The sequence below is a fragment of the Psychrobacter sp. AOP3-A1-26 genome (assembly GCF_052378235.1).
In the GTDB taxonomy this organism is placed as follows: Bacteria; Pseudomonadota; Gammaproteobacteria; order Pseudomonadales; family Moraxellaceae; genus Psychrobacter.
On record NZ_JBQSXN010000020.1, the window covers coordinates 1 to 44,078 of the forward strand.

Sequence of the window (44,078 nt, forward strand, 5' to 3'; positions counted from 1 at the left end):
GACAAATCATAGTATTTAAAGTAAGGTTGTTTTTTACTAAAGGCTAAGCAGTCAATTATAACTGCTTAGCCTTTTTCTAGGCTTTTAAGCTGCTAAAACCAACGCATTATCCATTAAATCTTAGCAATCCATTCTTTAATCGTACGCGCTTGTTCAGCTGCATTACCCGTATAAGTTGCAGGTATCATCTCGCGTAGGCGCGCTTTATCAGCATCGCTGACAGCAGACAATTCATCACTTTCAACGAATGTCAGCATGGCTTCGCGAGTCATGGCATTACCACGGGTCAAGGCTTTAAGCTTCTCGTATGGGTTTTCGACACGGTAGCGACGCATGACGGTTTGAATCGGCTCAGCCAATACTTCTTGTGCATTATCTAAATCATCATTTAAACGCTGCGCATTTAATTCAAGCTTACCGACACCTTTTAAGCAAGCATCATAAGCAATCATACTTTGTGCCAGACCAACACCGATGTTACGCAACACGGTAGAATCTGATAAATCACGCTGCATACGTGAAATAGGTAGCTTTTCACCCAGATGCGCAAGCATGGCATTAGCAACGCCTAGATTACCTTCAGAGTTTTCAAAATCAATCGGATTCACTTTATGCGGCATGGTAGAAGAGCCCACTTCACCATCTTTTAGGCGCTGTTTAAAATAGCCTAAGCTAATATATTGCCAAATATCACGGTTAAAATCGATTAAGATAGTATTGAAACGTTTGACCGCATCAAATAGCTCAGCGATATAGTCATGCGGCTCAATTTGGGTGGTGTACGGGTTAAAGGTTAGCGCTAAACGCTGGTCAATAAATTGCTCAGCATGGGTCTGCCAATCGACATCAGGATACGCTGAAAAATGAGCGTTATAGTTACCGACCGCGCCATTGATTTTACCCAATAGCTCTACTTGACCGATTTGCTTAATTTGGCGAGCTAGGCGATAAGCGACGTTTGCCATCTCTTTGCCAAGGGTCGTCGGACTTGCCGTCTGACCATGTGTGCGTGACAGCATGGGTTGGTCAGCATGGACAATCGCTAAATCAACGATGCTATCAGTCACTTGCTGCATTTTAGCAACGACAATCTCGCGGCTGTCTTTTAGCATCAGCGCATAAGATAAGTTGTTAATATCTTCACTGGTACAAGCAAAATGAATAAACTCTAGGCTATCCTCTAACTGCTGATTACCACGAAAGCGGTCTTTAATAAAGTACTCAACCGCTTTCACATCATGGTTGGTCGTCGCTTCAATATCTTTAATTGCTTGGGCATCATCTTCGCTAAAGCTATCAACGATACTGTTTAAAAAGCTATTAGTATCTTCATCAAACGCTGCCAATTCACCAATAGCACTGTTATCCGCCAAAGACTGCAACCAGCGAATCTCAACGGTGACGCGAGCTTTAATCAGACCGAATTCAGATAAATAAGGGCGTAAGCTGTCGGCTTTAGAGGCGTAACGACCATCAATCGGGGAGAGGGCGGTGAGGAGATTCATAGTAATACCTTAAATAATAAGAACGAAAAGACATTCAGAAGTGAAAGAAAATAAAAAATAGAACAGTTTTTAAAAATAGGTAATAGTACTAAAACCCACAAGGCGCATCAATAGACGCAATCACGCCGCCGCCTAAACAAACCTCGTCAATATAAAATACCGCTGATTGACCGGGAGTGACCGCACGCTGTGGTTTATCAAAAGCCACTCGTACTTCAGAGCCGTCTTCATTGCTAGCAAATACGGTACAAGCCTGATCAGGCTGGCGATAGCGAGACTTTGCCATACAGCGTAAGCCATCTGAGCTAAATATATCCGCAGGCGGTACACCATCGATCCAATCAAGCTTATAAGCTTGCAGCTCATTGCTCAGCATCATTGGATGTTCGTGACCTTGACCGACGATTAGACGGTTTTTATCTAAGTCTTTTGCGAGTACAAACCATGGCTCTTCAGGGCGATCTTTGACACCGCCAATACCGATACCGCCGCGCTGACCTAAGGTGTAGTACATTAGACCATCGTGAGTACCAATAGTGAAGCCATCGTCAGTGACGATATCGCCTTTTTGTGCCGGCAAGTACTGCTGTAAGAAGTCCTTAAAGCGGCGCTCACCAATAAAGCAAATACCGGTTGAATCTTTTTTATTAGCAGTAATTAAGTCATGCTCTTCAGCAATTTGACGAACCACTGGTTTCTCAAGCTCACCGACTGGAAATAGAGTCTTGGCAAGTTTGTCGCCGCCAACAGCATGTAAGAAATAGCTTTGATCTTTATTGTTATCGAGGCCACGCAATAGCTGTGCCACTGTTTCGCCATTAGCATTCGGATAGTTAACACTGCGGCGGGTATAGTGACCAGTGGCAATATAATCAGCACCAAGTGTCAAAGCATAATCTAAAAACGCTTTAAACTTGATTTCTTTATTGCATAAAATATCTGGATTGGGCGTACGTCCCGCTTTGTATTCGGCTAAGAAATGCTCAAAGACCCGATCCCAATACTCCATCGCAAAGTTGGCCGTATGCAGGGTCATACCGATTTTATCGCAGACCGCTTGTGCATCCGCGAGGTCTTCCATAGCCGTACAGTATTCAGTGCCGTCGTCTTCTTCCCAATTCTTCATAAACAGACCTTCGACCTTGAAGCCTGCTTGCTGCAGTAAAACAGCAGACACAGAAGAATCGACCCCACCTGACATACCGACAATCACATGCTTTGCGCTAGGATTATCAATATCGGCAAGGGTCAAAGGACGATGGGTGTCAAAAGAATCAGAAACTGGTATGCTTGAGGTGTTTGGCATGACTGACATAAAGCGGCTCAACTATTTATACTTTGTCCAAGATTTATGATGGCACTGAAGACCAATACAATGGCTAGAAATGCTGATTTTAGCAAATAGGCGACAGTGTTGATTTATTTTTGGATTGGGTATTATGATAAAATAAGCGTCCTATTATATCAGTTAATTGAAACTGGTGGCGAGCTATGGCATCTTACGGCGAGTAAAATCACTTTAAAAATTCAGATAATGGTTTTGAACTATTTCAATCGCCATTTATTTACTGGGAATAATAATGATAAAAATTGGTCAAGGTATCGATGTTCATGCGTTTCATAATACGGGTGAGCAGCAGCAATACGTGATATTGGCGGGCGTACCTATCGAGCACAGTCACAGTCTGCTAGCGCACTCCGATGGCGATGTAGTATTACACGCGCTTGCTGATGCATTGCTTGGCGCGTTGGCGCTTGGTGATATCGGTCAGCACTTTCCTGATACCGATGCCGCCCATGCTGGGCTCGATTCGCGAGTATTACTACGCTATGTCTATGGTAAGGTACAAGAAGCAGGGTATATGCTTGGTAATGCTGATATCACCGTCATGTGTGAGCGCCCAAAGCTTGCGCCACACAATCAAGCCATGCGCGATAATATTGCCAGTGACTTGCAGACCGATGTGAGTAACATTAGTGTAAAAGCCACCACCACTGAAAAACTGGGCTTTACTGGTCGGCAAGAGGGCATCATGGCTAATGCCGTGGTATTATTAGTGCCTAATGTGGTTGACGTTTAACCGCTATTGGCTGAATCAATATACAAACCATACTTGTAATATACAAGCTATTGCCCCATGTATCAGCCAAGCATTTCCCCAATTATTTTATAGTATAAACAACTATATTTTAACGAACCGCTATTTTCAATAGGAGCTTTTATGAGCGAGCAAACCCCAAACACTGCTGCAAACGATGTTGAACAGCTGATTCGCGATCAAATTAAAGACAATAAAGTGATTCTTTATATGAAAGGCACGCCGCAGTTCCCACAGTGTGGTTTTTCTGCCAAATCAATTGAAGTCCTTACTCAAATTGGACGTCCTTTTGCCTTTGTTAATATCTTAGAAAATCCAGAGATTCGCGCCACTTTACCAAAGGTCGGTAACTGGCCAACGTTCCCACAGTTATGGATTGACGGTGAATTGATGGGCGGTTCAGACATCATTTTACAAATGTATCAATCAGGCGAGCTAAAGCCTTTGGTCGAAGCCAATAGCCCTGCCGCTTAATCTAAAAAGACTTATTTAAGCTTTTTTTTATTATTAAGCTAATGCGCTTTATCTATAAAAGCCCGAGTAAGACCGTCACTGGTCGCTCGGGCTTTTATTGTTTTTGTGAGTTTAGCCCCCATATATGGCTCAAGATTAAGTATTATCAAAATATTAATAATTAGAGAGTATTATGAATAATCAATCCATAGAGTCACAAGCCAATGAAGCAGAAATTGCCGAGCAAGCGGCTATCGAAAAACGTCGTGAGCGCTTAAAAGCTGAATCCACACGTATCATCGATATCGCTGGCAATGAGCCGAACTCTGCACTCAAATGTGTTCATCAACTTAGTGTAATAGGCGGTGCAACGGAAGCGACTTATATTGCTATTGAGCAGCGTATCATCGCAGACCAAGACGCAGCTGGTGCGTATCATTTGGCGCTATTGGCGCAGAATACGCCAGATTTGCCGATTGATGCGCGTCAACTGATCGAGCTGGTGGTTAATAAAGGCGATAACACTCAGCGTTTGGCACTACTAAAAAACTTGCCACTGCCGCCAGTAGATATGATTAAAGAACAGGTGCTGGCCAGTGATGATGGCGATGCAATTGGTCAGATGAATGCCTATTTGCAGATTAATCCAGAAGGCTACGGCAGCCATCATATGCTGGGAAGTGGACAGGCAGATCGTATTGTACCGCTGAGTCCCGGCAACTAAATACTATTTTAAGTTCGGACGATGTCTTATACGATATTTTTTAACGATCATCTGAATAGTTTTTAGTATAACGTTTTTTAAATAGCAAAAAATTGTTATAATTATGCGTTATCTAACCAATGACTAACGGCTTATTTGAGTCGTTATTTCTTTTTAAAATCCGACTGACGTTTATTTGCCGTTTGCCATACTATTTCACCATAGTGTTTGGGTGACAATAGCATGTTGGTAAAAGCAGCGTTATGAGTCAAGTGAGGCATACATGCAATACCCAAAAAATTACGACGTGGTAGTGATCGGCGGCGGTCATGCCGGCACAGAAGCTGCTTTAGCAGCCGCACGTATGGGCGCGCAGACCTTGCTATTGACCCATAATATCGAGACACTCGGGCAGATGAGCTGTAATCCCGCAATTGGCGGTATCGGTAAGTCGCATCTGGTACGTGAGATTGATGCGCTTGGTGGGGCGATGGCATTAGCGACGGATAAAGCTGGTATTCAGTTTCGTGTGTTAAATAGCCGTAAAGGCGCTGCGGTACGAGCCACGCGCGCACAGGCAGATCGTATTTTGTACAAAGCTGCTATACGTCAGACGCTAGAAAATCAGCCCAATCTGGATATATTCCAGCAAGCAGCTGATGATATTTTGGTAGAAAATGGCCGTGCGACGGCAGTGGTAACCTCTACTGGTATTATTTTTAATACTCAAACTGTGGTGCTGACCTCAGGGACTTTCTTAGGCGGGGTCATTCATATTGGTCTTGAAAACTCAAAAGGTGGACGCGCAGGAGATCAGCCTTCTATTAGGCTTGCCGACCGTTTGCGTGAGCTAAAGCTGCCAGTTGGGCGTCTAAAGACAGGTACACCGGCTCGTATCGATGCGCGCAGCGTTGATTTCAGCGCCATGACAGTACAGCCGGGTGACACGCCGCTACCAGTGATGAGCTATATGGGTAACGTGGATATGCACCCAGAGCAAGTCAATTGCTATATCACCCATACCAATGCCCGTACTCATGACATTATTCGCGACAACTTAGAACGCTCACCAATGTTTTCTGGCAAAATAGAAGGCGTTGGCCCGCGTTATTGTCCGTCTATTGAAGATAAAATTCACCGGTTTGCTGACAAAGATAGCCATCAGATATTTATCGAGCCAGAAGGCTTAACCACGCATGAGCTATATCCAAATGGTATTTCGACCAGCTTGCCGTTTGATGTGCAGCTAGACTTTATTCATAGTATGAAAGGGCTGGAAAATGCGCATATTACCCGTCCAGGCTATGCCATTGAGTACGATTACTTCGATCCACAAAATTTAAAGCCAACGCTTGAAACCAAATCGATTGACCGCTTGTATTTTGCTGGTCAAATCAATGGGACGACTGGCTATGAAGAAGCGGGTGTGCAAGGTTTATTAGCGGGTAGCAATGCGGCGTTGGTCACGCGTGAGAATAGTGAGTTTGAAACGTGGACGCCGCGCCGTGATGAGGCCTACCTTGGCGTGTTGGTTGACGACTTGATCACCCATGGTACTACTGAACCATATCGCATGTTTACCAGTCGCGCAGAATATCGTTTGCTGTTGCGTGAAGACAATGCCGATCAACGCTTGACTGAAACGGGGCGTAAGCTCGGTTTGGTTGATGACGTGCGCTGGCAAGCCTATCAGGAAAAGATGGAAGCCATTGCCACAGAATCCTCGCGTCTCAAAGATATGTGGGCCACGCCTACTAATGCGCTAGGGGTGCAAGTGACTGAGCAAACAGGAGAGGTGTTGTCAAAAGAAGCGAATGCCTATGATTTGCTTAAGCGTCCACAGATACATTTTAATGATATCGCTGCTATCACTGATTCACAAGTTGACGCGCAAGTGGGTGAGCAGATAGAAATCTCAGTCAAGTACGCAGGTTATATTGATCGTCAACAAGAAGAAATTGATCAGATGAAGCGTCTAGAAAATACGGCGCTGCCGCTGGATTTTGATTATAGTATCGTATCAGGACTATCGAACGAGATTGTACAAAAGCTCACGCAAATACGTCCTGCGACATTGGCCCAAGCTGGGCGTGTAAGTGGTGTGACCCCAGCCGCCGTTCAATTATTAGCGATGACAGTCAAAAAACAGAAGAAGATAAAAGCGGCTCTACATTCTTAACCTAACTGTAATTTTCTAATTATGGCTGCTTAATTTATCTGTAGCTAAGGAAAGTTAAAAACAAAATAAAATGCTAAAAAAGCCCGTAATAAAAAGTGTTACGGGCTTTTTTATAGTCAATAGCACGGTATCGTTTTTAAAGTGAGCCGACTATATCCTATAATAAAACAGTCTTTCATTGTCCAAACTTACTGATTTTTAACCAACTGCTAGCCATTGTTTTTTACTTCTTTAACAATATAGCTTTGGATACACCGCTAACCTGAGCTTACTTATGATCGCTGCTATTATTTTTGCTATGACCATCGTATTGCCCAACCTTTTTTTGATGGGGTTGGGTTTTTTTATGCAACGGCGCGGTGAAGCGAGCCAAGCTTTTATCGATCAAGCCTCAAGTTTTGTTTTTAATTACTGTTTGCCCTGTTTGCTATTTTTTAGCGTGGTCGATAGCGACGTTGATTATGCTAAGCAAATCACCCTGATCATGGCAGGTATTCTTGTGACCTTTATTTTATTTATTGGGTCAGAAATTTATGCCAAGTATTTCATTAGTAAACCTGCTGACCAAGGGGTATTCGTACAAGGTATCTTCCGTAGCAATATGGCCATCATTGGGCTCGCAACGGTTGCCAACGCTTATGGCGAGGCAGGCTTAAGTATTGGTGCTGTATACATGGGCGTGGTGACGATACTGTTTAATATCCTAGCGGTCATTACCCTCAGTCGTGTGTCCAAAAGTGCAGACGATACGTGGGTCAGTCGTAGCACGATGGTTGTTAAAAAACTCTTCACCAACCCATTGATAATCGCCTTGGTGGCGGCTTTTGCTTATAAAGCGTTGCCGCTGCCGCCTATTACTGGAGTCATCCACACTACTGGTGATTTATTAGCAGCAGTAGCATTACCGCTGGCACTAATTTGCGCTGGAGCGAGCATCGATTTAAAGTCGATGTTGCACCCGTCTGGGCTGTCTATGCAAGCCAGTATCGGACGTATTGTCATTGCTCCCATAGTAGCCATTGCCGTTGGGTTGAGCTTTGGTTTATCAGGCGTGCATATGGGTGTGCTCTTTTTGATGGTTGCTTCGCCAGCTGCCGCAGCCAGTTATGTGATGGCAAAAGCGATGGGTGGCAATGATGTACTAGCGGCCAATATTTTAGCATTTACGACAGTAGTGGGGCTGTTTGGAATGGCGATTGGCGCGGCGATACTACGAGTGCTTGGATTCATGTGATTGTCAGTAGTATTATGGTTTGTGAGTAAATATACTGCTAGATACAGACAAGAAAGCCCTCTTCTCTGATAAGAAAAGAGGGCCTTTAGTATTATTATTTTTAATATTGGAAATGAATAAACCAATCGAGGTTTTATCGTGGTTGCTAATTTAGATTGTCTTTATTGCGCTTTTCTTTTCGACGCTGCTTACGCTTTGGGCTGATCCGGTAAGTAAGATAACCACCAACAACCAAAACCGCAATAAATGCCACGATGTATAAAAATATTGATGAGCCAATAAAGACAGAGGGTTCCATGACCTTAATCCCATTAGGGTTTATCAATAATTATGCAACCCTTATAGACTATTGTAAAGTAAATAAATTTAGCTCTGGTGTAAGTTCAAGTGAACGCAGGCGTGCTGCCTGATCGTAAACGTTGGCAGTGACGATTAGCTCGTCTGGTTGATACTGGGCAAGAAACTCAGCAAGTTTCGGTTTGACAGTTTCGACAGAACCGATAAACGATACCGATAACGCACTATCTACCATCATCTTCTCAGCGGTACTCCAGATGTTATCCATATCATGGGTTGGCTTAGGCATTTGACCCGTTTCGCCGCGACGCAGACGCACAAAGCTTTGCTGGGCTGAGGTAAAGTGATAATTGGCAGTTGCGTCATCGTCAGCAAGCAGTAAGTTTGCGGCCAGCATGACATAAGGCTTATCTAGATAAGCGGACGGTTTGAACTGCTCACGATAGGTACTAATCGCTTGAGCGAGCATTTGCGGTGCAAAGTGCGAAGCAAATACATACGGCAATCCTAAGTGCGCCGCTAAAGTAGCCCCAAATAAAGACGAGCCTAATATCCAAATAGGAATGTTTGACTTGGCCCCAGGGAAGGCTTGTACAGGACTGTCATCTGTACCATCACCTAAGAAGTACATGAGCTCTTGTACGTCTTGCGGGAAACGCTCAGCATCTTTCATTTGCCGACGTAATGCTTGAAAGGTAGCGCCACCAGTACCAGGTGCACGGCCCAAACCTAAATCGACACGATCGCCATATAACGCATGCAACGTACCAAATTGCTCAGCAATGACCAGCGGCGCATGATTGGGCAGCATCACACCGCCTGCACCGATACGTATGCGTTTGGTTTGACTACCGATGTGTGACAATAGTACTGAAGTCGCTGCACTAGAGATACCTGGCATATTGTGGTGCTCGGCCATCCAATAGCGGTTCAAGCCAAATTTTTCTGCTTGCTGCGCTGTCTCAACCGTTTGGGCGATACCTTCAGCGATGGTTTTACCCTCAGGAACGGGCGCTAAGTCTAAAAAAGATAATGGAATTGTATTATTCATAGATCACCTATTTTTATAATGCCGCATGGATATAGGCATTATTATTTTGTTATAAGTTTTTTTAAAAAGTCGTATTGTTATAAAAGTATCAGTTTGCTTTTTTATTCTTAAGTTATTTATTGCAGTGCAAATACTGAATGCTTAACACCCTATATAATGGGGCGATTAATCCATATATAAAGGTCAGTGCTCATACTAATAACAAAACTTATTGGTTTTAACGTCGAATCGTCTAAAAGATAGCCACTGATAACCCCACTATCAGTGCCATTGTCGAGTATTTGACAGACCCACCAATAAGACAGACAAAAAAGCACCCAAGTTTTTAATCTTGGGTGCTTTTTTATGCAGATTTTATGTGTACGAAAAAGATAAAGGTTAAGTCTTATCAGTTTGCTATTTAGCAAACTGTTTTTGACACAGCTCCATAAAGGCGCGCCCATATTGGCGGATTTCTGCATCATCACGGACTGCCATCCAACTGGTAAAGCGGCCGAAGTGCTCGATTGGGATAGCCGTCAAGTTTTGATAATGACTGGGTTCAAACGCCATCTCCGCGATGATGCCAATACCCAAGCCAAGCCCCACATAAGTACTAATCACATCGGCATCAAGTGCTGCCAGTACAATATCTGGCTCCAAGCCTGCCTCTTCAAATGTTTTGTCAATCGCACCGCGTCCAGTGAAACCACCGTGATAGGTCACAATGGGGTAGCTGGCAAGTGTTGGCAAGTCGATAGATTCTAGCCCTGCAAGCTCATGGTCGCTCGGTACAATGACGCGATGCGTCCAATCATAATAACGATAGCAACGCAGATAATTATTGTGTAGCAAAGACTCCGTGGCAATGCCAATATCGGCTTGGCCGCGTATCACCATTTGCGCGATAGTTTCAGGATCTGCCTGTTGCAAAATCAAGTTAACCTTAGGGAAACGTTCTTTGAATGCCTTGACCACTTGCGGTAAGACGTAACGCGCTTGCGTGTGAGTCGTGGCAATGGTCAGTGTACCGATATTAGGATTATTAAAATCAAGGCTAAGGTTTTCAATGGTACGGATTTCTGCAAAAATGGATTCAATATGGGGCATGAGTGCGGTGCCCATTGTCGTCAGTCCAGTCAGGCGTTTGCCTTGGCGCACGAATACTTCGGTTTTAAGTTGGTTTTCAAGCGCTGCAATATGCTTTGATAGGCTTGATTGACTGGTATGCAGCACAGTAGCCGCTTGACTTAAGTTATAACCATTGATCACCGTATGCCATACTGTTTCCAACTGTTTGAGTTGGATTTGTAAATGCCGCTGATTGACCACTACGTCGATTGCCATAACTTAATCCTATTGTGTAAATATACAAACCCTGTCTGTATACATAAAATAAAAATGTACAAATATACAGTGAGCTGCCAGTGTAAATCATAGCTATTATTCTTGTATATAATAAATAGCTATGAATTTATAGTAATTTGGAATATAGAAAGTCTATTCTGCGACTTTTAGAGAGAATAATATTCATTGGCACGCATAAACTTTAATTAAAGAGATAGTCAATAAGGTTTCAAAACAATTTAATATTAAAGAAGGTCTATGATACATCCTGTTACTAACTCGAAATACATAGTTTGGCTTATAGCCATTAAAAAATAAGTTAATGCAAAAACCTCTAGTCAAGGTTAGCGTTCTCAAGTACCATAATTCAATTTTGTGGTAATGCTGGTTTTGTGCAACGCAGAGCAATTTTTATCAATCCTGTTTGTCAGTGCTATTTATCCGCTTTATTGATAATCCTAATGATTAATAAAAATTGTGCGCAGTTGTGTTCTTTGTCTCAAGTGTTGGTGAGTTATTATGTCTGTTATCAAATCTATATCGCCTAAGCCTCCTGTCGCCAAAAAATCACTAAGTGAAAGCCTAAAAGCTTATCTCGATCGTCGAGCGATTATCATGCTGTTTTTGGGCTTTGTCGCTGGCATACCTATCTTACTTATTTTCTCCAGCCTCTCGTTATGGCTGCGTGAAGCGGGTATTGACCGTACTGTCGTTACCATGTTTAGTTGGGCAGCATTAGGCTATGCCTTTAAGTTTATTTGGTCGCCATTAATAGATGCATTACCTGTGCCATTTTTGACCAAATGGTTGGGTCGCCGTCGAAGCTGGATTTTAGTGTCGCAAATTTTGATTATCATAGCGATTTGCATGATGGCAAACGTCAACCCTGCTGTTGAGGGTAGCTTAGTATTGATGGCAGCAGGTGCGGTGTTATTAGGGTTCTCATCAGCGACACAAGATATCGTCATTGATGCTTATCGGATTGAGCTGGCTCCGCCAAATCTGCAAGCGGTACTGTCTGCCATGTACGTGACAGGCTATCGTATCGGTATGATAGTCGCAGGAGCAGGGGCGTTATATTTAGCAGATTATTTTGGTTCGACCGAGGCACTGTACAGTTATGAGGCGTGGCGTAATACTTACTGGATTATGGCAGGTGTCATGGGTGTTGGTATTATTACGACGTTGATAATACATGAGCCCATAAGCCAGAAAGTAGTCGTCGAACGTAAAACGTCTGATTATATGCGCTTGGTACTTGTCTTTGCTATATCCATAGTAGGGTTTGTGTTTGTTTTTGCCAACGCAGGGTTAATATTACCTGCGACTGAAGACGTATTTTCAAAATTTTTAGTCCAAGTCATACGCATGCTTATGAGTCTAGCAGCAGCCTTATTCATCGGCTACTGCTTGGTCAAAGCCAAGCTAGTAAAGCAGGAGTTTGCTTATACCACTTGGATTGAGCCTATAGTGGATTTCTTTCGTCGTTATGGCATGAAAGCCTTATTATTGTTAGCGTTGATTGGACTTTATCGCATCTCTGATATCGTTGCAGGGGTTATCTCAAACGTATTTTATCAAGACATGCAATTTACCAAAGTGGACATCGCCAATGCGGTCAAGCTCGTTGGTGTGGTTATGGCTATCGCTGGTGGTTTTTTGGGCGGTATATTGGCGCAAAAAATGCGTATCATGCGCGCTATGATGGTCGGCGCTATCCTTGCTTGTGTGACGAATTTACTGTTTATATTGCTGACTTATCATCCCGGTAGCCTGCCTTATATGTATCTTGCGGTGATTTTAGATAATCTTGCTGCTGGTCTTGCTAGTGCTGTGTTTATTGCTTTTTTATCAGCGCTCACTTCTGTAAAATTCACTGCGGTACAGTATTCGATATTTTCATCGCTCATGGTACTACTACCAAAAGTAATAGGCGGTTACTCAGGCGCTATCGTTGATAGTACCAGTTACCCCTTCTTTTTTATGTTTACCTTTGCTATTGGTATTCCTATCTTAGGGCTGATTTATTTAGTCGATAAGCATATCGCTATTGGTGACAATGATGATATCTACGGCGACGATGATGATAATGGCGGTGATGGCAACGGTGGTGATAAATTGACCAAAGCCAATCCAAATCTCACTAAAACCAGTGAGCCACCACGAGCGACAGAGTAATATGGCGACGATTCAGCAAATTAAACAGCAAGCAGTGCAAACGGCTACAAAGCTAGCCGTTCCGCCGTTTTGGATAACCGATTGGCTGCTGTATGTCATCGATAAACCAACCCTATTCTTAATCACAGATGAGAATTACCAGCTGAATGCTAGTGAATCTGAACAATTTAATGCTGGCGTGACCAAGATGCAGCAGGGCATTCCCTTAGCTTACCTGACAGGTGAGCAAGAGTTTTGGTCGCTTACTTTTAAAGTGAATGAGCATACGCTGATACCTAGACCCGACACTGAGGTTTTGGTTGAAACAGTACTTGAATGGATAAACGAGCAGCCTGCTGAGCAGTCAGATGGTATTGAAAACAAACGCTTATTAGATTTGGGTACAGGTTCTGGTTGCATTGCGATTAGCCTTGCCCATGAGCTAAAACTTACTTGTGAGTTAAAAAAAGCACGCTGGAAAATTGTGGCTGTGGATTTTTCGTTAGAAGCGTTAAAAGTGGCTCGTGATAACGCCTTGCAGAATAATATTGATACGATTGAATTTATACAAAGCAGTTGGTATCAAGAGCTGCCTATTGCTGCTGATAAATTATTTGACGTTATTGTGTCTAATCCACCTTATATTGATGAGTCCGATACGCATTTAGCACATTTAAAAGCAGAACCTATTAGCGCGTTAAGTGCGGCCAATCACGGCCTTGCTGATATAGAACATATCGCGCAGCAGGCACCAAAATATCTAAGAGTAGGTGGTTTATTAGCGGTCGAGCACGGCTTTGATCAAGGGCTAGCAGTCCGTCAGTTATTTGCCGACAATAAATTTTCTGATATAAAAACCATCAAAGATTTTGGTGGTAATGACAGAATAACTTTGGGTCAGCTGTGATAAGTGGTCTTTTAAGAACGGGTGTTTAATAATAAATCTTGATGATGAGTTTTGGTGATAAATATGGTGCAGTCATTAGAAACAGGTCAGTTGTTAGATGAAGAACTGCTGCGTTACGCACGGCAGATATTGCTTGATGGCTGGGATATCGATGCGCAATTACGCTTAAAATCTTCGCGTATCGTGATGATAGGCGCAGGTGGACTTGGTTGTCCGGCTTCTGAGACGTTAGTACGAGCAGGACTAGGACAAGTTCAGCTGATAGATGATGACGAGATTGAAGCCAGTAATTTGCAGCGTCAGACGCTGTTTTTACCTGAAGATATTGGTAAGCCCAAAGCCATCACGGCCGCACAAATGTTAACGAAGATTAATCCTCTCAGCATCGCCCGTGGTACGGTCGCAAGGTTGAGCGAAGATAACGCTTATGAATTACTCGATATGGCCTCTGGTAAGCCTGATTTACTCTTAGATTGTACTGATAATTTTGCCACGCGCGATATGATCAATCGCATTAGTGTGCGCTACCAGATTCCCTTGTTGTCTGCATCAGCGATAGCCATGCAAGGGCAGTTGGCATTGTTTGAGCCGCATTTGGATACGGGCTGCTATCATTGTGTGTTTGGTTCAGTGGTGCTCGATGCAGAGGCGGATGAACGTACTTGTGCCAATTCAGGGGTGCTCGCCAGTACCACTGCCATTATGGGTAATTTGCAGGCCAATGCCGCCTTGCAATATCTAGGATTAACCAAAAATCCACTGACAAATAAGCTGCTAATATGGGATGGTAGCCAGATGCAGCAACGGCTGATGGGCTATCGAAAAGATACGCATTGTCCGGTTTGCGCCATTCATTAGCAAACATTTATATTTTTACATTTGCGCCTATCCGCTCTCAACCATCTTTTTTATGACCATAGTTGTTTTTTATGAAAATTCATCGTCCACATTTATTAAAACATACCTTTAATGTCGTCAATCGTGTTCGTCAAACGGCAAGTGTCGCTGGTCTCTCAGCGCTCAGAGTGGCAAAAGGTGAAAAACCTGATGCGATGTTGCTTAAAGAGACTTTCGAGCAATTGGGTACGACCTATATCAAGATTGGCCAGTTTATTGCCAGTACACCCTCGTTATTTCCCCGTGAATACGTACAAGCATTTCAAAGCTGTTTGGATCAAACCACGCCATTATCCTATGCTTATATCGAACAGGTATTAAAAGAGGAGCTGGCGGTTGATGGACTGACGTTTGAGGATAAGTTTGCCCATATTGACACAAAGCCGCTAGCGTCAGCTTCTATTGCTCAAGTCCATGCCGCACGATTGCATAATGGTGATGAAGTAGTGTTAAAGGTACAAAAACCTGGCGTTGAAACTATTATGCAGACAGACTTAGGCGTTTTGCATGGGGTGACTAAGTTGGTTGAGCTGCTAATGCCATCCATGAGGTTTGCCAGTATCGCGCCGATTATTGATGAGATTCGTCTGCGAATGCTAGCAGAAACAGACTTTATTGCTGAGGCGCAAAATATTCGCGACTTCCAGCAATTTTTGGCGGTATCCGGTAATACGCGAGTGGTTGCACCAAAAGTATATGAAGAGTTCACTACCAAACGCGTGCTGACCATGAGCCGCTTATATGGCGTCTCTATGGTGGATGAGACTTTGATGCGTCAGTATTGTAGCGATCCTGCACAAGTAATGGCAGATACGCTAAATACATGGTTTGCCAGTCTTATGCTGTGTAATAGCTTCCATGCCGATTTGCATGCGGGCAATTTGATGCTATTAACCGATGGACGCATTGGCTTTTTGGACTTTGGTATTGTCGGTAAACTCAAAGCTGAAAGCTGGCGTGCGTGCATGGGTATGATGCAAGCGATGCAGGATAACGATTATCAAGCGATGGCGCGCCATATGATTGATATGGAAATGACCCATGGTAACAATCAGGTCGATGTGGTCGCATTAGGTAGCGACTTGCAGCGGATGATGAAAACCATCATGGCGGAAGACAAAGCCTTTACCAGTGGCGTGCCTTTTAATAGCAAAGAGCAGGCTGATGAGCTGAATACAATGATGCTTGAGATTGTTGAAGTCGGTAAGCGTCACGGTATTCATTTCCCACGCGATTTTGCCTTGCTAACCAAGCAGATGTTATATTTTGATCGCTTTATGCGTACGCTTGCCCCTGACATGGATATGTTTAGCGACCAGCGAGTACAGATGTTAGGACGAGAAGAGACAGATCACCAATCCAGTACGCCAACGCTGGATGTTTCTTAGTATTAACGTTAGCATTTAGTATTTTCTTTAATGCTTTCTTTAATCCTGTCTTTGATTATATATGATTGCTTTTGACTGTTTTTAACACAAAGGATTGTGTGCTCACTGCCACAAAATGGCTCTGTCATGATGACTGCTCTCAAAAGCCGTGCTTTTATTACCATTACCAATGAAATAGCCATCGCTTGGATAGGACTGTATTGTCTGGCGGTGGTCATGGGGTTTGGACGGTTTTTATTTACCGCGACTTTACCCGATATTATGACCCAATTATCGCTATCGACGACCATTGCAGGCTGGATGGCATCGATTAATTATATTGGTTATTTCATTGGCGCGCTTATTGCGATGTTTGTGCCGCAGCGTTTGACATGGCGGATGCTCCTCTTATGGACAGTTGTCAGTGTCGTCACTACCATGCTATTGGTCGTGCCAAATATGTCATTAAACCTATGGTATGTCATTCGGCTGCTATCTGGTATCGCAAGCGGTGTGGCGATGATTTTGAGCTCGTCGCTGGTGGTTCAAAGCTTTAGTCACGAGCGTCGCTCTGTACTTTCAGCCTTGCATTATGCAGGTATTGGGGTCGGTATCAGCGCTTCTGCTGTACTGACGTGGTGGTTATTGACGCTTGGCTATCATTTCGATGTCATTTGGCTGGTGGCAGGTGTTATTAGTCTTCCGCTATTATGGCTGCTTTATGCCATTAGACCGCAAAGCTCGACATCACCTGAGTCGCAAGCATCTACATTATCGGCCTCTAAGTTACAATCCCCTAAGTTACAGCTCTCCCACTCAAAACCAGCGGAATTAAATCACAGCAATCAGCGCATATCCGTGCAGCAAACCTATTTTAATTTTAAACGCTCTTTATATGAAGCTGCCTCCGGTCACACGAAGGCTATTGTCTTACTGTCGGCAAGCTATATGCTGGCAGGGTTTGGTTACATTACGTCTGCGACTTTTTTGCCAGTGATGGCAGCGCAGCGATTAACTACCCAGACTTATTCAGGATTGATTATTTGGTTGATCGTTGGTATTTTTGCCATGCTATCAAACCCTATCTGGGGCGCGCTTGCCAAGCGTATTGGTGAAGTCAAAACCTTGATGGGTTTAACGATATTACAGGCGTTTGGGATGTTTTTACCCATATGGTTTGAGGGGGCTGTTGGGCTTTATGGCAATGCCGTTATTCTAGGACTGACCTTTGTCGGTATGGTGTCGATGACGCTGACGTTGATTAAAAATATTAACCCTGCTTACTCTAATTTACTCATAGGGTTGGCAACTCTGGCCTATGCGTTAGGACAATTCTTGGGGCCTTTGGTGACTGTGGCATTGGCGGGGAAAAATGACAATTTTAATGCTGGGTTACTGGTTGCTGCCACTGGATTGATTGTTGGTTTAGTACTTCTTTTATGGTTTCGGCGGCAGGCTGTGATAACTGCTTAAACCATATTATTTAAACCACACTACGCTTAAATACTTCTCGTAGCTCAAAACTGGTATGTACTTGGGCCACACCTTCGATACGGTTAAGACGGTGCAATAAAAACTCCTCATAATGTGCCATATCACGCACGCGTACCTTAATAAGATAATCTTCAGTGCGGCCAGTAACGATGCTACAGCTGATAACCTCATCAAAGCTCTGGATTTTACGCTCAAACTGCTCAAAGCGCTCGGCAGTATGGCGATCCATACTGATAGCGATAAATACCGCCAAGGGGTAGCCAAGCTTTTGTGCATCGGTCTGGGTATGATAACCAGTGATGACCCCTGCATCCTCTAAGCGCTTAATACGGCGGGCGCAAGGGGTGGCTGAGAGGTTGACGCGCTCAGCAAGATCCGTGATGCTCATGCGTGCTTGGGTCTGTAATAAGCGTAATAACTGTTTATCCGTTTCATCAATATCGATGGTCAATGTGTCCGCAAGATGGCTATTTGGCATAATATGTTTCGTTACTAGTGGATTAATTTAATTATAACTATAGTTGTAGGGTTTATCACTAAAATAATAGTAATTTACATAAAATAAAGTTGTTTTTCACCTTATAAACTTTGCTATTATAATGGTATAAACTGTTATTATCATCGTATGATAAAGCATGATTTAGGCATTGGTTGCCTCACTATAAATACGAACTTATTATTATCTAAGGATTGATTATGTCTAATCAAGCAACACGCAATGCAGGTACTTCGACTGCAAAGATTACCCCAAAAAATGCCGCCTTCGATTTCCAAAAATATCGTCCGTTTGCGTTTGCACCTTCGTTACCAGATCGTACTTGGCCGAGCAAAACGCTTGAGAAATCACCCATCTGGGCAAGTGTAGATCTGCGTGATGGTAACCAAGCACTGATTGATCCAATGACTATCGAACAAAAAATGCGTTTTTTCAAAACCTTGGTAGACGTGGGTTTTAAAGAGATTGAAATTGGCTTCCCATCAGCTGCCCAAGTTGAGTTTGATTTTGCCCGCAAATTGATTGAAGAAAACCACGTTCCAGATGATGTTACTTTACAGGTTTTGGTGCAAGCTCGTGAGCATTTGATTGCTCGTACTTTTGAGTCATTAAAAGGGGCAAAACGTGCCATTGTTCACGTTTATAACTCAACGTGCCGTATCCAACGCGAAAAAGTATATGGCAAAGATAAAGCTGAGATTAAAGAGATTGCCATTACTGGGGCAAATTTGTTGGTTGAATATGCTGCCAAATATCCTGAAACAGAGTGGGTGTTCCAGTATTCACCTGAGAGCTTTAGTCAAACCGAGACTGAGTATGCCGTAGAGGTTTGTGATGCCGTTTGTGATGTGTGGAAGCCTGAAAATGGTCAAGAAGTTATTTTAAACTTACCAGCGACGGTCGAAGCATCAACACCTAATGTTTTCGCTGATCAGGTCGAGTATTTTTGCCGTAACCTTGCCAAACGCGAGCATGTAACCGTCAGTTTGCACACACACAATGACCGTGGTTGTGCTGTGGCTGCCGCTGAGCTTGGCGTACTTGCTGGCGCGGATCGTATCGAAGGTACATTGCTAGGCAATGGTGAGCGTACGGGTAACATGGACATCATGGTCATGGCGATGAATTTGTTTAGCCAAGGTATCGATCCAGAGCTTGATTTTAGTAATATGAGCGAGATTGTACAGGTAGTGAGCGAGTGTAATAATTTACCAGTACATCCGCGTCATCCTTACGTTGGTGAGCTTGTATTTACGGCCTTTAGTGGCTCGCATCAGGACGCCATCAAAAAATGCCTTGATTATAATGAGAAGCATGTCGAAGAGACTGAAAACGTCTGGGACGTCGCGTACTTACCTATTGACCCTGCTCATATCGGTCGCAGCTATCAAGACGTGGTACGCATCAATAGCCAGTCTGGTAAAGGCGGCGTAGCTTATATCTTGCAGCGTAACTATGGTTTTAACTTGCCACGTTGGATGCAAATTGACTTTAGTGGTGTGGTACAAAGACAAGCCGAAACAGCTGCTCGTGAATTACAGAATGATGAGATTTTACAAACCTTTGAGGACACTTATCTACAGCAAGGCCAATTTGAGCTACTAGATTATAGTGTCAACAATAAAGGCGGTGAAGTCTATTTTGATGGTCAGGTGCAGATGAATGGTGACAGCATCACCATCGCTGGCACGGGTAATGGGCCACTATCTTCATTCATCGATGGACTTGCTCAGCATACGGGTAAATCAATTCACGTCATTAATTATGCTGAGCATGCGATCAATCCGCAGCACAACGATGTTAATAGTGATGGTAACGGTATCGACGATGGCACTAATACTGACAACAAAACCAACGCCAACGCGGCAGCTTATATTCAATTAAATGTTGATGGTGAGGTATATTCAGGTATTGGTACTTGTAGCAGTACCGTATCAGCAATGCTTAAAGGCGCGTTATCAGCCTTTGCCCAAGCAATTAGCACCGCTGCCGCTTAATGCAAGGTAGTGAGTAATAATAAATACTTAAGTTTAATAACGTCATGGCTCCTTGCCCTTCGCAAGCAAAGCGATGGCGTTATTTCTTTGCGCCTAATAGCATAAAGTTACTTGTGTTTTTGGTGACGAAGACTTACGCTAATGTACGTTGTACATACTATTATAAATAAAAGGTTAATTATGGAACCTATATCATTTGCGTCATTTTCATTGGCATCTATTTTGGCATCACTGCCCGTAAATGGCGAAGTCGTTACTGAACCGACCATCACCACACATATTAGTCCGGCCATCGCTGGACAATGGGAGATAGATTTAGATAGCAGTATCACCATGACCAAAGAAGCCAAAGCGAAGCAAGCAGCATCAAAAAATATGAAAGGTGCAAAAAGTGACGAACCTAAAGTAATCGCTGGTGCAGATGGCGGTGTCCTGACTCAAAATGAAAAGCGTGTCCTCAACATTCAGCCGAACACTAAAAACAAATTAATTGCCTCCGCTAAGAAAGCCAATCAGTGCCGTGAGTTATATAATTTTGCAGCCGACAATGAGATGTGGGCAGTCAGCGGTAAAGAGTGGACGTATGGCCGCTACCTAATTACGCACCGTGAGGAAGGACTGCCCATTATCGCGCTCAAGACGCTCTATGATAACAATGAAGTGGATTGTTCAGGCAATCAAGTAGACCAAACTGATGAGGCGTTGATTGCGTTTTTAAACCATGATGGCAACCAGATGCAGTGGTGTGCCGATCCTGAAGGGACACAATGTTTTATGAACTTTAATAGAGTTCTGCCGTAGCCATTTGCGTTAATTTAGCCATTTGCGTTAATTGAGTTACTGCCAACCAAAAAAAACCGCTATCTCTACAGATAGCGGTTTTTTTATAAAGATATTGAGGCAAATTATGAATCAGCCTTTTCTTTATTGCCAGTTAACAACTCTCTTTCAAGATAATGAATATTTTGTGCTTCGTTAACAAAATTATCATCTGCTAAAATCACGTCACGGTGTAATGGGATGTTGGTTTTAATACCTTCGATTACCAGCTCATCAAGTGCGTGAAGCGTTTTAGAGATGGCTTGCTGGCGTGTTTGTCCATGACAGATAAGCTTACCAATCAATGAGTCATAATAGCTTGGAATGTCATACCCAGGATATAAGTGCGAATCAAAACGCACGCCAGCACCGCTTGGGGCAAACAGCTGCGTCACTTTACCAGGAGAGGGCATAAATGTGGCTGGATCTTCAGCATTGATACGGCATTCGATGGCGTGACCTTGAATTTCAATTTCACTTTGGCGATAAGATAAACCGTAACCTGCCGCGATTTTGAGCTGTTCGACGACCACGTCGATACCGGTAATCATCTCAGTTACTGGATGTTCAACCTGCACACGAGTATTCATCTCAATAAAGAAATACTCATTGTTTTCAAATAAGAACTCAAAAGTACCAGCGCCGCGATATTTGACTAACTCACAAGCTTTTACGCAGGCTCTTAAGATAGGCTCGCGTACGTCATCAGGGATATCAGGGGCAGGGGCTTCTTCTAATACTTTTTGATGACGACGTTGCAACGAGCAATCTCGGTCATACAGATGAATGGCATTGCCGTTACCGTCGCCAAGCACTTGTATTTCTACGTGGCGCGGATTTTGTAGGTAACGTTCCATATAAACGGTATCATCACCAAACCATAGCTCAGCTTCTTGCTTGGCCGCCTGTACTTGACCGATAACCTCTTCAAAACGCTCAACTACACGCATACCACGACCACCACCGCCAGACGCGGCTTTAATCAATAATGGAAAGCCAATATTACGTGCTTGCTCTTCAGCGTTGTGGAGTGTCACCGCGCCAACTGAACCGGGTACGGTTGGTACGCCAGCCTTTTTCATCGCATTGATAGCAGAGACTTTATTGCCCATTAGGCGAATATGGTCAGCGTTAGGACCAACGAACGTTAATCCTGCTTCTTCAACGCGTTCAGCGAACTCAGCATTCTCAGCTAAAAAACCATAACCAGGATGGATAGCATCCGCACCAGCAATCTCAGCAGCGGTTAAAATAGTATTGATGTCAAGATAGCTTTGATTGGCATTAGGCTTGCCGATACAGATTGCCTCGTCAACAAAGCGCAAGTGCATCAAGTTAGCGTCAGCTGTGGAGTAGACGCCTACGGTTTCAATGCCAAGCGCTTTGCAAGCTCGAACGATACGCAGGGCGATTTCACCTCTATTGGCGATGAGCAGTTTTTTTATCATGGGGTCATCCTTGTCGAAGCGGCAGTCACTGATAGAGTCTCTATTATTGGCATTATAAAGTTAAGCGAAGATAGTTAAGATAACTTAAACTAAGATGCCGAACCATAACGAGTCTCAATCATAACGAAGTAAAGATTGGCAAATATAGTTACGCTTTATAGCGTACGATAGGTTGACCAAACTGCACAACTTCAGAGTTATCCACTAATATCTCATCAATGACACCACTTTGGGTGGCTTCAAGAGGATTCATGATTTTCATCGCTTCGATAATACCTAAGGTATCGCCAGCTTGCACTTTTTGACCGACCTTTACAAACGGCGGATCATTAGGACTTGGTGCAGAATAAAACACACCAACCATTGGTGATGTCTCAACGCTACCAGCTTTAACAGCTGTTTTTGCGTCAGCAGCGATAGGAGCCGCGCCAGCAGTAGGAGCAGCCATCATCGTTGGTGCAGGTGCATCATAGTGACGTGTCAAACTGATGTGTTCGTCGTCTGAGCTGATTTCTAAGTTAACCAGTTCACTTTCTTCCATGAGGGCGATTAGGGTACGTATTTTTTCGATATCCATAATTTTATTTTTGCCTTGTACTAAATTCAAGAAATAGTGTAACTAAATATTGTGTAGGTAATTGCTAATGATACCTATATTCACGGCAATGAGCAATCGATGTACAGTTGTTAACTGAGTTTTTTTACATATTATGACGTTAGTACTCTTACGCGTAAGAAATATCTAATAAATTATCATAGTCTAAGTGGCTACTTAGCGCCAGTCCCAGTGATGAGTAACGGTTATTAGATGCTAATAGATGCTATTCGTTATGACATTCGGATGGTTTTATATCAACAAAGCCACACTATCAGCCCCATAAAGCTGTCAAACGCTTTTGTTGATAGCGCAGACGTAATGTCAATAAAATAGAAGCTAGGAATAGTCCAGTAATTAATGCCATCCAAAATCCCTCTGGCCCAAGATCAGTGAAGCGCACCAAGTATATACCAAGCGGTAAAGCAACGATCCAATAACAAAATAGCGTGACCCACATCGGTATAGTGGTGTCTTGCATACCGCGTAATATGCCTGCAACATTCACTTGCCAGCCATCAAACAGCTGATAAGCCAGTGCAAAAATAAGTAAGTGCATGGCTTGGGCCCTGACGACTGGGTTGTCAGTGAAAGCCGCTGCCAATTGTGGTCTAAATAGCCAAACGCCGAGCATAGAAGTCAAAGCAATCATGACAGTCCATATTAGACCAGTGGCCTGCACCTGACGTAATGCCAAAAGGTTTTTTTCGCCAAAGCGATTGGATATCATGATGGTTAGCGCCATCGCGACCGATATAGGTATCATAAACAGCTGCGAGGTCACTGCTAATGCTACTTGATGCGATGCCGTTGCCAACTCACCTAGTGGACTGATAACGAGTGCCCCTAAGCTAAATAGGCTGGCTTCAAAAAAGATAGAGACGCCGATAGGAATACCAAGCTTAAGTAGCTTTTTGATTTGTGCACGATTGGGGCTGGCGAAACCATAAAAAAAGCGCGTAGTAGCAAATTGCTTACGCTTAGTAAAGCTGGTATAAGCACCAAGTAATAGGACATTTATCCATAGTACCATGGCCGTTGCGATCCCGCAGCCTGCGCCGCCAAGCTCAGGCATACCAAACAAACCATGAATAAAAATATAGTTCAGTGGTATATCTGCCAATAGCCCAATGATGCTGATAATAGTGACTGGCTCAGGCCGACCAAGCGCCTCGCAATAACTACGCAACACCGCATAGACTGCCAAGGCAGGGAAACCGAACGATACACCATGCAAGTACTGCGTCGCTATGGGCTGAATATTTTCAGGTACTCCCATTACCCCAAGGATGTTGGGGGCTAAATTGACAATGATAAAACCAAGAATACCAATGACACCAGCCGTCCATAAAGACTGCTGGGTAATATGTGGGACTTGGTCATGTTTGTTTTGACCGACTGCTTCACCAATGAGTGGCGTGGTAGCAATTAAAATACCAGTGGCTAATAAAAACAGAGGCAGCCAAATGCCAGAGCCAACGGCCACGGCGGCCAAATCAAGTGCAGAGACTTGACCGGCCATAATGGCATCAACAACACCAAGCGCTGCCTGACAAAATTGAGTAATCAAAATAGGTAGCGCGAGCACGCCTAAGCGTAAACTGTAGCTCTTGAAATCTCTAAAAGATAATGGGAAAGCCATAGTGAGCAACTTTTTATTCTTTACGGTAATTATTTTTGTTAAAAAATGGTATTGATGAGCAAATACTGCCGTTAATAAATGAATAGTAAGACAGTAATGTAGTAGTGGTGCGACGATAATACTCTGATAAATAATATGAGCAAGTAGATTATGAATAAGGCTGTATAGTCTGCGCGTACAAATAAAATCGACGAGGCTAAAATAAAAATAACCCATCAATTCAAGCGATGAATTGACAGGTCATAAACAAATAAGATGGTAAAGAAACTAAGCGATGAAGTCAATATTTTGGAAGCGTTTATTAGGGCCTGTCCTCAGTTCAATCAATAGTTTTTACTTAAATATTTTTAACCATCTTTAGTCTCTAAATGGGCTGAAAACGGTTAAATAGAGTCTGTTTCATCTGGTATTAGCTCCAGCTCTTCTGCCATGTTCATAATGGTATTCCAGTGTTTGGGTTCTAGTGGAATGACGGTCAGCTGCTGACAGCCTTTTCTTAACAATAAGGAGTCCTCAAGCGTAGGCAGAAACTTAAGCTCTGCTAGTGGGAGTATATCGGTAAAAGCTTGCTCGAAAGTGACATCTACCATGTACCAGCGCGGTTCGTCTTCGGTTGCGATAGGGTCATAGTGCCTATGCTCAGGATGGAATTGGGAGGGGTCAGGATGGCCTGCTTTGCTGACGGTCATGATACCAGCGACGCCAGAAGGCTTGGCGCTAGAATGATAAAAGATGACCTTATCACCGACCTTCATATCATCGCGCATAAAGTTACGCGCGCGATAATTGCGCACGCCATCCCAGCTGTCGGTTTTCAAGCGCTGTAAGTCATCAATACCAAAAAACTTGGGGTTGGATTTCATCAACCAGTAAGCCATCTTTTTATCCTATTAATTATCGTTAACCATGCACTTTTTTATGATAGGTCGTTTAACCTATAGTATATTTTATACTATCACTCTTAACTATTCTGCCTGTACGGAAGTGCCATTAACATGAGCGTTTGTTACTGGTTTTGTTATTAATCTAACTTTCTTTAACAAGGCCTTTTTTTTAATGAGCTTAGCCGTTATCCTAGCGCTACTTTCTGCTAATGACAGCAGTTACCTATTTATAGATAAATCCTTTTATGTTAAATATCAAACCTGCTCACTCATCCATTAGTTCTAGTGCTCTGAATCATTCTGTTGCGAATACCATAGTGGTAAACACTATTCCATTGGCGCTATATATCCATATTCCTTGGTGTGTCAAAAAATGCCCTTATTGTGATTTTAACTCGCATGAGCTGCCGATAGACAGTCAGTCATTGATGTATGACGAGTATGTCGATGCATTATTGTTAGATGCAAAGGTGCAGCAGACGTTGACTCAAGGGCGCAAAATCAGCTCGATATTTATCGGTGGTGGTACGCCATCGCTATTGCCGATTGCTCAGTATCAACGCTTATTCGCTGGGCTGCGGGCGTGTTTTGATTTTTCTGCTGACATAGAGGTTACTATGGAAGCCAATCCAGGTACGCTAGAGCATGCGCCTTTTGCGCAGTATTTGGATGTCGGTATCAATCGATTGTCGATTGGTGTGCAAAGCTTTGCGGCTGATAAGCTGAAAACGCTGGGACGTATACATGATCCTGCTCAGGCACTCGCAGCGATTCATGCGGCTCGCACAGCGGGGTTTGAGCGAGTCAATGTCGACTTGATGCATGGCTTACCGCAGCAAACGATGCATGAAGCACTAGACGATATTCAGATGGCACACGATGCAGGTGCAACGCATATTTCGTGGTATCAGCTGACGATTGAGCCCAATACCGTGTTTTATCGCAGTCAGCCCGTGTTGCCAGATGAGGATAACTTGGCAGATATTGAGCAGGCAGGGCAGGCGTTACTCCAAAAATTGGGTTATAACAATTATGAAGTATCTGCTTGGTCAGGCGCGTCCGATAAGCCATGCCGGCACAATGTCAATTATTGGCAATTTGGGGATTATCTCGCCATTGGTGCTGGGGCACATGGCAAGTTAACGGTTGCAGGTAAAGCGACAGAATTAAATGGAAATGAGTTGTTGCTAGATTCTGGCATTTATCGTTTTAGTAAGTCACGCTTGCCTAAAGACTATGTAAATTATCAGGACATAAGTCATCAAGACATGGACTACCAAGCTGACGCCGAGCAATCTACATTAAGCCAAAGTGCACCAAAGATGGTTGGTTGGCAAGTGATTGATAGTGATGAGTTGGTAAGTGAATTTATGCTGAATGCGCTACGTCTGCACGACGGGGTGATGTGGTCGCTTTTTGAGGCACGAACAGGATTGAGATATAGCGATATTGCGGAGCAGGTAGATAAATTGGTTGTTCAAGGTTTATTGGTCGACAGTGCCGAGCATTTGCAACCAACAAAATTGGGGCAGCGTTACCTCAATCAAATATTACGAGTGTTTTTGTAAGCTTGTTTGACGAAGATTTTTTAGTTTTGACGAAGCTTTCTTAGTATAGGTAATAAAAAAAGGCTTGCCAAATAAATGGCAAACCTTTTTAGCTTTAAATCTAAAACGCTAAGACTTAGATTTTTTGTTGTACGTCTTGTGCGCCGCCAGTTACAGCATCGCCAGCGCTTGACACGTCTTGGCCTAGACCTTTAAAAGTGTTGCAACCGGTCAATACGAACATAGCTGTTAAAGATGCAATGATTACTTTTTTCATAATAGTGTCCTCAAAAATAAATGGATTCTGGCGTGTTATACCAATAACGTTAAACGATTTGCGCGAACATTATTGGTTTGGTATAAGATAGCGCCACAATATACCGACATCGACATATCGTCTTGTTATCTAATACAGACATCATAGTGAAAGTTAAAAACGCTGCACAGTATCAAAATGTAATTATTGACAGTAAACTGTAACTTTTGATTACGGTGAGTCTAAAATCATCTACGGAAATATTATGACCATACACATCGTACTGGTAGCTCCAAAAATGCCGAGCAATACCGGTAATATTATTCGCCTATGTGCCAATACTGGTGCGCAGCTGCATTTAGTCAAACCTTTGGGGTTTGAGTTAGATGATAAAAAACTGCGCCGTGCAGGGTTGGACTATCATGAATACGCCCATTTGCAAGTCCATGATAATTGGGCAGCTGCAAAACAATCATTGCTAGCAGCGGACTGCGATATGATTACGGCAATGACTACCAAGCTTAGCAAGCCATTTTATGATTATGATTTTACAAGCTTAAAAGGGAATGCCAATGTGAGATCTAATGTTGCTCTGGTTTTCGGTTCTGAGACAGCAGGTCTGCCGGATTCAATTCGTGAAGATATCGGCAGCGGTAACTGGCTTAGGTTGCCCATGCTACCGGATTCACGCAGTTTGAACTTGTCTAATAGCGTGTCTATATGTCTGTATGAGGTGTGGCGGCAGCAAGGGTTTGAGGGCGATGAAGGGCGTAGCATCGGTTATGAGACCTTGACAGTATACGACCCAAAATAGCGGTTCATATTGAACCGACTATGTATTTATGGATTGAGAAAATTATAAGCAATTAGGGGGTTTTGGCAAACCAGCCAAGCGATTGACATGACGAGCAACCAAGCCTGTATTAAATAATTGCTGCAGCTTTTGATTGCTAATGTCACACTCAGGCAACGTTTTCTGTAGCCACTTGATAAGTGGTCGCGTCGCTGGTGGATGATTAAACTTGGTAAAAAAAGCCCGTACCTGTTGTAAGATTTGCAAATGCTCAGTCTCTAAATGTACCTCTAGGGTGTTGGCTAATTGCTGGGCAATATCAGCCGTCCAAATCGTATAATCACATAAGTGGCCGTCTTGATCCAGTTCAACATCGATTGTTGTCATAATTTTAATAGCGTTGTCGTTAATAGTGTTGTCGTTATTATTCATAAGGCGATGGTCACTACTTTATCAAATCCAGCATTACTAACGTTAGCATTTTGAGTCAGTTTGACCCATTCACTATCGGTTAAGATACCGCTTAACTTGGCCTCTAAGTTTAGCTTGGCTCTGGTATTGGTCGTGAGTTGAGCCACATCATCGGCTAGCGCATAAATACCCGTAATACCTTGTATCTCGCTATCACCTAAGTAGGCATCAAACCAGTCAATAAAAGCGACCGTGGTGCCAAGTAAGACGATACTGTCACCTTTGCACCATGTGCGCGACATCTCTTCGACACTGCGTCTGAGGGTGTCTATCTTACTGTGTAATTGATATAAGGTTGCCATAACGGTATCCATTTGCTTTGATAGTATTCATTGTTTTTTTTATTAAAAAGTCAGTATTTGCTCAAAGTCATTTGAGTTCACCACTTCTGGTATCAATGTTAGCTGCGAGGCCAAATCGGCTGGCAACATACCTGTGACCCAGCCACTAAACACATCGTCTGGTAACCAAGCCGCTGGCATATCATAGAGCTCAAGTGACTGAATCATGCCGTGCAAACGTGACTCATGCTGCATCAAAAAGCCAAAAACAGGCGCATCTAAATACAACTGTACTTCATGCCCAAAGGTTGCCAGCGTTAGTGCCAGTGCACAGCCTTCATAACTGACCATTTCAGTCGGGGTATGCAGCTGAATTAATAGTTTCATGGTATGTTCCTAATCTGATTGCTGGCTTAGAATGTTACTCGCTAATAAGTATTGTCTTGGCGTCATCAATTTTATAAAACCTGCATCAAAATTGTATTAAAACTGCACCAAGCGACAGTCCTCTTGCATCATCATTGCAAGCTCACTCAATCCTACCAATGTAAAACCTTGTGCCAGATTTTCAGTGTCTAGCTGATGTCGTTTGCTGTTATCGCTATCGCTAATACCGCGACTGAGTGCGGTACTGACGCAAACGGGCAGTGATAACTGATATTGCTCAGCGAGCGTTTGCCATTCTTTGGTCAAGTCGATTTGGTCTGCCGACTGCCAGCGTAAACGATTGGCAGTATGCGCTGCGTCTGCATAAAAAAAGACGTTTAAAGGGCTGTGTCTGCCCACCTCTTCTTGGTTTGAGCTGCTCTGAAGATAAGCGCGTGCATAACGTAGCGCTAGTTGAGCAAGCGGGTGACTAGGATCAGCGGTGATTAGAAGTAATGGGGTAGAGGCCGTGGTTGTAGGCGTGGTCATAACGGTAGCATCGCAATTTATAGGTGGTTGTTGATTGATAGGTAGTGACTAAAAAGTCTTTAATAAACCGACCTTGAACGGTTCATGGTCAACCGTTCAAGTCTAAAAGCCAGATTCAATTTATTTTTCTAAATCGCCAGTTTTGATCATTTGCTTACCGATGTTTTCACCGGTAAAGAGACCAATAAAGGCGGAAGGAATGTTTTCAAATCCTTCGATAAGGTTTTCTTTGTATTTCAGTTGCCCAGCATTATACCATTCTGCGATTTGCTTTTTGGCGGCATCGAACTCATCTGCGAAATCGTAGACAACAAACCCTTCCATACGGGCGCTTTTCTTGATTAAGGTTTGCATGGGTCTTGGACCTTGTGGCGGATTGTCTGCGTTGTATTCTGCAATTTGTCCACAAATAGCGACACGGCCGTGTTTGTTAATATTGGCAAAAACCGCATCGAACAATTCTCCGCCGACATTATCAAAAAACACATCAACACCATCGGGACAGGCTTCTTTGATCGCCACTTCCATGTCGTCAGTTTGATGATAGTTGATGCCTTTATCCAAGCCTAAGTCATCTTCTAAGAACGCAATTTTTTGGGCAGAGCCTGCAATACCGATAACTTTACAGCCTTTTATCTTAGCGATCTGCGCAGCAATACTGCCTACTGAGCCTGCTGCACCAGAGACAACGACTGTTTCCTCTTTTTTTGGCTGACCAATAGTTAGCATACCAAAATAGGCGGAGAGGCCGGGAATACCAAGCATACTGACAGCGGTGGAAATAGGTGCAAGCGTCGGGTCTACTTTTTCAATGTCTGCAATTTTAACGGTTTGATATTTTTGCCATGCAAAGCGCCCATGCACAATATCACCTACTGCAAAATCATCATCATTGCTTTCAATGATCTGTGCAACCGTTCGACTGGTAATCGGCTTGTTTAACTGAAATTTATTGCCAGCAGCATCGTCATCGCCTTTATTCATAAAGCCGCGCATACCAGGATCGACAGAGACGTAAATACTTTTTATTAAGACCTCGCTCGCTTTGAGCTGAGGCATATCAATGTCATTAATTTTAAAGGTGTTTTCTGTTGGCAAACCTGAAGGGTGTTCAGCCAATACAATTTCCTGGTTTTGTTGTTTTAAATTTGAATGATTCATTTTATTATCCTGATTTTTATAGTTTGTTTTTTATAATTTGACACTTTCATTATTATTCATCACGGCTGGTGGCCTAAGGTTATGGCTGTTCGTGCTAAAGTTATTCATGCTACCATAAAGCCGCTAGAATCAAATAGTGTCCGTGTTGTTAAACGTTGCTGAACACTCAGATATTGAGTAAGCTTATTTGATGCTGTGATTGGCTCGGCAGAAAAAATCTAGACTTAGGTTCTAGATTTACGTCGTCTTATTATTCTATGTAAGGAGTTCATTCCTCTATGTTATCTGCTATGTCTTTACGTGCGACTCATGGGACAGATTATCAGCCTACGGCAGATCAGTTGCAAGTATTGCAGACGGCGAGTGAATTTGCCTATCAAATTTGGGAAAGTCGGACCATTTCATGCCAGACTTTTTTGCGCAGTTACCCATTAGACCAAACCCTAACACGTCAGCAAATTGATGATTTAATCCAAGACTATACCTTGGATGATAATTACCAACTCGCCGATGAAATGAAGGTGATGAGTGGTTTGCGCCATTTGCGTACGCTACTGATGATGCGCTGGATATGGCAAGATGCATTACAAATGATTACGCTTGAGCAGTTAACCGATGAGCTGTCTGAGTTTGCAGATGGTTGTATCTCTTTTGCCAAAGAGTATACCTATCAGCATCTTATCAAACAGTATGGCGAACCGACGTTTATTAATGCTAAAGGCAATGTACAAATTGACGACATGGCGATTATGGCCATGGGCAAGCTTGGCGCTCATGAGCTAAATTTATCCAGTGATATCGATCTTATCTTTGTCCATCAGGCACGTGGTGAGACCAATGGCGATAAAGCCAAAGGCACCCGCTGCATAGATAACAAGCGTTTTATGACTCGGCTGGGTCAAGGTATTATTAAGTTGCTTGATAACAAGACCGCTGATGGTTTTGTGTTTCGAGTGGATATGCGTCTGCGTCCGTGGGGTGACGGTAGCGACTTGGCCATCCATTTATCGGCATTACAGAAGTATTTTTCGCAGCATGGCCGTGCATGGGAGCGTTTTGCTTGGCTAAAAGCGCGAGTGGTTGGGCAGATAGAGCAGCCGTTCTATGATGAGTTGCAGGTGCTTATTAAACCATTTGTCTTTCGTTATTATGTTGATTACAGTGCTTTTTCAGCACTCAGAGAAATGAAGTCGCTTATCCAAAACCAAGTGGTACAGCGTGAAGATTTGGATAATATTAAGCTTGGTGCTGGTGGTATCAGGGATATTGAGTTTATTGTGCAAGCATTCCAGTTGATTTATGGTGGGCGGCATCCTCAACTACAGGTTAAATCGTGCTTACAGGCAATGCAGGCATTACATAAGCTTGGGTATATAGAGACCGTCACCTATGAGCAGCTGCAAGTGGCTTATCGTTTTCTACGCCGATTAGAGCATGGTATTCAAGCCATCAATGACCAGCAGACTCAGCGCTTACCTCATGATTTACATTGGCAGCATAATTTAGCGATAACACTTGGGTTTGATAACTGGCAAGCATTGCTAAGCACGCTTAATCATCACCGCGACAATGTCAATGTTCCGTTTGAGCGTATGGTCACCGAGCGCCAGATACCTGACCAAGACGATATGAATCTTGAGCCAGAACACCTCGATGAGCAGATTGCGCGGTTGAATGAAGTACTCACCCCAGAAAATCGCGAGCTATTGCAGGGTTTTTGGCAATCAAAGATGGTTGCCAACTTAAGTGACGAAGCAAGAGAGCGTTTGGACGATGCTTATCCTGTCATTATCCATGCATTACTCGCTCATCAAGAGCAGCAGCAACTGGCTAATACCGCCTTACCGCGTCTCATTGCTTTGCTCGAAGCGATTTGTCGCCGTTCTATCTATTTGGTCATGATTGCAGAGAACCCCAACGCAACGATTGAGCTGATTCCGATGCTGTCGGCCAGTCCTTGGATTGCAAAAGAGTTGGCACATTATCCGGTGCTTTTAGATACTTTTTTACAGCAACGCTATCGTCATTTGCCAGATAAGCCAGAGCTTCGTGATATTTTGCGCCAACAACTTTTGCGGGTTGAGCCCAATGATGAAGAAGAGTTGCTCAGCGTATTAAGGCTATTCAAAAAGAACCAAGTATTGGCGGTCGCTGCCAGTGATGTATTGGCTGAGCGTCCAATTATGAAGGTGTCGGACTCATTAACCTATATCGCTGCTGTGGTATTAGAAGCGGCACTAGAGCGTGCTTTTGCAGAAATCGTCAAACGCTACGGTTACCCCATTGGTCAAGATGGTGACCCAGTGACTGAGGCTGATTGCGGCTTTGCCATCATTGGCTACGGCAAGCTTGGTGGGTTAGAGTTGTCGTATTCATCCGATTTAGATTTGGTGTTTTTACACAAGATAAAAGAGCAGGGCATGACTACTGGCGAAAAATCAGTCAGTGGGATGAAATTTGCTGCGCGTTTGGTACAAAAGCTGATGAATTACCTCAATACTCAAACTCGAGATGGCCGCGTTTATGAGATTGACATGCGTCTGCGCCCCTCGGGTAACGCTGGCATGATGGTAGTATCTTGCCATGCTTTTGAAACCTATCAAATGGACAAAGCATGGTCGTGGGAGCATCAAGCATTGGTGCGGGGACGGGCGATTTGTGGCGACAAACGTGTGACAGCACGTTTTTGTGATATCCGACGAGAGGTACTGGCCCTACCGCGCACGATAGAACAGGTGCGTAGTGAAGTCACCAGTATGCGTATTAAGATGCAAAAACATCTAGGCACCAGTCAGTGGCAACAACAAGCGGGCAAGTTTCATCTTAAACAAGACGCAGGCGGCATAATTGATATTGAGTTTTTAGCACAATTTGCGGTGCTGGCTTATTCGCACGAATATCCAAGTTTGACTAAGTGGAGTGACAACGTCCGTATTTTTGAAGAAGTTGCGTTACTAGGAATTTGGGACGCGCAAGTTTGTCAGGATTTGACCGATGCTTATCTAAGAATACGTGCTGCCACTCACCAGCTGGCATTGTCAGAGCAGTCATTGTTAGTCGATGAATCGCTATGGAAGGAGACGCGAACATTGGTACAAGATCAATGGCAACATTTGATGGGCGTCGACTCAATAGAAGAAAAATAGGCACCACTATAAACAAAAATCATTTAACCACAAACCAAAAGGTTGCATTTGTCAGCATTGCCAGTGATATAATCGCTTGCTCATGGTAATACTGTCGTCAGTCATTAATAATAATGAAGCGGTATTTTAGCAGTAAAAATTGACGCTGCGGTGTTATCATATGATGTTGATAAATACGACTAAATACAACCTCTAGTCGAAGCAGTTTAAGGTGGGTACAAGGTAACCGAGCGTAAATATTACATTGCACGAGGTTAATGTTGTGGCCATTTTCAAGTGCGTTGACTATACCTAAAAAAGTTAGCCGATAGTGCTAGCATAAGGATTATAAAATGAACATGGCAACACAAGATGGTAAGCTTTGGATGAATGGCACGATGATTGAACAGCCAGATGCCAAAGTCCATGTACTGACGCATAGCTTACATTATGGTATGGCGGTGTTTGAAGGCGTCCGTGCTTACCAAACGGCTGACAATCGCACAGCAATTTTTCGTCTAAAAGAGCACACTGAGCGCCTATTGGGTTCAGCAAAAATCTTTCAGATGGACGTGCCGTTTGATGCAGCAACGCTTGAGCAAGCGCACAAAGACGTGGTCAAGCAAAACAACTTCGCAGAAGCCTATATTCGTCCACTGATTTGGGTGGGTGCAGAAAAACTAGGCCTGTCATCACGTGACAATAGCATCAATGCGATGGTTGCGGCTTGGCATTGGGGCGCGTACCTTGGTGAAGAAGGTATCAAAAATGGTATCCGTGTCAAAACCTCATCATTTACCCACCATATGACCAATGTAACTATGTGTAAGGCAAAAGCCTCAAGCAACTATCCCGTCTCTATCATGGCCAATCAAGAAGTCACGCGTAATGGTTATGACGAAGCCATCTTGATGGACCCACAAGGCTATGTCTGCCAAGGTGCTGGCGAGAACTTGTTTTTAGTAAAAGATGGCGTGTTACATACTCCTGATTTAGGTGGCGGTGCATTAGATGGTATCACGCGTCGTACTATCATCGAATTTGCGGATGACTTGGGTATCAAGGTTGTTGAGCGCCGCATCACTCGTGATGAGTTTTACTTAGCAGATGAAATCTTTATGACGGGCACCGCGGCTGAGGTGACACCTATTCGTGAATATGATGACCGGGTTATCGGTAACGGTAGTCGTGGACCCTTGACTGAAAAATTGCAAACCTTATACTTTGATGTCGTGCACGGTCGCAATGAGCAGTATATGGATTGGTTAAGTTTTATTGACTGATTTATATATTAATCGGTGTTTGAGAAAAGGCAAGACTGTGTCATAGTCTTGGCTTTTTTGTTGGCTATACTATAAAGAAAGCCATTGAGTTCGAGTGGTTAATATAGATATAGTTAATCCAATTTTGAAAGAGTACAGAGTTACTGGGGTGAATTATTCGCAGCCTCTGGAGTGCAAAGCGCACAGCAAGCAAGAAAAATTCATCCCAGTAGCACGTTATAATACTTGTCTTTCTTTTATTTAGGACTGGCTATAGCAATAAATAGCTTTTAAACACTTTCTGACCAGCGTACCAATCTCACATCATGCTTCTGTAATAATACTTCAAACGCATCACTCATTAACCAGTTGTATTCAATTTCTCGTGCAGTCTTAATTTCATCCTGCCAGCCGTTATCAGGAATGGCAGGATGGCACATAATAAGAGTGGTAGACAATTCTGTAGGCAGTGAGAGTGGCGCAGCATGTATGGCGGGAGTGGTCGTATCATATTGCGCATAAGTGCCCAACGGTTCAATGGCAAATGACTGTGCATAGAGCGCAGGCGATAAATCAGCGGTGCGCGGTGCACTCTGTAACCATTGATCCCACAATGCTGTTAACTCTTGACGGTTAGCATCAAACCCATAAATTCCGCCAAAATAATCGTTGGTTGCAATGTGTTTATCTTTGCACAGTTTGCGCCATGCATTGCCACCTAGCGTGTAGATAACCCAAGACTTAAAATCGTTCACCAACGGGGTGGTCGTACGCGCACTAATATGAGCTTGGGTGTTTTCGCCACCGTAGCGCTCATTCAGCTCGTTGGCTAAGCGTTGACGGATAATAGGAAACTGATGAATATGCTGATGACCATCTACAAAAATAGGGGCACGGCCAAAACGGTCTTCAAAGCCATCCAATTGTTTTTTGATGATATCAGTCACTTGTACAGGATTAATTTTACGTAGGTAGCTGGCTATAATGAGCGACTTAAGAGAACCGCGCAGCGCTGATGGGAATATTCCGGTCAAATCCAGATGCAAACCAATATCGACATTTAATTCGGCTAACGTTTGTATCTCACTGTCACTGATAGTACCCCCTACCATATAGCTACTAGCACCGATGCGCCCACGTTCAGCGAGATGTAATACCGCATCATTTACTGCATCCGATAAACCCAAATCATCGACATTGATAATAATAGCGCGTGCACTATTTGATATTTGAGAGTTCTGGTTTTGAGGTGTGTTGTTTTTTATTGCCGTCATGATTTAAATGCCCAAAGTTTACCTAATGAAAAAGTCATCACCGTGATAACGCCGGTTACTACCAACCATATCAACATATAGTAATGCTCACCAAACCAATTTAACCCCAAAACAAATAAGCTTTGATTGGCAAGAAATCCAATAATTGAGCTGGCAAACCACTTGGCTAGCACTGGTAACGAGCCAGCCAAGGATGGACGTTTAACGCTCTGATTATCGTTCTTTTTATTATCTGAAAAAGGTAGGCTCGAGGGGTTGAAGGTCAGATAAAAATGCCCCAAAAAACTGATGATGAAGGCCAGTAAAAATGCCATAACATTCGCCCATGTTGGGGTCATGGGCGTAAAGCTGACAATACTTACCAATACTAAAAAATGCACCAATGCAGCAATAGCGCCAACGGCTATAAACCATAGGGCTTGTTTGGATGCTGTTGGTGTTGCTGGTTTTTTATTCATAGGTTTTTTTGTCAAGAAATCTAGTAGGGGTGTCCGTGACTTCATCAGCATGGTTATCGCTATCACTGAGTTCGCTACTACTAATGGTTTCATCAATGAGATATAGCGGTCGTTGCTTAACCTCTTCATACAGCCTGCCAACATATTCACCAATCACGCCAATACAGACCAGTTGGATACCAGTGGAAAACATAATGCCAGCGGCTACGGTTGCCCAGCCTGCGACATCGCTACCAAATATTAAGGTATCTATGACAATAAATAAACCGTATAAAAATGCCAAAGCGGAGACGACAAAACCCATGCGTGATATGAGTCGTAACGGTCTTTGAGAAAAAGAAGTAATGCCAACCAAAGCCAATTCAAAAAGACTACCAAAGTTAAACTTACTCTCACCAGAGCCGCGATTATCAGCAGTAAAGGGCAGGTAGACAGTATTAAAGCCTACCCAAGCGTAGAGACCTTTCATAAAGCGTTGGCGCTCAGGTAGTGAGCGTAATGCCTGTACGACCTTACGCTTCATCACGCGAAAATCACCAGCATTGGGGCGAATCTCATAACGCTGGCGGTCTTGGATAAAGTGGTAAAAGCTGCGTTTGAAGGTTTTTGCTAACTGGCTTTCATGCGGGCGATTGGCCTGAATACCGGCCACCATATCAATATTTGACTGTTCAATCATATTTAACATTTGCGCCAATACTGATAAAGGGTGCTGACCATCCGCATCAATCATCGCCACCATATCACCTTCTGCCTGAGCAAGACCAGCACTGAGCGCAGGCTCTTTACCAAAGTTTCGAGACAAACGTATTATTTGCAATGTTGTGTTTTCAGGCAGTGTTGCTATCAGATTGGTCACTACAGCAACCGAGTCATCACGGCTACCATCATCGACGATGATAATTTCACAGCTTGCGGGCGTTACTTTGTCTTTTGGTTGTTCTGATATTTTATATTCTTTGGGCAGATTTAACGCTGCGGTAAATGCAAATACTTCGGGCAAAAATGCTTGCAATGCCTCGGCATCATTATAGGCTGGCATGATGATCGATAAGTAAGGTTGGTTTTGTGGCATAAAACACTCATCATCTTTGGTAAGTAGGTATGGTTGCTGGGCAATTTATTGAGGCGACTGAACACAGCGACTAGGAACATAAGCAGTCCAGTTTACGGTCAACGGTGTATCCGCTTTAGGGTCACGCCATGAAATTTGCCATTGACCTTGTTTTTTTATTAGTCGATCAGAGCTGGCTGCATTATTATCCTGATGGTCACCGACCACTGTTATTTCATCCAGTAAGGGCAGCAATATATCGTCATCGCCGTCTTCCCACATGACTAGGGTGCCGTTTTTTTGAAGTCGTTCAATACTCATCCACGGTGAATGGCTGGCGGGACCTGAAATCATTTGTGATGGAAACCCACTATTTATTGCTACTAAAGCGCCCAGCCAGCGGTCACCTGAGACGCTATCGAGTGGGCAACTACTCAGCGATTGCCAAGTGTCCTGAGCTTGTCCAGCAAGCGCTTGTTCAGGCCATTGCATACGCGATGGTTTATGACGTATTTTATCACCAAAACCCACGTATACGACCATCAGTACCGTGGCTAGTGTCAGCCAAATAGCGAGGGCTTTACGTAGTTTAGTCGCTGTCAATAATTGAGTAGCTGGGACAACGAATGAGGCAGCTAGCAATCCAGACAGCGCCCACATTGGCATGCCCCACATATCACGCAAGCCAACACCGAATACTAAGCTCAACACTACTAGCACACCAATGGGAGCGGCCCAAAGATACCATAGTAGAGAAGCACCTGCTGGCAGGCTATGCTTATAAGCGCTAACACCAAATAAGCGTTTGCGATTAAGGGCGAGTATTAATAATAGTGGGATATGTGCGACGAGCTGAGCGATAATAAAACTGATCCAACTAAAATGGCGGCTAACGCTACTAGCGGCTTCACCGACATCATGTGAGCGCCCATTAGCATAACCGAGCGGCAACCAATCATGCATCACTAACCAATATAGATGCGGGGCAAATACTGCGAGCATCACAAAAATAGCTATCCATGGCTGCGGTTGCTTTAGCAGCGGCCACTGTTTTGGTAGTAACAAGTAAATCGCCATTGGCAATAATAAGAATACCACACTGTATTTGGTGAGCATACCGAGCCCACCAAGCACACCCAGTAGTAGCCAGTCTGTGAGCCGATTACGGGTAAGTGCTTGATAGAATACTAAATACAGCCCTGCCCAAATAGGAAATTGTGCAACATTATGATTGAACTCTAGGCTGGGATAGGTGTAATAAACGATTGCTAAGGTTAGTGCGCTGCCCAATAGCGCAACTTCATGTGACCAGACCTTTTTACCTAGCTGATAGATAAAAAATAAAGTGAGTAGGACGTATAGTTGGCTAAGCAGATAAGGACCAATATGGCCAAACAGCTGATAAAAGCTATATAGTACCCATGACGAAAAAGGAGGGTGTTTATAGTAGCCCAATTGCCATTCGCTTCCCCAACTAATACCTTCGCTGACATCAAACGGTACGCTGCTGGCGAAAAAGGTAGGCGCGATAGACCAAATAACAAAGTAAGCGATTAAAAACAAACCAAACCAGCGCCACTGCTTTTGTTCTGATTGGTTACTATCCAAGCTATTGTTACCGTTATGAAGACTGTCTTTTTGCCGCTTGGCGTGTGAGGCTGACTTTTGGTTAAATGACGGGGTCATGTCTACGCTCTTTTTATAGTTTATTGGGTTTTATACTACAGTTGTCTTAAGTCCATCTCGAATATGGTACTTATCTATGACATAGCAAAGGATTGGTGTGGCAGTGCAGCTATAGTAATTTAGCGCTATTATAAAGTCTAACATCAATCATAGTAAGGCTATCTTTTTATCTTCATGGTTGATTGTATTTAAAGCCAGTACTTAGGGCAGTATATATATGCAACGGGTTGACGGCATAACAGGTAACTCTATATAATATTACCATTATATAATTAAACGGTATTTAGGGCGTGTTGAACATTCGACCATAGTACTGACTATTTGGGAATGTTCAACACGCCCTAATATTTGTTTTTTACTACAGTCATGAATTCAAGAGAATACGTTATGAGTAAAGAGGTTATCAAAGTGTTTGTGGGTTGTGACCCGAATAACTGTGATTTAGAACAAATGATGGTCTTAGATTATAGTTTGCACAAACATACCAGTACGCCCGTCGAAATCGTCTGGATGCAAATGTCACGTGATCCTAGCAGTTATTGGTACTCAAACCCTGAAACTGGTGAAGGTTGGAACTCTACTAAGTGGGCAACCCCTTTTTCAGGCTTTCGCTGGGCCATCCCCGAATATTGCGATTTTTCTGGCAGAGCCATTTATATGGATGCTGACGTTATCATTTTAGATGATTTAGCAAAACTATGGGAACATCCTATTGAAGGACAATCAATAGTAGCAGCGAAAAGTTATGCGGATATGATGCGATTATGTACCTGCGTTTGGGATTGTGCTAAAGCAAAAACAGTTATCCCATCAATTGAACAGTTATGACAGGACCCTGACAGTCATAAAAAGATGATGAAGTTGCTTAAAAACAATCAAAACTTAATTGAGCCTTATCAGGACAGCTATAACTGCGTGGATGGGGAAGATCTAGCGATAGAGGATATCAAGATATTACACTATTCTGATATGGGCACACAGTTTAGTCACAAGTATTCACTGGAAAGAGTGAGTAGTGAAGGGTTTGAACACTGGTTTGATGGTAAAATAATCGACCATCCAAGACAGGATTTGACTGCATTGTTTGATAGTTATTATAGTGAAGCCTTGGCCAATGGGTATCAATTAGATGATTATAGAGTTGATGCTTTTGGTAGCTTTCCAAAAAAGACTCAGCAACGCTATAAAGGCAATAAAATAACGCGACCAAAAAAATCTAAATCCTTGTTTTCAAAAATCTTTAAGCGTTAACTCATTTAATAAAGTAGTAGTCAGGCTACCTACTCAATGAGTAATCAATTATCCATAGGTCATACTTTATGAAGCAGCCCACCAAAATAGTGGTACTTGTTATTAACTGTCTACAGGGCGCCGGTGCAGAGCGTGTGGTTCTTACTCTAGGACAAGGGTTTTACGAGTTAGGTTATCAGGTGCATATATTAAGGTTTAAGCCTTTAGTAGAGTATGAGCTTAGTCCAGATCTTAACTACCATATACTCAAATTCAAGCCATATAAGATGATATTAGGAACAAAGCGTGGTGAGAAAGTTTTTGCGCGAGCTGTCGATAAATATATTTTAAATAATATTGGTCAACCTGATATCATCCTATCTAACCTTATGCCTACGGATAGTATTCTTAGTTATAGTAGGTTGCCAAATATTAACTATGTCATTCACAATACTTTATCACTACTGTATAAGTTTGATCGTGCGAATCAGGGCAATAAGTCAAAATCGAGAATGATTAACATATACGCTAAGCATCCTTGCATATGTGTGAGTAAAGGGGTGGAAGCAGACTTTATAGAAACTTTTGGCAATATTACGCCAACGACTGCTATCCACAATCCGATTGATAGAGATAACATCCGAAAACTTGCTGAAGCATTTGTCCCAGAATATCAGAACTATATTATTCATGTGGGTAGTTTTAAAGAAGCAAAGCGTCACGATGTCCTGCTAAAAGCTTATGCTCAAACAGATCAATCTCTGCCTTTACTGCTTTTAGGGGAAGGTAAGCGTAAGAGTGATATGAAAAGTCTAGCCGTGGAGCTTGGTTTAGAAGACAAGGTAGTGTTTTTAGGGTTTCGTGAGAATCCTTTTCCCTATATAAAACATGCGCAATTCAAAATATTAACCTCTGACTGGGAAGGGTTTGCCTTAGTTATAGCAGAGGCTTTGGCTCTGGGCACGCCAGTTATTAGTACAGACTGTCCCTCTGGGCCAAGTGAGTTATTACCAAAAAATAACTTGATGCCCATGAGAGATGTTGACGCTATTGCGAACAAATTAAGCCAAGCTATGAATAACCCTCAACAGTTTCAATCTGCATTTGATGACGCTCTCCTTCCTGTAAAGGTCGCCAAAAAATATATAGACTTTATTGAAACATCTCCCAGCCCAAATTTACATGGCGTTTAATATTACTGTGTCATTCTGGCTTTGTTGCTTTTCTTACTATTAACATTGTTAGGGCGTGTCTTCATTCTTAACCGAATTAGATGGCGATCGATTGAGGACACGCCCTAATATAAGTAAAATTAATTAATTATCTTGATGATAATTAGTAATATTATCAAAATAATAGAAACTATTAAAAATCTATTTCGCCAGCGTATTCTTTGTCTTTTAAGTTTGGTCTGACCACGGCTGGCTTGATATTGCTCAATATAAATGTCACCGTCATAGTCTTTATCGAAGATTTTAATATAGCCAGGGTTGAGTGCTTCAACGGTTAGAGTGCCACCAAGCTTATTCATAGCCATATCAAGACTGTCTTGATCGACCTGTGTACGCTTGCCATTTACTTGCTCAGCGATCCATTGTTTAACGAAATTAGTGGTATTAGAGGTATTATTGAAAAACATGGTGCTGGCCAGATAGTCATGAGACATGCCCGGCATACCTTTGGTTTTGTAGAATGCAACATCTGCGTTGATATGATTAAAATAATCTAAAGGTTTTTTCACCAGCGCATCCGCATCTAAATATAAGACTTTTTTATCTGGAAATTGTTGTAAGCATTCCAAAATAAAATGCGGTTTGATGCGAGTATTTGCTTCCCAGTAACCAGCGTCCTCAACTTCTTTAAAATAATAATTTAAATTAAAGTCATCTAGAGATTGCTTCAAAGATTGCGCATGATCACGATAGCTGGCGGTATAAAAACAACACACGAGAAAGTTATCTGTGGCGTTCAGATTGGTAAAAGATAAAGCTTGAGAAGTTGGAGGCATTGATTACTCTATAAAATTTGAATAGGGATAATTTTTTTAAATATCTCAAGGGTGGGTATCGCTCCACCATTTAGACTTACCACTGTTATGTAGTAATCGCAAAGTAGCAAAAGCACTATTATTGTTCTGTAGTTTATCAAAAACAGAAAGTAGAATGGTCGTTGCTAATTTATCGATATTATCAAACGTCTCATAACGACTGCGCATGTTTTTTAAACTATCATCAGTGCCGATACGAAAGTAAGTAAGACCATCGTATAGAGGCATATCGCCGCAATAAAGCAGAGTAACTTTATCATCAATCAATGGCATGGATTCGGAGTTGGTAGGTAACTTTAAAAAATATTTGGTTTCATAGACTCTTAGAGTATTCATCAAGGTAATGACATTCATCAAAATAGCTGCCCTTACAGAATCTTTTGTGTGATCGATAAAGGTGTCACAAGCCGATACAACCCAGCGTAACGATAGGTGGTTTAATAAGTATTCATGTTCCGTTATCCACAATTGCTCAAAATAACTGTATATTTCTTCTACTTTGTATTTACGGCGCAATAATACCACAAGCGCTGCATGATAAAAACACAGTTCAGATCGTCCAATAAACTGATGCTTTAAATTTTCCAAATGAGTTTGCAGATCTTTGACTTTGGGCTTATGAGTTAATGCTGTCGCATCGCAACTTTGTTCTGTGATGATGGTTGCCTTCATCTCATCTATGCTTTTATCGTTGAATGTATTAATAATTTTTTTGGCGTTTAGAGTTCTTTCGCTTTTAAACAATAGAACAACTTTTCTTTGCCAACCTGTAGTTGCTGTCATTTCATTAAAACCTTGCTTATAGCTATAATAAAGTTTAGTTAACCTATGTTGGTGTGTTTATTTTAAAGCATATATACAGTATTTCTAGCACCCTAAAACAATAAGATAACCAATCTTAAGCTATAATCCACTGGTTTATTCTTAATTGGTAAAATATTTAGGGCGTGTCCTCAATCTAAACGATA

The 44,078-nt window shown here is 42.9% G+C and carries 39 protein-coding genes and 1 pseudogene; 18 read left to right on the forward strand and 22 right to left on the reverse strand.

The features are described from left to right. Positions 1-113 precede the first annotated feature (113 nt). Together purB and mnmA are read right to left on the reverse strand one after the other, a co-directional pair. Positions 114-1,505: an adenylosuccinate lyase gene (purB, locus tag ACT3TU_RS05320; RefSeq protein ID WP_192523182.1), complete on the reverse strand. Its 1,392-nt coding sequence runs from the start codon at positions 1,503-1,505 to the stop codon at positions 114-116. A gap of 88 nt (positions 1,506-1,593) precedes the next feature. Continuing rightward, the gene (mnmA, locus tag ACT3TU_RS05325) at positions 1,594-2,820 is read right to left on the reverse strand and encodes a tRNA 2-thiouridine(34) synthase MnmA (RefSeq protein WP_192523183.1); all 1,227 of its coding nucleotides are present in this window, start codon (positions 2,818-2,820) and stop codon (positions 1,594-1,596) included. Between the two features lie 265 nt (positions 2,821-3,085). Between mnmA and ispF the strand changes: the two genes are divergently transcribed. From ispF to ACT3TU_RS05350, 5 genes are all read left to right on the forward strand, one after another. Then, entirely contained in the window at positions 3,086-3,586 is a 501-nt protein-coding gene (ispF, locus tag ACT3TU_RS05330) for a 2-C-methyl-D-erythritol 2,4-cyclodiphosphate synthase (protein WP_192523184.1), read from the forward strand. A gap of 141 nt (positions 3,587-3,727) precedes the next feature. After that, positions 3,728-4,078 (forward strand): Grx4 family monothiol glutaredoxin, encoded by a 351-nt coding sequence (gene grxD / locus ACT3TU_RS05335; RefSeq protein ID WP_192523185.1) that lies wholly within the window; start codon positions 3,728-3,730, stop codon positions 4,076-4,078. Positions 4,079-4,250: 172 nt separating this feature from the next. Further along, complete coding sequence (locus ACT3TU_RS05340; RefSeq protein WP_192523186.1) at positions 4,251-4,781, forward strand: hypothetical protein; 531 nt, start codon at positions 4,251-4,253, stop codon at positions 4,779-4,781. A gap of 262 nt (positions 4,782-5,043) precedes the next feature. Then, the gene (gene mnmG, locus ACT3TU_RS05345; protein WP_192523187.1) at positions 5,044-6,939 is read left to right on the forward strand and encodes a tRNA uridine-5-carboxymethylaminomethyl(34) synthesis enzyme MnmG; all 1,896 of its coding nucleotides are present in this window, start codon (positions 5,044-5,046) and stop codon (positions 6,937-6,939) included. A 274-nt stretch (positions 6,940-7,213) separates the two neighbouring features. Continuing rightward, positions 7,214-8,173: an AEC family transporter gene (locus ACT3TU_RS05350; RefSeq protein ID WP_192523188.1), complete on the forward strand. Its 960-nt coding sequence runs from the start codon at positions 7,214-7,216 to the stop codon at positions 8,171-8,173. Positions 8,174-8,318: 145 nt separating this feature from the next. On the opposite strand, the gene ACT3TU_RS05355 is transcribed toward ACT3TU_RS05350, so the two are convergent. From ACT3TU_RS05355 to ACT3TU_RS05365, 3 genes are all read right to left on the reverse strand, one after another. Beyond that, complete coding sequence (locus ACT3TU_RS05355; RefSeq protein ID WP_192523189.1) at positions 8,319-8,471, reverse strand: hypothetical protein; 153 nt, start codon at positions 8,469-8,471, stop codon at positions 8,319-8,321. A 48-nt stretch (positions 8,472-8,519) separates the two neighbouring features. Continuing rightward, on the reverse strand, positions 8,520-9,521 hold the full coding sequence (locus ACT3TU_RS05360; RefSeq protein WP_192523190.1) for an LLM class flavin-dependent oxidoreductase: 1,002 nt from the start codon (positions 9,519-9,521) through the stop codon (positions 8,520-8,522). 396 nt (positions 9,522-9,917) lie between these two features. After that, positions 9,918-10,847 carry a LysR substrate-binding domain-containing protein gene (locus ACT3TU_RS05365; RefSeq protein WP_192523191.1) on the reverse strand — a complete coding sequence of 310 codons (930 nt, stop codon included), beginning with the start codon at positions 10,845-10,847 and terminating at the stop codon, positions 9,918-9,920. 519 nt (positions 10,848-11,366) lie between these two features. On the opposite strand from ACT3TU_RS05365, the gene ACT3TU_RS05370 reads away from it, so the two are divergent. From ACT3TU_RS05370 to ACT3TU_RS05390, 5 genes are all read left to right on the forward strand, one after another. After that, positions 11,367-13,025 carry an AmpG family muropeptide MFS transporter gene (locus ACT3TU_RS05370; RefSeq protein ID WP_192523192.1) on the forward strand — a complete coding sequence of 553 codons (1,659 nt, stop codon included), beginning with the start codon at positions 11,367-11,369 and terminating at the stop codon, positions 13,023-13,025. A gap of 1 nt (position 13,026) precedes the next feature. Next, positions 13,027-13,911, forward strand: a complete 885-nt coding sequence (gene prmC / locus ACT3TU_RS05375; RefSeq protein WP_192523193.1) for a peptide chain release factor N(5)-glutamine methyltransferase — start codon at positions 13,027-13,029, stop codon at positions 13,909-13,911. Positions 13,912-13,974: 63 nt separating this feature from the next. Then, the gene (locus tag ACT3TU_RS05380; RefSeq protein WP_192523194.1) at positions 13,975-14,769 is read left to right on the forward strand and encodes a HesA/MoeB/ThiF family protein; all 795 of its coding nucleotides are present in this window, start codon (positions 13,975-13,977) and stop codon (positions 14,767-14,769) included. 71 nt (positions 14,770-14,840) lie between these two features. Further along, positions 14,841-16,196: an ABC1 kinase family protein gene (locus tag ACT3TU_RS05385; RefSeq protein WP_192523195.1), complete on the forward strand. Its 1,356-nt coding sequence runs from the start codon at positions 14,841-14,843 to the stop codon at positions 16,194-16,196. A gap of 126 nt (positions 16,197-16,322) precedes the next feature. Then, positions 16,323-17,648, forward strand: coding sequence for a YbfB/YjiJ family MFS transporter (locus ACT3TU_RS05390; RefSeq protein ID WP_192523196.1), 1,326 nt, complete (start codon positions 16,323-16,325; stop codon positions 17,646-17,648). Between the two features lie 10 nt (positions 17,649-17,658). On the opposite strand, the gene ACT3TU_RS05395 is transcribed toward ACT3TU_RS05390, so the two are convergent. Then, positions 17,659-18,147 (reverse strand): Lrp/AsnC family transcriptional regulator, encoded by a 489-nt coding sequence (locus ACT3TU_RS05395; RefSeq protein WP_192523197.1) that lies wholly within the window; start codon positions 18,145-18,147, stop codon positions 17,659-17,661. Positions 18,148-18,365: 218 nt separating this feature from the next. Between ACT3TU_RS05395 and leuA the strand changes: the two genes are divergently transcribed. Continuing rightward, entirely contained in the window at positions 18,366-20,162 is a 1,797-nt protein-coding gene (gene leuA / locus ACT3TU_RS05400; protein WP_192529526.1) for a 2-isopropylmalate synthase, read from the forward strand. 180 nt (positions 20,163-20,342) lie between these two features. Beyond that, the gene (locus ACT3TU_RS05405) at positions 20,343-20,963 is read left to right on the forward strand and encodes a hypothetical protein (RefSeq protein ID WP_192523199.1); all 621 of its coding nucleotides are present in this window, start codon (positions 20,343-20,345) and stop codon (positions 20,961-20,963) included. 104 nt (positions 20,964-21,067) lie between these two features. On the opposite strand, the gene accC is transcribed toward ACT3TU_RS05405, so the two are convergent. From accC to ACT3TU_RS05425, 4 genes are all read right to left on the reverse strand, one after another. Continuing rightward, the gene (accC, locus tag ACT3TU_RS05410) at positions 21,068-22,429 is read right to left on the reverse strand and encodes an acetyl-CoA carboxylase biotin carboxylase subunit (protein ID WP_192523200.1); all 1,362 of its coding nucleotides are present in this window, start codon (positions 22,427-22,429) and stop codon (positions 21,068-21,070) included. A gap of 148 nt (positions 22,430-22,577) precedes the next feature. Then, positions 22,578-23,006: an acetyl-CoA carboxylase biotin carboxyl carrier protein gene (gene accB / locus ACT3TU_RS05415; RefSeq protein WP_444784109.1), complete on the reverse strand. Its 429-nt coding sequence runs from the start codon at positions 23,004-23,006 to the stop codon at positions 22,578-22,580. A 292-nt stretch (positions 23,007-23,298) separates the two neighbouring features. Continuing rightward, positions 23,299-24,666 (reverse strand): MATE family efflux transporter, encoded by a 1,368-nt coding sequence (locus tag ACT3TU_RS05420; protein WP_192523202.1) that lies wholly within the window; start codon positions 24,664-24,666, stop codon positions 23,299-23,301. 383 nt (positions 24,667-25,049) lie between these two features. Further along, on the reverse strand, positions 25,050-25,544 hold the full coding sequence (locus ACT3TU_RS05425; RefSeq protein ID WP_192523204.1) for an EVE domain-containing protein: 495 nt from the start codon (positions 25,542-25,544) through the stop codon (positions 25,050-25,052). Between the two features lie 251 nt (positions 25,545-25,795). Between ACT3TU_RS05425 and hemW the strand changes: the two genes are divergently transcribed. Continuing rightward, positions 25,796-27,118 (forward strand): radical SAM family heme chaperone HemW, encoded by a 1,323-nt coding sequence (gene hemW / locus ACT3TU_RS05430; RefSeq protein WP_192523205.1) that lies wholly within the window; start codon positions 25,796-25,798, stop codon positions 27,116-27,118. A gap of 115 nt (positions 27,119-27,233) precedes the next feature. On the opposite strand, the gene ACT3TU_RS05435 is transcribed toward hemW, so the two are convergent. Beyond that, positions 27,234-27,374: an entericidin A/B family lipoprotein gene (locus ACT3TU_RS05435; RefSeq protein WP_192523206.1), complete on the reverse strand. Its 141-nt coding sequence runs from the start codon at positions 27,372-27,374 to the stop codon at positions 27,234-27,236. 244 nt (positions 27,375-27,618) lie between these two features. On the opposite strand from ACT3TU_RS05435, the gene ACT3TU_RS05440 reads away from it, so the two are divergent. Then, positions 27,619-28,167 carry a tRNA (cytidine(34)-2'-O)-methyltransferase gene (locus tag ACT3TU_RS05440; RefSeq protein ID WP_192523207.1) on the forward strand — a complete coding sequence of 183 codons (549 nt, stop codon included), beginning with the start codon at positions 27,619-27,621 and terminating at the stop codon, positions 28,165-28,167. A 42-nt stretch (positions 28,168-28,209) separates the two neighbouring features. Here the strand turns inward: ACT3TU_RS05440 and ACT3TU_RS05445 are convergent, their stop codons facing one another. The 5 genes from ACT3TU_RS05445 to ACT3TU_RS05465 all read right to left on the reverse strand — a co-directional run bounded on the left by ACT3TU_RS05445 (position 28,210) and on the right by ACT3TU_RS05465 (position 30,974). Beyond that, positions 28,210-28,533: a TusE/DsrC/DsvC family sulfur relay protein gene (locus tag ACT3TU_RS05445; protein ID WP_192523219.1), complete on the reverse strand. Its 324-nt coding sequence runs from the start codon at positions 28,531-28,533 to the stop codon at positions 28,210-28,212. 41 nt (positions 28,534-28,574) lie between these two features. After that, on the reverse strand, positions 28,575-28,919 hold the full coding sequence (locus ACT3TU_RS05450; protein ID WP_444784110.1) for a hypothetical protein: 345 nt from the start codon (positions 28,917-28,919) through the stop codon (positions 28,575-28,577). 42 nt (positions 28,920-28,961) lie between these two features. Next, positions 28,962-29,285, reverse strand: a complete 324-nt coding sequence (locus ACT3TU_RS05455; RefSeq protein ID WP_192523209.1) for a hypothetical protein — start codon at positions 29,283-29,285, stop codon at positions 28,962-28,964. Positions 29,286-29,381: 96 nt separating this feature from the next. After that, positions 29,382-29,813, reverse strand: a complete 432-nt coding sequence (gene tusD / locus ACT3TU_RS05460; RefSeq protein ID WP_444784111.1) for a sulfurtransferase complex subunit TusD — start codon at positions 29,811-29,813, stop codon at positions 29,382-29,384. Positions 29,814-29,933: 120 nt separating this feature from the next. Beyond that, positions 29,934-30,974 carry an NADP-dependent oxidoreductase gene (locus ACT3TU_RS05465; protein WP_192523211.1) on the reverse strand — a complete coding sequence of 347 codons (1,041 nt, stop codon included), beginning with the start codon at positions 30,972-30,974 and terminating at the stop codon, positions 29,934-29,936. A 278-nt stretch (positions 30,975-31,252) separates the two neighbouring features. Here ACT3TU_RS05465 and glnE point away from each other — a divergent pair, with 278 nt between their 5' ends. Both glnE and ACT3TU_RS05475 read left to right on the forward strand, forming a co-directional pair. Further along, positions 31,253-34,120: a bifunctional [glutamate--ammonia ligase]-adenylyl-L-tyrosine phosphorylase/[glutamate--ammonia-ligase] adenylyltransferase gene (glnE, locus tag ACT3TU_RS05470; protein ID WP_444784112.1), complete on the forward strand. Its 2,868-nt coding sequence runs from the start codon at positions 31,253-31,255 to the stop codon at positions 34,118-34,120. A 332-nt stretch (positions 34,121-34,452) separates the two neighbouring features. Continuing rightward, positions 34,453-35,382 carry a branched-chain amino acid transaminase gene (locus ACT3TU_RS05475; RefSeq protein WP_192523213.1) on the forward strand — a complete coding sequence of 310 codons (930 nt, stop codon included), beginning with the start codon at positions 34,453-34,455 and terminating at the stop codon, positions 35,380-35,382. Positions 35,383-35,651: 269 nt separating this feature from the next. Here ACT3TU_RS05475 and ACT3TU_RS05480 read toward each other — a convergent pair whose 3' ends face one another. The 4 genes from ACT3TU_RS05480 to ACT3TU_RS05495 are packed head-to-tail and all read right to left on the reverse strand — an operon-like array spanning position 35,652 to position 39,833. Beyond that, positions 35,652-36,635 carry a ChbG/HpnK family deacetylase gene (locus tag ACT3TU_RS05480; RefSeq protein ID WP_444784113.1) on the reverse strand — a complete coding sequence of 328 codons (984 nt, stop codon included), beginning with the start codon at positions 36,633-36,635 and terminating at the stop codon, positions 35,652-35,654. Further along, positions 36,632-37,093 (reverse strand): GtrA family protein, encoded by a 462-nt coding sequence (locus ACT3TU_RS05485; RefSeq protein WP_444784114.1) that lies wholly within the window; start codon positions 37,091-37,093, stop codon positions 36,632-36,634. Before ACT3TU_RS05485 ends, ACT3TU_RS05480 begins: the two co-directional genes overlap by 4 nt. Continuing rightward, the gene (locus ACT3TU_RS05490; protein WP_444784115.1) at positions 37,086-38,168 is read right to left on the reverse strand and encodes a glycosyltransferase family 2 protein; all 1,083 of its coding nucleotides are present in this window, start codon (positions 38,166-38,168) and stop codon (positions 37,086-37,088) included. Before ACT3TU_RS05490 ends, ACT3TU_RS05485 begins: the two co-directional genes overlap by 8 nt. 45 nt (positions 38,169-38,213) lie before the next feature. After that, positions 38,214-39,833: a glycosyltransferase family 39 protein gene (locus tag ACT3TU_RS05495; protein WP_444784116.1), complete on the reverse strand. Its 1,620-nt coding sequence runs from the start codon at positions 39,831-39,833 to the stop codon at positions 38,214-38,216. A gap of 387 nt (positions 39,834-40,220) precedes the next feature. On the opposite strand from ACT3TU_RS05495, the pseudogene ACT3TU_RS05500 reads away from it, so the two are divergent. Further along, positions 40,221-41,084: pseudogene (locus ACT3TU_RS05500) on the forward strand (glycosyltransferase). A 68-nt stretch (positions 41,085-41,152) separates the two neighbouring features. Next, positions 41,153-42,256, forward strand: coding sequence for a glycosyltransferase (locus ACT3TU_RS05505; RefSeq protein ID WP_444784117.1), 1,104 nt, complete (start codon positions 41,153-41,155; stop codon positions 42,254-42,256). A gap of 119 nt (positions 42,257-42,375) precedes the next feature. On the opposite strand, the gene ACT3TU_RS05510 is transcribed toward ACT3TU_RS05505, so the two are convergent. Together ACT3TU_RS05510 and ACT3TU_RS05515 are read right to left on the reverse strand one after the other, a co-directional pair. Then, entirely contained in the window at positions 42,376-43,071 is a 696-nt protein-coding gene (locus tag ACT3TU_RS05510; RefSeq protein WP_444784118.1) for a putative nucleotide-diphospho-sugar transferase, read from the reverse strand. A 45-nt stretch (positions 43,072-43,116) separates the two neighbouring features. Next, positions 43,117-43,893, reverse strand: a complete 777-nt coding sequence (locus tag ACT3TU_RS05515; protein WP_444784119.1) for a hypothetical protein — start codon at positions 43,891-43,893, stop codon at positions 43,117-43,119. Between the last annotated feature and the right edge of the window lie 185 nt (positions 43,894-44,078).

Excerpts from the sequence above, each read along its gene's own strand:
- ACT3TU_RS05485 (WP_444784114.1), bottom strand. The coding sequence starts at position 37,093 with ATGAATAAAAAACCAGCAACACCAACAGCATCCAAACAAGCCCTATGG.
- ACT3TU_RS05425 (WP_192523204.1), bottom strand. The coding sequence starts at position 25,544 with ATGGCTTACTGGTTGATGAAATCCAACCCCAAGTTTTTTGGTATTGAT.
- ACT3TU_RS05370 (WP_192523192.1), top strand. The coding sequence starts at position 11,367 with ATGTCTGTTATCAAATCTATATCGCCTAAGCCTCCTGTCGCCAAAAAA.
- ACT3TU_RS05450 (WP_444784110.1), bottom strand. The coding sequence starts at position 28,919 with ATGGCAACCTTATATCAATTACACAGTAAGATAGACACCCTCAGACGC.
- ACT3TU_RS05505 (WP_444784117.1), top strand. The coding sequence starts at position 41,153 with ATGAAGCAGCCCACCAAAATAGTGGTACTTGTTATTAACTGTCTACAG.
- ACT3TU_RS05510 (WP_444784118.1), bottom strand. The coding sequence starts at position 43,071 with ATGCCTCCAACTTCTCAAGCTTTATCTTTTACCAATCTGAACGCCACA.
- ACT3TU_RS05480 (WP_444784113.1), bottom strand. The coding sequence starts at position 36,635 with ATGACGGCAATAAAAAACAACACACCTCAAAACCAGAACTCTCAAATA.
- accB (WP_444784109.1), bottom strand. The coding sequence starts at position 23,006 with ATGGATATCGAAAAAATACGTACCCTAATCGCCCTCATGGAAGAAAGT.
- ACT3TU_RS05355 (WP_192523189.1), bottom strand. The coding sequence starts at position 8,471 with ATGGAACCCTCTGTCTTTATTGGCTCATCAATATTTTTATACATCGTG.
- ACT3TU_RS05465 (WP_192523211.1), bottom strand. The coding sequence starts at position 30,974 with ATGAATCATTCAAATTTAAAACAACAAAACCAGGAAATTGTATTGGCT.
- grxD (WP_192523185.1), top strand. The coding sequence starts at position 3,728 with ATGAGCGAGCAAACCCCAAACACTGCTGCAAACGATGTTGAACAGCTG.
- glnE (WP_444784112.1), top strand. The coding sequence starts at position 31,253 with ATGTTATCTGCTATGTCTTTACGTGCGACTCATGGGACAGATTATCAG.
- ACT3TU_RS05435 (WP_192523206.1), bottom strand. The coding sequence starts at position 27,374 with ATGAAAAAAGTAATCATTGCATCTTTAACAGCTATGTTCGTATTGACC.
- ACT3TU_RS05385 (WP_192523195.1), top strand. The coding sequence starts at position 14,841 with ATGAAAATTCATCGTCCACATTTATTAAAACATACCTTTAATGTCGTC.
- purB (WP_192523182.1), bottom strand. The coding sequence starts at position 1,505 with ATGAATCTCCTCACCGCCCTCTCCCCGATTGATGGTCGTTACGCCTCT.
- accC (WP_192523200.1), bottom strand. The coding sequence starts at position 22,429 with ATGATAAAAAAACTGCTCATCGCCAATAGAGGTGAAATCGCCCTGCGT.
- ACT3TU_RS05365 (WP_192523191.1), bottom strand. The coding sequence starts at position 10,847 with ATGGCAATCGACGTAGTGGTCAATCAGCGGCATTTACAAATCCAACTC.
- tusD (WP_444784111.1), bottom strand. The coding sequence starts at position 29,813 with ATGACCACGCCTACAACCACGGCCTCTACCCCATTACTTCTAATCACC.
- ispF (WP_192523184.1), top strand. The coding sequence starts at position 3,086 with ATGATAAAAATTGGTCAAGGTATCGATGTTCATGCGTTTCATAATACG.
- ACT3TU_RS05445 (WP_192523219.1), bottom strand. The coding sequence starts at position 28,533 with ATGACAACAATCGATGTTGAACTGGATCAAGACGGCCACTTATGTGAT.
- ACT3TU_RS05390 (WP_192523196.1), top strand. The coding sequence starts at position 16,323 with ATGATGACTGCTCTCAAAAGCCGTGCTTTTATTACCATTACCAATGAA.
- mnmG (WP_192523187.1), top strand. The coding sequence starts at position 5,044 with ATGCAATACCCAAAAAATTACGACGTGGTAGTGATCGGCGGCGGTCAT.
- ACT3TU_RS05350 (WP_192523188.1), top strand. The coding sequence starts at position 7,214 with ATGATCGCTGCTATTATTTTTGCTATGACCATCGTATTGCCCAACCTT.
- ACT3TU_RS05395 (WP_192523197.1), bottom strand. The coding sequence starts at position 18,147 with ATGCCAAATAGCCATCTTGCGGACACATTGACCATCGATATTGATGAA.
- ACT3TU_RS05420 (WP_192523202.1), bottom strand. The coding sequence starts at position 24,666 with ATGGCTTTCCCATTATCTTTTAGAGATTTCAAGAGCTACAGTTTACGC.
- ACT3TU_RS05440 (WP_192523207.1), top strand. The coding sequence starts at position 27,619 with ATGACCATACACATCGTACTGGTAGCTCCAAAAATGCCGAGCAATACC.
- ACT3TU_RS05490 (WP_444784115.1), bottom strand. The coding sequence starts at position 38,168 with ATGCCACAAAACCAACCTTACTTATCGATCATCATGCCAGCCTATAAT.
- ACT3TU_RS05360 (WP_192523190.1), bottom strand. The coding sequence starts at position 9,521 with ATGAATAATACAATTCCATTATCTTTTTTAGACTTAGCGCCCGTTCCT.
- mnmA (WP_192523183.1), bottom strand. The coding sequence starts at position 2,820 with ATGTCAGTCATGCCAAACACCTCAAGCATACCAGTTTCTGATTCTTTT.
- leuA (WP_192529526.1), top strand. The coding sequence starts at position 18,366 with ATGTCTAATCAAGCAACACGCAATGCAGGTACTTCGACTGCAAAGATT.
- prmC (WP_192523193.1), top strand. The coding sequence starts at position 13,027 with ATGGCGACGATTCAGCAAATTAAACAGCAAGCAGTGCAAACGGCTACA.
- ACT3TU_RS05380 (WP_192523194.1), top strand. The coding sequence starts at position 13,975 with ATGGTGCAGTCATTAGAAACAGGTCAGTTGTTAGATGAAGAACTGCTG.
- ACT3TU_RS05405 (WP_192523199.1), top strand. The coding sequence starts at position 20,343 with ATGGAACCTATATCATTTGCGTCATTTTCATTGGCATCTATTTTGGCA.
- ACT3TU_RS05455 (WP_192523209.1), bottom strand. The coding sequence starts at position 29,285 with ATGAAACTATTAATTCAGCTGCATACCCCGACTGAAATGGTCAGTTAT.
- ACT3TU_RS05340 (WP_192523186.1), top strand. The coding sequence starts at position 4,251 with ATGAATAATCAATCCATAGAGTCACAAGCCAATGAAGCAGAAATTGCC.
- ACT3TU_RS05515 (WP_444784119.1), bottom strand. The coding sequence starts at position 43,893 with ATGACAGCAACTACAGGTTGGCAAAGAAAAGTTGTTCTATTGTTTAAA.
- hemW (WP_192523205.1), top strand. The coding sequence starts at position 25,796 with ATGTTAAATATCAAACCTGCTCACTCATCCATTAGTTCTAGTGCTCTG.
- ACT3TU_RS05475 (WP_192523213.1), top strand. The coding sequence starts at position 34,453 with ATGAACATGGCAACACAAGATGGTAAGCTTTGGATGAATGGCACGATG.
- ACT3TU_RS05495 (WP_444784116.1), bottom strand. The coding sequence starts at position 39,833 with ATGACCCCGTCATTTAACCAAAAGTCAGCCTCACACGCCAAGCGGCAA.